Origin of the sequence: Ruegeria sp. HKCCD6157 (assembly GCF_013110685.1) — a bacterium.
In the GTDB taxonomy this organism is placed as follows: Bacteria; Pseudomonadota; Alphaproteobacteria; order Rhodobacterales; family Rhodobacteraceae; genus Ruegeria.
Genome location: NZ_WVRB01000001.1, coordinates 1 through 57671, shown reverse-complemented (window position 1 = coordinate 57671; position 57671 = coordinate 1). Strand labels below are relative to the sequence as shown.

General features: G+C 59.4%; 53 protein-coding genes (1 of these 53 running past the window's edge). 42 read left to right on the top strand and 11 right to left on the bottom strand.

Going from position 1 to position 57671, the window contains the following annotated elements; translation table 11 throughout:
* The 4 genes in view from GS612_RS00265 to GS612_RS00250 are tightly spaced (at most 16 nt apart) and all read right to left on the bottom strand, a layout consistent with a single transcriptional unit that may run on beyond the window.
* On the bottom strand, window positions 1-154 hold the start of the coding sequence (locus GS612_RS00265; RefSeq protein ID WP_171638690.1) for a nitric oxide reductase activation protein NorD. Its footprint begins 1769 nt before the window's first position; the window shows 154 of its 1923 coding nt (coding positions 1-154); it begins with the start codon at window positions 152-154; its stop codon lies off the left edge, out of view.
* An 8-nt stretch (window positions 155-162) separates the two neighbouring features.
* Complete coding sequence (locus GS612_RS00260) at window positions 163-972, bottom strand: CbbQ/NirQ/NorQ/GpvN family protein (protein WP_371419757.1); 810 nt, start codon at window positions 970-972, stop codon at window positions 163-165.
* Window positions 973-977: 5 nt separating this feature from the next.
* Window positions 978-2345 (bottom strand): cbb3-type cytochrome c oxidase subunit I, encoded by a 1368-nt coding sequence (locus tag GS612_RS00255; protein ID WP_171638689.1) that lies wholly within the window; start codon window positions 2343-2345, stop codon window positions 978-980.
* A 16-nt stretch (window positions 2346-2361) separates the two neighbouring features.
* Window positions 2362-2811, bottom strand: a complete 450-nt coding sequence (locus GS612_RS00250; RefSeq protein WP_152460362.1) for a cytochrome c — start codon at window positions 2809-2811, stop codon at window positions 2362-2364.
* Window positions 2812-3078: 267 nt separating this feature from the next.
* On the opposite strand from GS612_RS00250, the gene GS612_RS20455 reads away from it, so the two are divergent.
* The gene (locus GS612_RS20455; RefSeq protein ID WP_253286079.1) at window positions 3079-4191 is read left to right on the top strand and encodes a Hint domain-containing protein; all 1113 of its coding nucleotides are present in this window, start codon (window positions 3079-3081) and stop codon (window positions 4189-4191) included.
* Between the two features lie 18 nt (window positions 4192-4209).
* Here the strand turns inward: GS612_RS20455 and GS612_RS00240 are convergent, their stop codons facing one another.
* Complete coding sequence (locus GS612_RS00240) at window positions 4210-5406, bottom strand: NnrS family protein (protein ID WP_171638688.1); 1197 nt, start codon at window positions 5404-5406, stop codon at window positions 4210-4212.
* Between the two features lie 245 nt (window positions 5407-5651).
* On the opposite strand from GS612_RS00240, the gene GS612_RS00235 reads away from it, so the two are divergent.
* The 28 genes from GS612_RS00235 to GS612_RS00100 all read left to right on the top strand — a co-directional run bounded on the left by GS612_RS00235 (window position 5652) and on the right by GS612_RS00100 (window position 32692).
* A complete protein-coding gene (locus GS612_RS00235; RefSeq protein WP_171119354.1) occupies window positions 5652-7328 on the top strand; it encodes a cytochrome D1 domain-containing protein in 1677 nt (558 codons plus the stop codon).
* Between the two features lie 124 nt (window positions 7329-7452).
* Window positions 7453-9237 carry a NapC/NirT family cytochrome c gene (locus GS612_RS00230; RefSeq protein WP_171638687.1) on the top strand — a complete coding sequence of 595 codons (1785 nt, stop codon included), beginning with the start codon at window positions 7453-7455 and terminating at the stop codon, window positions 9235-9237.
* Between the two features lie 55 nt (window positions 9238-9292).
* Window positions 9293-9694 (top strand): plastocyanin/azurin family copper-binding protein, encoded by a 402-nt coding sequence (locus tag GS612_RS00225; protein ID WP_171638686.1) that lies wholly within the window; start codon window positions 9293-9295, stop codon window positions 9692-9694.
* Between the two features lie 198 nt (window positions 9695-9892).
* Window positions 9893-10654: a uroporphyrinogen-III C-methyltransferase gene (gene cobA, locus GS612_RS00220; protein WP_171638685.1), complete on the top strand. Its 762-nt coding sequence runs from the start codon at window positions 9893-9895 to the stop codon at window positions 10652-10654.
* On the top strand, window positions 10647-11030 hold the full coding sequence (locus GS612_RS00215; RefSeq protein ID WP_171119357.1) for a cytochrome c: 384 nt from the start codon (window positions 10647-10649) through the stop codon (window positions 11028-11030). Before cobA ends, GS612_RS00215 begins: the two co-directional genes overlap by 8 nt.
* Complete coding sequence (locus GS612_RS00210; protein ID WP_171638684.1) at window positions 11027-12172, top strand: cytochrome D1 domain-containing protein; 1146 nt, start codon at window positions 11027-11029, stop codon at window positions 12170-12172. Before GS612_RS00215 ends, GS612_RS00210 begins: the two co-directional genes overlap by 4 nt.
* 3 nt (window positions 12173-12175) lie before the next feature.
* Complete coding sequence (locus GS612_RS00205) at window positions 12176-13165, top strand: AsnC family transcriptional regulator (protein ID WP_171638683.1); 990 nt, start codon at window positions 12176-12178, stop codon at window positions 13163-13165.
* Window positions 13162-13611 (top strand): Lrp/AsnC family transcriptional regulator, encoded by a 450-nt coding sequence (locus GS612_RS00200; RefSeq protein ID WP_171638682.1) that lies wholly within the window; start codon window positions 13162-13164, stop codon window positions 13609-13611. The genes GS612_RS00205 and GS612_RS00200 overlap by 4 nt, the downstream gene beginning before the upstream one ends.
* Window positions 13608-14090: an AsnC family transcriptional regulator gene (locus tag GS612_RS00195; protein WP_171638681.1), complete on the top strand. Its 483-nt coding sequence runs from the start codon at window positions 13608-13610 to the stop codon at window positions 14088-14090. Before GS612_RS00200 ends, GS612_RS00195 begins: the two co-directional genes overlap by 4 nt.
* Window positions 14091-14093: 3 nt before the next feature.
* Window positions 14094-15308, top strand: coding sequence for a heme d1 biosynthesis radical SAM protein NirJ (gene nirJ, locus GS612_RS00190; protein WP_171638680.1), 1215 nt, complete (start codon window positions 14094-14096; stop codon window positions 15306-15308).
* Complete coding sequence (locus GS612_RS00185; protein WP_171638679.1) at window positions 15283-16836, top strand: nitrite reductase; 1554 nt, start codon at window positions 15283-15285, stop codon at window positions 16834-16836. Before nirJ ends, GS612_RS00185 begins: the two co-directional genes overlap by 26 nt.
* Complete coding sequence (locus GS612_RS00180; RefSeq protein WP_171169778.1) at window positions 16793-17056, top strand: hypothetical protein; 264 nt, start codon at window positions 16793-16795, stop codon at window positions 17054-17056. Before GS612_RS00185 ends, GS612_RS00180 begins: the two co-directional genes overlap by 44 nt.
* Window positions 17057-17145: 89 nt before the next feature.
* Window positions 17146-17610, top strand: coding sequence for a DUF2946 family protein (locus tag GS612_RS00175; RefSeq protein ID WP_216603481.1), 465 nt, complete (start codon window positions 17146-17148; stop codon window positions 17608-17610).
* Between the two features lie 44 nt (window positions 17611-17654).
* Window positions 17655-19778, top strand: coding sequence for a NosR/NirI family protein (locus tag GS612_RS00170; RefSeq protein WP_216603519.1), 2124 nt, complete (start codon window positions 17655-17657; stop codon window positions 19776-19778).
* 14 nt (window positions 19779-19792) lie between these two features.
* Window positions 19793-21700 (top strand): TAT-dependent nitrous-oxide reductase, encoded by a 1908-nt coding sequence (gene nosZ / locus GS612_RS00165; RefSeq protein ID WP_171638677.1) that lies wholly within the window; start codon window positions 19793-19795, stop codon window positions 21698-21700.
* Between the two features lie 3 nt (window positions 21701-21703).
* Window positions 21704-22960 (top strand): nitrous oxide reductase family maturation protein NosD, encoded by a 1257-nt coding sequence (locus tag GS612_RS00160; protein ID WP_171638676.1) that lies wholly within the window; start codon window positions 21704-21706, stop codon window positions 22958-22960.
* Entirely contained in the window at window positions 22950-23843 is an 894-nt protein-coding gene (locus GS612_RS00155) for an ABC transporter ATP-binding protein (protein WP_171638675.1), read from the top strand. The genes GS612_RS00160 and GS612_RS00155 overlap by 11 nt, the downstream gene beginning before the upstream one ends.
* Complete coding sequence (locus tag GS612_RS00150) at window positions 23840-24661, top strand: ABC transporter permease (RefSeq protein ID WP_171205203.1); 822 nt, start codon at window positions 23840-23842, stop codon at window positions 24659-24661. Before GS612_RS00155 ends, GS612_RS00150 begins: the two co-directional genes overlap by 4 nt.
* Window positions 24658-25173: a nitrous oxide reductase accessory protein NosL gene (locus tag GS612_RS00145; RefSeq protein WP_171638674.1), complete on the top strand. Its 516-nt coding sequence runs from the start codon at window positions 24658-24660 to the stop codon at window positions 25171-25173. The genes GS612_RS00150 and GS612_RS00145 overlap by 4 nt, the downstream gene beginning before the upstream one ends.
* Complete coding sequence (locus GS612_RS00140; RefSeq protein WP_171638673.1) at window positions 25170-26066, top strand: FAD:protein FMN transferase; 897 nt, start codon at window positions 25170-25172, stop codon at window positions 26064-26066. The genes GS612_RS00145 and GS612_RS00140 overlap by 4 nt, the downstream gene beginning before the upstream one ends.
* A gap of 131 nt (window positions 26067-26197) precedes the next feature.
* Window positions 26198-26713: a ferredoxin-type protein NapF gene (gene napF, locus GS612_RS00135; RefSeq protein ID WP_171638672.1), complete on the top strand. Its 516-nt coding sequence runs from the start codon at window positions 26198-26200 to the stop codon at window positions 26711-26713.
* Entirely contained in the window at window positions 26710-27003 is a 294-nt protein-coding gene (locus tag GS612_RS00130; RefSeq protein WP_170345495.1) for a chaperone NapD, read from the top strand. Before napF ends, GS612_RS00130 begins: the two co-directional genes overlap by 4 nt.
* Window positions 27000-29492 (top strand): nitrate reductase catalytic subunit NapA, encoded by a 2493-nt coding sequence (gene napA / locus GS612_RS00125; RefSeq protein ID WP_171638671.1) that lies wholly within the window; start codon window positions 27000-27002, stop codon window positions 29490-29492. Before GS612_RS00130 ends, napA begins: the two co-directional genes overlap by 4 nt.
* Window positions 29493-29519: 27 nt before the next feature.
* Window positions 29520-30338, top strand: coding sequence for a ferredoxin-type protein NapG (napG, locus tag GS612_RS00120; protein ID WP_171638670.1), 819 nt, complete (start codon window positions 29520-29522; stop codon window positions 30336-30338).
* Entirely contained in the window at window positions 30335-31252 is a 918-nt protein-coding gene (napH, locus tag GS612_RS00115; protein WP_171638669.1) for a quinol dehydrogenase ferredoxin subunit NapH, read from the top strand. The genes napG and napH overlap by 4 nt, the downstream gene beginning before the upstream one ends.
* A 12-nt stretch (window positions 31253-31264) precedes the next feature.
* The gene (locus tag GS612_RS00110; RefSeq protein WP_171638668.1) at window positions 31265-31702 is read left to right on the top strand and encodes a nitrate reductase cytochrome c-type subunit; all 438 of its coding nucleotides are present in this window, start codon (window positions 31265-31267) and stop codon (window positions 31700-31702) included.
* Window positions 31703-31731: 29 nt separating this feature from the next.
* Complete coding sequence (locus tag GS612_RS00105) at window positions 31732-32421, top strand: NapC/NirT family cytochrome c (RefSeq protein WP_171638667.1); 690 nt, start codon at window positions 31732-31734, stop codon at window positions 32419-32421.
* Window positions 32422-32434: 13 nt separating this feature from the next.
* Complete coding sequence (locus GS612_RS00100; protein ID WP_152460390.1) at window positions 32435-32692, top strand: hypothetical protein; 258 nt, start codon at window positions 32435-32437, stop codon at window positions 32690-32692.
* Between the two features lie 69 nt (window positions 32693-32761).
* On the opposite strand, the gene GS612_RS00095 is transcribed toward GS612_RS00100, so the two are convergent.
* On the bottom strand, window positions 32762-33544 hold the full coding sequence (locus GS612_RS00095) for a DeoR/GlpR family DNA-binding transcription regulator (protein ID WP_171638666.1): 783 nt from the start codon (window positions 33542-33544) through the stop codon (window positions 32762-32764).
* A gap of 126 nt (window positions 33545-33670) precedes the next feature.
* Here GS612_RS00095 and GS612_RS00090 point away from each other — a divergent pair, with 126 nt between their 5' ends.
* The 7 genes from GS612_RS00090 (at window position 33671) to GS612_RS00060 (ending at window position 45766) form a co-directional block, all read left to right on the top strand.
* Window positions 33671-36118: an FAD-dependent oxidoreductase gene (locus GS612_RS00090; RefSeq protein ID WP_253286078.1), complete on the top strand. Its 2448-nt coding sequence runs from the start codon at window positions 33671-33673 to the stop codon at window positions 36116-36118.
* Window positions 36119-36129: 11 nt separating this feature from the next.
* Window positions 36130-37062, top strand: coding sequence for a choline/ethanolamine kinase family protein (locus GS612_RS00085; protein WP_171638665.1), 933 nt, complete (start codon window positions 36130-36132; stop codon window positions 37060-37062).
* Window positions 37063-37601: 539 nt separating this feature from the next.
* Window positions 37602-40802, top strand: coding sequence for an adenylate/guanylate cyclase domain-containing protein (locus tag GS612_RS00080; RefSeq protein WP_171638664.1), 3201 nt, complete (start codon window positions 37602-37604; stop codon window positions 40800-40802).
* Window positions 40803-40854: 52 nt separating this feature from the next.
* Window positions 40855-41736 carry an encapsulin gene (locus GS612_RS00075; protein ID WP_171638663.1) on the top strand — a complete coding sequence of 294 codons (882 nt, stop codon included), beginning with the start codon at window positions 40855-40857 and terminating at the stop codon, window positions 41734-41736.
* 14 nt (window positions 41737-41750) lie between these two features.
* Window positions 41751-42575 carry a DUF3237 domain-containing protein gene (locus GS612_RS00070; protein ID WP_171638662.1) on the top strand — a complete coding sequence of 275 codons (825 nt, stop codon included), beginning with the start codon at window positions 41751-41753 and terminating at the stop codon, window positions 42573-42575.
* Entirely contained in the window at window positions 42568-44691 is a 2124-nt protein-coding gene (locus tag GS612_RS00065) for an FAD-dependent oxidoreductase (RefSeq protein WP_171638661.1), read from the top strand. The genes GS612_RS00070 and GS612_RS00065 overlap by 8 nt, the downstream gene beginning before the upstream one ends.
* Window positions 44692-44695: 4 nt before the next feature.
* Window positions 44696-45766 carry a polyprenyl synthetase family protein gene (locus tag GS612_RS00060; RefSeq protein ID WP_216603480.1) on the top strand — a complete coding sequence of 357 codons (1071 nt, stop codon included), beginning with the start codon at window positions 44696-44698 and terminating at the stop codon, window positions 45764-45766.
* On the opposite strand, the gene GS612_RS00055 is transcribed toward GS612_RS00060, so the two are convergent.
* The 4 genes from GS612_RS00055 to GS612_RS00040 all read right to left on the bottom strand — a co-directional run bounded on the left by GS612_RS00055 (window position 45757) and on the right by GS612_RS00040 (window position 50261).
* Complete coding sequence (locus GS612_RS00055) at window positions 45757-46227, bottom strand: hypothetical protein (protein ID WP_171638660.1); 471 nt, start codon at window positions 46225-46227, stop codon at window positions 45757-45759. The genes GS612_RS00060 and GS612_RS00055 overlap by 10 nt on opposite strands.
* Before the next feature lie 72 nt (window positions 46228-46299).
* On the bottom strand, window positions 46300-47079 hold the full coding sequence (locus GS612_RS00050; protein ID WP_171169801.1) for a carnitinyl-CoA dehydratase: 780 nt from the start codon (window positions 47077-47079) through the stop codon (window positions 46300-46302).
* A gap of 3 nt (window positions 47080-47082) precedes the next feature.
* The gene (locus GS612_RS00045) at window positions 47083-49098 is read right to left on the bottom strand and encodes an acetate--CoA ligase family protein (protein ID WP_171638659.1); all 2016 of its coding nucleotides are present in this window, start codon (window positions 49096-49098) and stop codon (window positions 47083-47085) included.
* A 2-nt stretch (window positions 49099-49100) separates the two neighbouring features.
* Entirely contained in the window at window positions 49101-50261 is a 1161-nt protein-coding gene (locus GS612_RS00040) for an acyl-CoA dehydrogenase family protein (RefSeq protein ID WP_171638658.1), read from the bottom strand.
* A gap of 80 nt (window positions 50262-50341) precedes the next feature.
* Here GS612_RS00040 and GS612_RS00035 point away from each other — a divergent pair, with 80 nt between their 5' ends.
* A complete protein-coding gene (locus GS612_RS00035; protein WP_171638657.1) occupies window positions 50342-51289 on the top strand; it encodes a GlxA family transcriptional regulator in 948 nt (315 codons plus the stop codon).
* 54 nt (window positions 51290-51343) lie between these two features.
* Here the strand turns inward: GS612_RS00035 and GS612_RS00030 are convergent, their stop codons facing one another.
* Window positions 51344-51946, bottom strand: a complete 603-nt coding sequence (locus tag GS612_RS00030; protein ID WP_171638656.1) for a helix-turn-helix domain-containing protein — start codon at window positions 51944-51946, stop codon at window positions 51344-51346.
* Between the two features lie 147 nt (window positions 51947-52093).
* Between GS612_RS00030 and glyA the strand changes: the two genes are divergently transcribed.
* The 5 genes from glyA (at window position 52094) to GS612_RS00005 (ending at window position 57600) form a co-directional block, all read left to right on the top strand.
* The gene (gene glyA, locus GS612_RS00025; protein ID WP_171638655.1) at window positions 52094-53347 is read left to right on the top strand and encodes a serine hydroxymethyltransferase; all 1254 of its coding nucleotides are present in this window, start codon (window positions 52094-52096) and stop codon (window positions 53345-53347) included.
* A gap of 11 nt (window positions 53348-53358) precedes the next feature.
* Complete coding sequence (gene lpdA / locus GS612_RS00020; RefSeq protein ID WP_171638654.1) at window positions 53359-54741, top strand: dihydrolipoyl dehydrogenase; 1383 nt, start codon at window positions 53359-53361, stop codon at window positions 54739-54741.
* A 14-nt stretch (window positions 54742-54755) separates the two neighbouring features.
* Complete coding sequence (lipA, locus tag GS612_RS00015; protein ID WP_171638653.1) at window positions 54756-55700, top strand: lipoyl synthase; 945 nt, start codon at window positions 54756-54758, stop codon at window positions 55698-55700.
* 25 nt (window positions 55701-55725) lie between these two features.
* Complete coding sequence (locus tag GS612_RS00010) at window positions 55726-57099, top strand: sodium:alanine symporter family protein (RefSeq protein ID WP_171205224.1); 1374 nt, start codon at window positions 55726-55728, stop codon at window positions 57097-57099.
* Between the two features lie 78 nt (window positions 57100-57177).
* On the top strand, window positions 57178-57600 hold the full coding sequence (locus tag GS612_RS00005) for a universal stress protein (RefSeq protein ID WP_171638652.1): 423 nt from the start codon (window positions 57178-57180) through the stop codon (window positions 57598-57600).
* Window positions 57601-57671: the final 71 nt, after the last annotated feature.

Sequence of the window (57671 nt, the reverse complement as noted above, 5' to 3'; positions counted from 1 at the left end):
CCCGAAAGAGGACTGCCAGCCGCCCCGCGACCTCGGAAAGGTCGACCGCGGCTCCAACATGCACCTGGGGTGCATCGAGGCGGCTGGCAAGGGTGTGCCACAGTTTCCCGATCGTTTCTTCGGGTTCCCATGGCTCAAAGTCGATCCTGACCATCGCCGGCCTCACCCAAAGACGGCGGTGACAAGATCGAGGAGCCCGCGTTTGATATCCTCGTCATCGGTCAGAGGTTCGATCATGGCGGCAAGGATGGCGCGGTCGGTGGACATGCCCTGCGCGATCAGAGTCGCGGCATAGACGACCAGCCGGGTGGACACGCCTTCCTCAAGGTCCTGACCCTTGAGCCCGCGCAGCTTGCCCGCCAGCCGCACCAGCGGCTTGCAGCGTTCCAGCGGCAGGCCGCTTTCCTGCGCGACCACTTCGGCTTCCATCTGAGGTGAGGGAAAGTCGAATTCCAGCGAGATGAACCGCTGCCGGGTCGAGGGTTTGAGGGTTTTCAGGATATTCTGATAGCCGGGGTTGTAGGACGCCACCAGCATGAAACCGGGCGCGGCCTCAAGCTCTTCGCCGGTGCGGTCGATCGGCAGGATGCGCCGGTCGTCGGTCAGTGGGTGCAGCACCACGGTCACGTCCTTGCGCGCCTCGACCACCTCATCCAGATAGCAGATCGCGCCTTCGCGCACCGCGCGGGTAAGGGGGCCATCGACCCAGACGGTTTCTCCGCCTTTCAGCAGATAGCGCCCGATCAGGTCGGCGGCGGCCAGATCGTCGTGGCAGGCCACTGTATAAAGCGGGCGGCCAAGTTTCGCGGCCATATGGGCCACAAACCGAGTCTTGCCGCAGCCCGTCGGTCCTTTCAGCAGAACCGGCAGGTCGTTTTTGTAAGCGGCGGTGAAGACATCGCATTCATCGCCCTGGGGCAGGTAGAAGGGGGCGTTTGCCGCCCCCTCTTTCAGGTTCATGGAGCCATCCATATCCATCACTCCGCGGGGGTTTCAGCTGCGCCGGGTTCGATGAACTCTTTGCGGGGAACCCAGATCGAATAGATGAACAGCAGCGCCCCAAGGACAACGACCAGACCAGAGCCAAGACGCATCCAGTAGAAGATCGCGATCTGGTCCTGTACGTCCATGAAGTAGTCTCCGACCACGCGCTGCATATGTGTCTGCACGGTGCCGCCGAAGGTCAACACGAAGGTCATGAAGACCATGCCGCTGGTCATCAGCCAGAACGAGCCCATGTTCAGAACCTGATTGTAGGGATCACGGTTCTTCAGGATCGGCATCGCATAGCTGAAGATCGCAAGGTTGAGGCAGACATAGGCGCCGTAGAAGGCCAGGTGGCCGTGGGCTGCGGTGATCTGCGTGCCGTGGGTGTAATAGTTCACCCCGTGCAGCGTGTGCAGGAAGCCCCAGACACCGGCACCGAAGAAAGCCAGCGTGGCACAGCCCAGCGACCACAGCAGCGCGGCCTTGTTGGGGTGGTCACGACGGCCCTTCCAGACCATGACGAAGGCAAAGGCCATCATCGCAAAGAACGGGATCACCTCGAGGCTCGAGAAGATCGAACCGATCCACTGCCAGTATGCAGGCGTACCGATCCAGTAATAGTGGTGACCAGTGCCAAGGATGCCCGAGAACAGTGCGGCGGCGACGATGACATAGAGCCATTTTTCGACCACCTCACGGTCCACACCGGTCAGCTTGAGCATCAGATAGGCCAGGATCGAGGCCATGATCAGTTCCCACACACCTTCGACCCACAGGTGGACGACATACCACCAGTATTGCTTGTCCAGCGACAGGTTGCCCGGGTTGTAGAAGGCGAACAGGAACAACAGCGCCAGACCCCAGAGGCCCAGAAGCAGGATATTGGTAATGGCTGTCTTCTTGCCTTTCAGAACGGTCATCGACACGTTGTAAAGGAAGATCAATGCAGCCACGACGATGCCGGCCTTGACCCATTTGGGCTGTTCCAGGAACTCACGCCCCTCTTTGCCCAGCAGCCAGTTGCCTTCGAACAGGTTGAAGACATAGGTGACGACCACGCCCAACGTACCGACAACAAGGATGATCAGTTGCAGATAGGCCAGCTTGGGCGAGTGGATCTCGCGCTCGGCTTCTTCCGGGATCAGGAAGTAGGCCGCACCAAAGAAACCCAGGATCAGCCAGACGATCAGAGAGTTGGTGTGCAGCATCCGCACGATGTTGAACGGCAGAAGCTCACTCAGGAAATTGGGGAATACATAGATGAAACCGGCCAGAAGGCCGCCGATCACCTGTATCGCGAACAACGCCATGGCTACCGCAAAGTAGGCATAGGCGATTTTTTGGGATTCGTATTTCATTGTTTCGTTCCCTTTCTCAGCCTGCCTCGTTGGGCGGCCAGCCCTGCGCGTCGATGTTGTCCGTCCAGATCAGGAAGTTGGTCAGGTCACGGAGTTCTTCGTCGCTGAGGTTGAAATTGGGCATCTGCCGACGACCGGGAATGCCGGTCGGTTGTGCTTCCATCCAGCCCTTGAGGGATTCAAAGGCTGATTCCGGGTCGTCCAGCACGCCCCAGCGGGTCATCACGTTGCCGACTTCCGGAGCAAAGTAGGCCCCTTCACCCAGAATCGAATGACAGTTCACACAGGCGTGTTTTTCCCAGACATGCTTGCCCCGAACCACACTGTCATCCAGCTTTGCGGCATTTTCGGAATTGACGATATACCAGTGGGAATGGGCCGAAAGGGCCAGAAAGATGAGAATGAAGAACAGTGACCCGCCATAAAAAATATTGCGGGCCATGCTCTTTGTCATGACGTCTCGCATTGCGCTCTCCTTTGCGCAGATTAGCTAGTGTCAGCAACATGACGGGCGGGACGCGGGAGTGCCTTAACGAAAGTCAAGACTTCTCAAGTATGCTCTGGAACGAGGTCAGATGCCTGACAAACAGCAAGAACCACGAAAAAGCCTGCGGTTCGCCTTGATATCTGAACCAATTGTGAGGAATGTCGCGTCGACATTTTAGTATGGCGGAGTTATCCAAGCGCTTGAGAGAACAAGTGTAAATTCCGTGTCAAAGAGTGATGGGTTAAAATGGCAAACTATTCCTATATCGGTTATACGCCCGGCGTAATCACGGTGAATACGATTGGGCCGGATACGGTTACATTGGATGTCAATTTTGATCCTGACACGGATCGTCGTTTGTTCAGCGTGACAGACGCAGCCGGTGGATTTATTCAAAACGGCGGCGGACCACCCATTGTCGATACTGGCGATGTTTTCAACGGTGACCGCTTCGACAACGAAGACGGCGATGATCTGACGCAGACCGGCACCATCACCACCCTTGATGGCTCGACCACCTTTCTTAGTGGCCCAATTTACCTGGAAGAATCCTATATTCTGTCCAAACCAGGCGGGGGTACGATTACAGTTTACCGTGTGGAAGTTGACGGAACTTTGGGTGGTTACATAACCTCTGAACCCCTTGTGCCCGGCACGACATACTCGATGAACATCGTGAATGTTACGCCGACCAATGCTCCTGACACAACTGACCCGACCACTATCATTGACGTGCCGTGCTTCGTAGCCGGAACGTTGATAATGACTCCAAAAGGTCCGAGGCCCATCGAGGATTTGAAGGTGGGTGACGTGGTCGTCACCGCCGACAAAGGACCGCAACACATACGCTGGATCGGCACGCGACATCTGGACCAGGCGGCGCTTCGCGCCCGTCCTAGGCTGAAGCCAATCCGGATCGAGGCCGGTTCACTGGGCGATCACTTGCCCCAGCGTGATCTTTTCGTGTCACCGCAACACCGTATGCTGGTCCGGTCGCCGATTGCCGTCAGAATGTTCGACGCCGAAGAGGTTCTTGTTCCTGCTCACATTCTTGTCGGCGTGCCCGGCATTTCAATCGCTGATGACACCCGTGCTGTGACCTATGTCCATCTTTTGTTCGACCGTCACGAGATCATCTATGCGGAAGGCGCACCTTCCGAAAGCCTGCTCACCGGTGCGCAGGCCTTGTCCAGTGTTCACCCGGACGCACGGGCGGAAATTCTTGAACTGTTCCCTGAATTAGATCAGCGCAATTACGTTCCGCTGGCCGCACGACGGATACCGGAAAAAGGGAAACGCGCTCGTGCCTTGGTCCATCGTCATATCAAGAACGCGCGGCCTCTGGTTGATGAACGATAAGCGCCGCCCGAACAGGCGTCAAGTCTGTTGCACGGCGCGGGGGCCGGTCAGGGCAGGCCACATGGCAAACAGATACAGCCCCATTGCCGCGATCCAAAATCCATCCGCTGTCAGCATCGCCGTCATGTACCCTCCTGTCATGTCGGATCCCAGCCAACGCACAAGCGCTGCAACCGCCATCAAGCCATAGGCAATCGCCATGGGCTTTGGCGCGACAAGGGGGCGACCGCTGTGGCCCAAGGCGGCGCGGCTCATTACGGCAAGGGTCATGCCACCAACGCAACCAATGCCCAGAACGTGGAGCGCGCCGATCTCATTTCCCATCCCGATGGCCGCCAACCCCCAGAGAATCAGACCCAGCGCCAGCATCCCGAGACCCAGATGCAGCGCGACCAGGATCGGTTGACGCAAGGCCCAGCCTGTTCTCCAACGCGCCATGCGCATCAGTTGAACACTGCCCATCACCAAGGCAACGGCCCCCGCAAAAGGCCCGACATCAAGTGCAAGCACAAGCAGGGGCAGCAACAGCGCCAGAATCATCGTCGCCCTGTCCAGCCTGGCCACGGATACCGGCCACGATGCTTCGGGTTGACCCGCTCTTTTCATGGCATTGCGTGTAAAAGCCGGCGTAATCCGGCCACCCAGGATCGCGATCATCGAACACAAGGTCAAAAGCCCGGCCCGAATGCCGGTGTTCAGCGTATCCACCGTGACCCTCATCCATTCCAAATGAACCATAACGTTCGAGGCCAACATCAGAACCAGAAGATACAGAAACACCATATTCTGGGGCTTGGGTCGACGAACCAGTTGACTGGCAATCTTCAGCGCCAGAATGGGAACAAAGCTCAGGTCCACGACTGCGACGAACAAGGGTGGCAACACTCCGGAAAACCAGACTGCCAGACGCCCGGCCATCCAGATCAATGCGACAAGCGTGATAAAGCGGGCCCGCGCCTCGGGCGCACCGGTCCAGTTCGGCACGGCGGTTAGAAAAAACCCCCCCAAGGCGGCCGTTGCATACCCAAAAATCATCTCATGCGCGTGCCACATGACCGGGGGCATCGCGTAACTCTGTTCCATGTAGGGCATCAGTCCGTCGAGCGACGCCAACCATACGCCCCACGCGACTCCTGCAAACATACCGTAAAGACCCGCCGAAAGAAAAAAGACCCGGAACCCTTCACTGAAAACACGCGCGATTACAGCTGTCATGCCTGCTCTCCATAGCTTTTCCCGCCGTTGAACAATGTGTAGTGCCCGCATGACCCGGCGCCCTTAACCAAAATCAAGACTGGGCTTAAACATGTGTGAGAAACACAAGATTTATTGGGGGTTTTGATCTGTGTTTTCTTTCCAAAGTGCTTTGTCTGCACCCTTGCCGTTGACTTTGGTCAAGGATGACATCCACGTGATGTTTCACTCTCGACACCGCCTCACCACGCATATGGAGAGTGATCATGTCACTTGGAATCAGCTACAACAAACCCGGCCGCGCCTTCGGGGTCGGATTGGCAATGTTGTTGGGCAGCGTCGCTGCTCCGACCTTCGCCGAAGAGCCAACTTTGAGCGAAGAAGCCTTTGAATCGTCTAAACAGCTCTATTTCGAACAATGCGCAGGCTGCCACGGCGTATTGCGCAAAGGTGCCACGGGTAAAAACCTGGAACCGCATTGGAAGAAGACCGCAGCCGACGGCACTGTAACCGAAGGCGGCACCTTGCAACTGGGGCAGGAACGCCTTGAAAAGATTATCGCCTGGGGTACCGAAGGCGGCATGAACAACTTCTCGGACATCATGACCGAGCAGGAAATCAAGGATATGGCGACCTACATCATGATGGAGCCGCCAAAACCACCTGAAATGTCGCTGGAACAGATGATGGCGACGCGTAAGGTCTATGTCGAAGAAGAGGACTATCCGACCGAGCCGCTGCACGGCCGCAACTGGGAAAACTTCTTTGTCGTCATCGAACGTGACGTAGGCAAGGTGGCCGTGATCGACGGCGACACCAAAGAGGTGCTGACCCACATCCCCACTGGCTACGCCGTGCACGTTCTGAAAGCGTCCGAACACCACAGCCTGACCGAGCCGGAACACCCCGGCCGCTTCTGGTACACAATGGGTCGCGACGGCAAGATGACCAAGATCGACCTTTGGCAGACGCCGGACAAGATGTTGGTATCCGAAGTCAAGATTGCATATGACGCCCGTGACGTCGCCGTTTCCGGCGATGGTAAATACGTCATCGGTGGTGGCTACTGGCCGCCGCACTTTGCTATCGTTGACGCGAAGACCATGGAACCGGTCAAGGTCGTATCGACCCGCGGCGTGAACGTCGACGGTGAGTATGTGGAAGAAGCCCGTGTGGCAGCCATCTACACCACTCCGAATGAACCCACCTGGATCGTTGCCGTGAAAGAACTGGGACAGTTGTGGCAGGTCGATTACACCGATCTGGACAACCTTCGGATCGACAAGATCGACAGCGCCAAGTTCCTGCATGACGGGTTCTTCGATCCGACAGGCCGGTATTTCCAGATCGCCGCAAACGCGTCGAACAAGATGGTGGTTGTCGATACCGAAACCCACAAGCTTGAGGCGATGATCGACACAGCCGCGCTGCCGCACCCTGGTCCGGGCGCCAACTGGGTCGACCCGAACTGTGGCCCTGTGGCAGGCACAACCCACCTTGGTGTCGGTACCGTGACCGTTTGGGGCAACGATCCTGAAAACCGTCCGGATGACGCCTGGAAAGTCTGCTACGAAGTGGAAACCGACGGCCCCGGCCTGTTCGTCCGCACCCACCCGAACTCGGATTACATCTGGGCTGACCAGACCAAGCATCCGGAACCGGAAGTGCAGCAATCCGTGCAGGTCATTTCGAAAGAAACCGGCGAAATCGTGAAGACGATCCAGATCACTGAAGACGAAGGCAGCGCCGCTGTTCACTTCGAATTCAACGCTGACGGTACCGAGGTATGGGTTTCCAAGTGGAACCTGTCGGACTCGAAGGAACCCAATGGTCAGATCGTGATCTTCGACGCGAAGACGCTGGAAGAAATCGGCCGCATCGACGGGCTTTATGCCCCGACCGGCAAGTTCAACGTCTACAACCGGTCGAACCACGTCACCTGACAAGGTCAGGACGACCACAGGAAAGGGCGGGCCCCTCGCCCGCCCTTTCCTTGTTTGAGTCATCAGCCAAACTCACCGGCCTGCCACCAAGGGCCAGACAATACAGCCAAAACGGAGCCCGGATATGACCTCCGAACCGGAAAAGAAAAAACCGATCTGGCGCCGGTATTTCCTATGGGGAATGCCTGTGGCCGGTATCGCCGCGGCCTTTGCCGCCGGCATCATCTTCTGGGGCGGGTTCAACACCGCAATGGAAGCCACGAACACCAAGGAATTCTGCATCTCATGTCACGAGATGCGAGATTTTGTTTACGAAGAATATACCGGCACGATCCATGACGTGAACCGGTCGGGTGTGGGGGCTGTTTGTTCCGACTGCCATGTTCCCAAAGACTGGACACATAAGATGATCCGTAAGATCAAGGCGTCCAAAGAGCTGTATGGCAAGATGGTCGGTACCATCAACACCCGTGAAAAGTTCGAGGCCAAACGTGTACATCTGGCCATGAACGAATGGGAGCGGATGAAGGCCACAGACTCGCGCGAATGCCGCAACTGTCACGATTTCGAATCGATGATGCCCGAATTCCAGAAACCACGCGCCCGTCAGCAGCACCTCAATGCGATGACTGTCGGACAGACCTGTATCGACTGCCACAAGGGGATTGCACACTCGGATGCACGCGACCGGGCGGACGAGGAGTATCTGGAAAAGCTTGAAGCACCGAACCCGGACTTCATCCGGCCCATCCCTCCGGAATATTTGGCCAGTCTCGAAAAGATCGAAGCCAAAGAGGCCGCTGAAGCAGAAGCAGAAAAAGCCGCCAAAAAGGCTCAGCAAGAGGCCGTTCAAGCCCAGATCGCAGCGGCTGTTGACGCTGCTTTGGAAGAAGAACGCGCAAAAACCTCCGGCGAGGACGCCGCAGCGCCCTCTGGCGGAGCAAGCGACGTTGCGCCCAACATCGACTGGAACGCAGTGGCCGCGGCGGATCTGAAACTCTTTTACCCCGGACAGGCCTCGTTTGAATGGGTCCAGAACGGCAAGTTCCATGGTGGCGCGCGCCCCCTGACCAAAGGCGGGGATCAGTGCACCACCTGTCACGCCAAGGAACTGGACACCATCGGCAACAAGATCGTTGCGGGTGGAGATCTGGAACCGACCCCGATTCCGGGCAAACGCGGTGTCATCGACGCAACCGTTCAGGCGGCGCATGACGACGAAAACCTGTACATTCGCCTGCAATGGCCGGACGCGGGTCACAACCCTGTCCCGTTCGTCGATGGCGGCAAGATGGACCCGGACAACCAGATCAAGGTTGCCATGATGATTACCGGCACTGGTATCGAGCTGGGCGATCAGGTGGGATGCTGGGCTTCGTGCCACGCCGACAACACCTATATGCCTTTTGCGCCCGAAGCAGATGCGATCGCCGCCAATGCGGATGTTGCTGGCCGCCTCAATGCCACGGACACCATTACCAAATACATCAGCGAAAGCCGCACGGATGTTGAGGTCAAAGGTCGCCGCGGCAAGGCCCTGGGGGGCTGGGACAAGCTGAAGGCCGAGGAACAGATCGAGCAGTATCTGGCCGACGGCACCTATCTTGACCTGATGCGTGTCTACGCCGACGGAAGCGCCACCAATGGCTATCTGTTGGAGCAGCGCGTGGTCAATGATGGTGAAATCGCCGCATCGGCCGAACTGTCCGGTGGCATGTGGACCGTGGTGTTTACTCGCCCCCTGAATTCGGGCGCGCCCGGTGATGTGCCATTGGAGGCAGGCAAGACCTATACCGTTGGCTTTGCCATCCACGACGATTTTACCGCCGCAAGGTTCCACCACGTGACGCTGAATACCAGCCTGGCGCTGGATGATGACAGCGCGTTCATCAACGTGGTCAAACAATGACGGATCGGGGCCGGGTCAACCGGCCCCGGCCATTTTTGGAAAGGAGACATGGACCATGAAACCCCAACGCCTTCTTCCTGCGCTGCTGCTTCTGGCCGCGCCCGCCTGGGCGGACGAGACCGCCGAAATCTGTGCCGAGGCCGAAGAGCGCTATGTCGAGTTGTTCGATCAGCCTTCGTCGGCCGTCGAAGACGCCGAAGTGGTGCTGATGTACAAATACAATTTTTGCCCATCCGAATTGACCGTGAAGGCAGGCACAACTGTCCGATGGGTGAATGTCGACAAACGCACCAGCCATTCCGTTCTGTTGAAGGATGGCAGCCAACCTGAAAGTGATCGCCTGTTCCCCGAGGAATCTGTTGAACTGACCTTTCTCACGCCCGGCCCACAGGACTATCTGTGCGGCCCGCATTGGGAGACACAGAACATGATCGGAATGATCACCGTCGAACCCTGAAACAGGGCACAATACAGGCAAGATGAAGGAGCGCGGGCGCAAATCCCGCGCTCCTTAACTTATGTCAAGGAGGTTGGTTTTCGATTGGGCCAATCTTCCCCCATGACACGCCCGGCTCACCCAGCAACGTCTTGCAAACGCAACGGATCTGCATGGGATACCGGGTCTCGAAGACTTTCAGACCAAGCGAGTTTGCACATGAGCGGTAAGGTTTTTCTGATTGGCGCAGGCCCCGGCGATCCCGAGCTGATGACCCTGCGCGCACTGCGGTTGCTGCAAGAAGCGGATGTCGTGGTTTATGACCGGCTGGTGTCCGCCGACATTCTGAACTTGCACGCGGAAGGCGCCAGGCTGATCCCTGTCGGCAAGGCCCCCAAATGCCACACCGTTCCGCAGGACCGCATCAACGAAATACTGCTTGAAGAAGCCAGCGCAGGTCACACGGTCGCCCGGCTGAAAGGCGGCGACCCCATGATCTTTGGTCGCGGCTCGGAAGAGGCCGCCTATCTGATGGCCCGCGGTGTCGCTGTCGAATACGCACCGGGCATCACGGCGGCCCAGGGGGCGTCTTGTTCGACGGGTGTGCCGCTGACCCATCGCGGGCTGGCGACCTCGGTTCAATGTGTCACCGGACATCGGCAGGCCGACAAAGTGCTGGATCTGGACTGGAAACGTCTTGCCGATCCGGACTCGACACTGGTGGTCTATATGGGCGTCGCCAATATCGGTCAGATCGCCATGGGGTTGATGACCGAGAACCTGCCAGGCTCGACACCGGTTCTGGCGGTGGGCAAGGCCACGACACCTGATGAGCGTCGTCTAGTGTCACGACTTGACCAGTTGGCCACGGATGTGCGTGCAGCCGACCTGAAGGCGCCGACGCTGTTTATCATTGGCAAGGTGGTTTCGCTTTATGCCGAACGGCCTGTAGCCGAGCTTCTGGAGCAGGCCCATGGCTAAGCTGGGAAGACGAGATCAGGGGATTGTCCCAACATGCACCGACAGATCGCCGGGTCGCTCGGGGTGGGCGGCGCGAACCTGTCTGACCATTGCGGTTCTGGCCGCGACCTCTGCTTTCGCGGCGGATGTCATCGATCCCGATACCCTGAAAAGACTTGTGCATCAGGATTGCGGTTCCTGTCACGGCCTGTCCCTGAAGGGCGGTCTTGGACCCGATCTGCGCAGTGAGACACTTGAACACTACGACGCGGATGTTTTGACCAGCGTCATCCTTGACGGCATCCCCGACACCGCGATGCCCCCGTGGCGGCCCCTGATCAGTGAAGAAGAGGCCGAATGGATCGCCCGTTACCTGTTGGAACAGGAGGCACAATGAAACACTTCATTCTTGGCCTTGCAGCCACATTGATGATGACCACAGCGCAGGCTGAACCGACCGCGACAGGCGACCTTGGCCTGGTCATCGAACGCGCCAATGGCTCGGTGCTTCTTGTGGATCAATCCGACCGTGCAGCTCTGGCCCGGATCGAGGGATTGGGTGATCTGTCGCATGCGTCTTTGGTCTATTCGCCTGATGAACGGTTTGCCTATGTGTTTGGCCGCGACGGCGGGCTGACCAAGATCGACATCGTGACCCGCCAGATCGTGAACCGCGTCGTACAGGCCGGCAACGCCATCGGCGGGGCGATTTCGGACGATGGCAAGCTTGTGGCGGTGTCAAATTATGAACCCGGTGGCGTGCGCGTATTCGATGCGGACACGCTTGAGATGGTTGCTGACATCCCGACCGACAGCAAAACCATCGGCCTGGTCGATGCGCCGGGTCGGCGGTTCGTTTTCACGATGTGGGACACTGGGGAAACCTGGATTGCCGATTTCGCAAAAGGCGCACCAGAGATCACCAAGATCCCGGACATGGGCAAGAACCCCTATGACGCGCTGATCACTGCAAATGGCCGCACCTATATCACCGGTCTGTTCGGCGAGGACGGCCTGACCGCGCTGGATCTGTGGGCCGAAACCCCCGAACCGATCCGCGTTCTGCCCGATTACGGGCGTGGTCAGGAAGAAATGCCGGTCTACAAGATGCCTCATCTGGAAGGCTGGGCGCTGACGGGCCGCGAGTTCGTTTTGCCCGCTGTCGGCCATCACGAGGTTCTGTGGATCGACGCCGACACTCTGATCGAAACGGGGAGGACCAAAACCCACGGGCAACCGGTCTTTGCCATGGCCCGTCCCGATGGGCGGCAGGTCTGGGTGAATTTCGCCCACCCGCTGAATGACACCATTCAGGTGATCGACAGTGTCAGCAAACAGATCATCCACGAATTCAAACCCGGCCCGGCGGTATTGCACATGGAGTTCACGCCACGCGGGCATGAAGTCTGGATCAGCGTGCGCGATGCCAACAAGGTCATTGTCTACGACACGCACAGTTTTGAAAAACTGCGCGAGATCGACGCGGACAGCCCGTCCGGCATCTTCTTCACGGCCCGTGCGCACAGAACGGGGCTGTAACCGATGCGACATATCACGGACCCGATCGACCGCCGCCTGCTGGACGAATTTCAGCGCGACTTCCCGATCACCGAGAGACCGTTCCAGATGCTGGGTAACGCACTCGGGCTGGACGAAGCCGAAGTCATTCATCGCTTGTCCCGGATGCGCGCCACAGGCCGCATTACACGGGTTGGCGCCACCATCACGCCCGGCGCGGTGACGGCCAGCACCCTGGCTGCCGTGGCGGCTCCGGAAGATCGGTTGGAGGAGGTCGCCGCCCTGATCGATGCCGAACCCGGGGTGAACCACAATTATCAACGCGAAGACGCTTGGAACCTGTGGTTTGTCGCGACCGGGCCGGACCGCGCGCATGTCAACGATACCCTGGCGCGGATCAGTCGATCCACCGGATTGCAGGTGCTGGACCTGCGGCTGGTACGCCCTTTCAACGTGGATCTTGGTTTTCGCATGACTAGCGGAGCCAAAAACGTACCCAAGGCACGAAAGGTCGATGCATCCGTCATGCGCGAGGGCGATCGTTGCCTGCTACAGTCTCTGAGTTCCGGGCTGTCTTTGGTCTCAGAACCCTATGCCGCTCTGGCTCGTTCGCTGAAACGGGATGTCACCGACGTGATGGAGCGGGTCGAAGCTTTGCATGCCGCTGGAATAATCTCGCGGCTGGGCGTCATTGTGCGTCACCGGGCGCTTGGCTGGTCGGCCAATGCGATGGTGGTCTGGGACCTGCCGGCAGAACAGATTGAAACCGCGGGTCCGGCTTTGGCCGCCTTCCCGGGGGTGACCCTGTGCTATGAGCGTAATCCGGTTCCCGATGTCTGGCCATATCGCCTGTATTCCATGATCCACGCCCGCACACGCAAAGAAGCTTTGGATGTTCTGGCCGGTGCGATTGCATTGCCCGAATTGGCCGGAGCACGGAACAAGGTCCTGTTCTCAACCCGCTGTTTCAAACAGACCGGCGCGCTGATTCAAGCAAAGGAGGTCGCCGCATGACGCTGGACCAAACGGATCGGACGATCCTGAATCGTATGCAAGAGGATCTGCCGCTTACTTCGCACCCTTACGCAACCGTCGCCGCAGAGCTTGGCCTGTCCGAGGCGGAATTGCTGTCGCGTCTGAGACGTATGAAAGATGACCGCGTCATTACGCGCTTCGGTCCATTTTTCGACGCCGCGGCCATGGGTGGGGCTTTCTGCCTTTGCGCAATGGCCGTTCCAGACGAAGAATTCGAAACCGTCCTGACCAAAGTCAATGCACATCCCGAAGTGGCACATAACTATGAACGCACGCATCGGCTGAACATGTGGTTCGTGCTGGCCACCGAAACACCCGAGGGGATCGAGGCCACCGCCGATGCCATCGAACGGGAAACGGGAGTCAGTGTTCTCCGTTTCCCCAAACTTCAGGAATTTTTCATCGGCTTCCGGGTGGCGGCATGATCGACGCAACAGACAGACAGATTATCGAGTCGCTCCAAGGGGGACTGCCGCTGGTGGCCGCGCCCTATGCGCGGGTCGCTGCCGATCTGGGTCTGACCGAGGCCACCCTGCTGGACCGGCTGGCCGCGCTGAAGGCGCGCGGGGTGATCCGACGGATCGCGGCAGCCCCCAACCATTACAAGCTGGGCATGACGTCGAACGGCATGACCGTCTGGGACGTGCAGGATGACCTGATCACCGAACTGGGTGCTCATATCGGGGCATTGCCTTTCGTCACCCATTGCTATGAACGGCCCCGCGCCCTGCCCGACTGGCCCTACAACCTGTTCGCCATGGTTCATGGCAGCACGCCCGACGAGGTCGAAGACAAACGCGGCCAGATTGCCGCGATTCTGGGATCGGCCTGCCGCGGCAGCGACATCCTCTATTCCACGCGCATCCTGAAAAAGACCGGGCTGCGCCTGAAACAGAAAGGCTGAAACATGTTCCGCCTGACCGAATACATGCATCAGCTGGTCAAGCCGACTCCGGTGCGCAAACGGCGCCCCGGCCCGGTAAAGCCGGTTGTGATCTGGAATCTGACGCGGCGCTGCAACCTGAAGTGCCGCCATTGCTACACCGTCTCGGCGGATGTCGCGTTCCCGGGTGAGCTCAGCCATGAGCAAGCCATGGTAACCCTTGAGGATCTGGGCCAGTTTCGCGTCCCGGCCCTGATCCTCTCGGGTGGGGAACCGCTGGACCGGTTCGATTTCTTCGACATTGCAAAACGCGCCCGTGATCTGGTGCCAATGCTGGCCTTGTCGACCAACGGGACCCGAATCTATGACGAAACCGCCGATATGATAGCGGATGTGGGCTTCAACTATGTCGGCATCTCGCTGGACGGGATCGGAGCGACGAATGACTGGTTTCGTGGCGTCGAGGGCGCTTTTGCGGACGCCCTGCGCGGCGTGCGAGAGTGCAAAAAACGCGGCATCAAGGTTGGCCTGCGGTTCTGCCTGACCGAAGGCACGCAACATCACTTGCCTGACTTGCTGAGCCTTTGTGATGATGAAGGTGTCGACAAGTTCTACCTGTCGCATCTTGTCTATGCGGGGCGCGGCGACAAGAACCGGGGCGAAGATGCCGCGCATCAGCGCACGCGCAAAGGCCTGGATCTGTTGCTGGAACGCGCCTGGGAAGCCGCATCGGGCGGTCGTCCGCTGGATATCGTGACCGGGAACAATGACGCTGATGCCGGATATTTCCTGAACTGGATTCGCACGCATTTCGACGCCGACAAGGCTGCACATGTGCGTGCGCACCTGGCCGCGTGGGGTGGAAACTCAAGTGGTTTGGGTGTTGCCAATATCGACAATCTCGGCCGGGTCCATCCGGACACTTACTGGTCCGACTACACGGTGGGCAACGTAAAGACCAAATCGTTTTCCGAACTCTGGACCAGCGATGATCCGATGCTTGCGATGCTCCGCACCCGCCCACGCCCGCTGAAGGGGCGCTGCGGAGCCTGCGAACTCAAAGACGTGTGCGGCGGCAATACCCGCATCCGCGCCCTGCAATTGACCGGTGATCCCTGGGCCGAGGATCCGGCCTGTTACCTGTCCAACCAGGAAATCGGTGTGGATGATGCAGGGAAACGCCTTCAGGTCACACCGTTTCGGGGGAAAAGCCATGATCCGGCGCATCAGTTCTTTTAAGACACTCACATTCGGTACGTTGTGCTCGGTGTTGCTGGCGGGCACCGCCTGGGCAGATGCCCATTCGGATTACGCCGAACATTGCGCCTCATGCCACGGCGAGAACCGTCTGGGCGGGGTTGGCCCCGCGCTGATCCCTGAAACGCTCAAACGCATGCGGGGTCCCCGGGTTGCTGCGGTAATCGCGGAAGGGCGCGCGGCGACACAAATGCCGGCCTTCTCGCACGAGCTGGATGCTCTGCAAATCGAAGAGCTGGCCGGTTGGTTGAAATCGCCGTTGGAATCCGACCCCGAATGGGGCGAGGCCCAGATATTGGCCAGCCGGACGCTGGACGAGGAATATGTACCGGTGGATGCGCCTGTCTGGGACAGCGACCCGATGAACATTACGCTGGTGGTGGAAACCGGAGATCACCATGTCAGCGTTCTGGACGGTGACACGTTCGAGGTTCTGGACCGGTTCGAAACCCCCTTCGCCGTGCATGGCGGCCCCAAGTTCAGCCCGGATGGGCGGTATGTCTTCATCATGTCGCGCGATGGCTGGGTCCAGAAGTACGACATCTGGGCGCTGAAACAGGTGGGCCGTGTGCGTGCCGGCCTGAACAGCCGCAACATCGCCATGTCGGGCGATGGCAAATGGGTGGCCGTGGCGAATTACCTGCCCAACAGCCTGACGGTGTTGTCCACCGAAGACCTTTCCGTCGCAAAGGTCATCGAGGTCAAAAGCAAGAAGGGCCTGCCCAGCCGCGTCTCTGCGGTCTACCAGGCCCCTCCGCGGGAAAGCTTTGTTTTGGCACTGAAGGATGTGCCCGAGATTTGGGAAGTGTTTTACGGCGCCAATCCCCCGCAATCCGGGCTTGGTCATGATTTCCGCATCGAAGGCCAGTTCAAGAACCCTGATCCTTTCCCTGTGCGCAAGATCACAACGGCTGACTATCTGGACGATTTCTTTTTCGACCAGAGTTATGAATTTGTCATGGGGGCGTCCCGCGATGGCAAGGGCGGGCAAGTGATTGATCTGGTGATCGGGCACAAGGTGGCCGATCTGGATTTGCCTGGAATGCCGCATCTGGGCTCGGGGATCACATGGAAACACGGCGATACGACCGTAATGGCCACGCCGCACCTGACAGACGGCGCCGTGTCGGTGATCGACATGGAAAGCTGGGAAACCATCAAACGGATCAAGACCGAAGGCCCTGGGTTTTTCATGCGCAGCCATGAGAATTCGCCTTATGTCTGGGCAGACGTTTTCTTTGGCCCCAACAAGGACGCGATGCACGTCATCGACAAGCAAAGCCTTGAAATCGTGAAAACACTGCGCCCTGCGCCGGGCAAGACCGTGGCCCATGTCGAGTTCACCAGAGATGGCAGCCACGCACTGGTTTCGATCTGGGAAGATGACGGCGCGGTGATCGTCTATGACGCGCAGACACTGGAAGAAATCCGCCGCCTGCCGATGCGCAAACCTTCGGGGAAATACAATGTCTGGAACAAGATCACCTTCTCGGAAGGAACCAGCCACTGAGGGGAAATGGCCGGTTTGGAAACTGGCCATTCTGCTGTATCCGGCCACGGCGTTGACCGTTGCCATCAACCTGTTTTTGCTCGGGCTTATCCTGCACAGCGTCGGGTTCGGCGCAATTGAACCGGTGCCGGCGATCCTCTGGTCGATTCCGCTGGGCATTCCTGCGGCATGGCTGGCCGGTCGGTGGCTGCGCGGATTGATGGACGAGGCCGACGGGTAGGTGCAAATTTTCAGACACCTGACCTAAGTCAAGTCTTCGCCTGGAAGAATCCCCTAAGTTTTTGAAAAGAACGCCGAGCTGGATTCTCAATGCCTACCGTCCGCCCCCCGCATAGCCTGTTTGATCGCGTGCCCCGCGCGGTGTGCGGTTTGGTGGGTATTTTCCTGTTGCTTTTGCAGATGCTTGGCCCGGTGCTGGCGAGTCCCGGGGACAGCATGTGGATCGAGATCTGCTCGGAGGCAGGGGCGGTCTGGGTTGAAGTGGACCTTGAGGAAGGTACTGATGACCCGACCGCGCCTTGCCCGAAATGCGCCGATTGCGCGCTGTGCGCGGTGACAACGGCAGCCCCGCTGCCGGATCTGCCGCTGCTGATGCAATCCGAAAATGTACGGATAGTACCCGCTGCAATCGGGGATCTGTGCATTTTGTACAACTCAAGGCGACTGTGGCCCGAAACCCGAGGGCCCCCGTTCGCGACCCAAGAAGAATTTGAACGCGCCCTGCGCGCGTCCGTGGCGTCCACCCTAGCAATCGGAGGTGCGCCGTGGTCGTAAGTCGCGCAATCCATTTCCTGCTGGCTTTCACTCTGTCCTGCCTGATGGCGATCAGCGCCCATGCCGACAGCCTGGCCAGTTTCCTGCCCGACATCGAACCTGCCGATCTGGCCCCCGGCGCCGATGCCTTTGGCCCGGTGCGCGATGACGTCAAGGTCGCCCCCGTCCTGAAAGGCGGCGAGACCATTGCCTGGGCATTCCTGACCTCGGACTTTGTTGGCACGACGGGTTATTCCGGCAAACCGATCCACGTCGTTGCAGCCATCGACAACGACGCTGTGTTGACCGGAGTGCAACTGGTCAAGCACTCGGAACCCATCGTGCTGATCGGCATCCCCAATTCCCGCATGGTTGAATTGACCGAAGGCTATGCGGGCCTGGACCTGAAGGTTGAAGCCGAAACCGGGGGTGAGGGGCACGACCTCGACATCATCTCGGGCGCGACGGTCACGATCATGGTGATCGACGACAGCCTTGTGCGTGGCGGTATCAAGGTGGCGCGTGCATTGGGTCTGGGCGGCCTGTCGCCGTTGCAGGCCGACGGGCCAAAGCGCGAAGTCGATATGGCGCAGAATGCGGTCTATGACTGGTCGACCCTTTCGGGTGACGGCTCGATCCGGCGGCTGACGCTGGATGTCGGGCAGGTCAATGCCGCCTTCGAGGCCACCGGAGACCAGCGCGCGATCAAGCGCCCGGAACCGGGCGAACCGGATCACACTTTCATCGACATGCATATGGCGCTTGTCTCGGTTCCGTCGATCGGCAAGTCACTGCTGGGCGACGCCGAGTACCAGAACCTCGTGAACTGGTTGGACGAGGGCGAACAGGCCATTCTGGTGCTGGGGCGCGGTGCCTACAGCTTCAAGGGGTCAGGCTATGTGCGCGGCGGGATTTTCGATCGGATCCAGTTGATCCAGGGCGACAACTCGGTCCGTTTTTTCGACAAACAGCAAGTACGCCTTGGCAAGGTTGCAGCCCCGGATGCACCCAGTTTCACGGAGCTGGACATCTTCAAGATCCCCGCCGATGCCGAGTTCGAACCGACCGAGCCGTTCCGCCTGCAACTGCTGGTACAGCGTGCCGTGGGTGCTGTTGAGAAAACCTTTCTGACATTCGATCTGGGCTACAAACTGCCCGACCGTTACCTGCTGCCCGTCGCAGCCCCAAAGATTGTCGACGATGCGACCGGCGAAGCCGCCGCCAAGGCTGCCCTGTGGCAGCGCATCTGGAAGGATCGCACCGTCGAAATCGCCGTTCTTGGCGTCATGCTGCTGGTCCTGACCGCGACGTTCTTCTTCCAGTTCCACGCGACGATGAATGCGCGGGTCTTCTACTGGTTCCGCATCGGCTACCTGACAATGACCCTGTTTTTCATCGGCTGGTACGCCAACGCGCAGCTGAGCGTGGTGAACCTGATGGCACTGGCGGGCAGCCTGCGCACAGGATTCTCGTGGGATGCGTTCCTGCTGGACCCGCTGGTGTTCATCCAATGGTTCGCCGTTGCCGCCGCACTGTTGTTCTGGGGTCGCGGGGCCTATTGCGGATGGCTGTGCCCCTTCGGCGCGTTGCAGGAATTGACCAACAAGATCGCGCGCGCGCTGAAAGTGCCGCAATGGACGCTGCCCTGGGGTCTGAACGAACGCCTGTGGCCCGCGAAATACATGATCTTTCTGGGTCTTTTCGGGCTCAGCTTCATCTCGATCCCGTTGGCCGAGAAATATGCCGAGGTCGAGCCGTTCAAAACGGCGATCATTCTGAAATTCATGCGCGACTGGCCTTTTGTGGTCTTTGCGCTGGCCCTGCTGGGGATCGGGCTGTTCATCGAACGGTTCTATTGCCGCTATCTCTGCCCGCTGGGCGGAGCACTGGCGATCCCTGCCCGTATTCGCATGTTCGACTGGCTGCGCCGCTACAAGGATTGCGGCACACCCTGTCAGACCTGCGCCAATGAATGCCCCGTTCAGGCGATCCACCCCACCGGTGAGATCAATCCGAACGAGTGCGTCACCTGCCTGCATTGTCAGGTGCTCTACCAGTCCGAGGACAAATGTCCCGTCGTTATCCGCCAGCTGAAACGGCGGGCCAAGACAGGATCGGTCCAGATGAAGACCCCGCTCGGACAACCACCGGCGAACCATCCGAACGCCAAACCGCAATCCGTTTCCTAAAAGGAGGAACGAACATGTCGGAACATGACAACAAACTAACCGTCACACGCCGTGGGATGCTGGGTGCAACAGCAACCGGTGCCGTGCTGGCCGGGACCGGTCTGGGCTCGACCCTGATGACCGCGAAACAGGCGAGCGCTGCGGCCAATGCCAATCTCGAACCGGGCGAACTGGACGAGTATTACGGTTTCTGGTCCTCGGGTCAAACCGGCGAGCTGCGCATTCTGGGCTTTCCGTCCATGCGCGAGCTGATGCGGGTGCCGGTGTTCAACCGCTGCTCGGCCACGGGCTGGGGTCAGACCAACGAGTCACTGAAGATCATGACCGAAGGGTTGCTGCCTGAAACCAAGGAGTTTCTCGCCAAGCGTGGCATGAAGACCTATGACAACGGCGACCTTCACCACCCGCACATGTCGTTCACCGACGGCACCTATGACGGCCGCTATCTGTTCATGAACGACAAGGCCAACACCCGCGTCGCGCGTGTCCGCTGTGACGTGATGAAATGCGACAAGATCACCGAGATCCCGAACGCCAAGGCGATCCACGGTCTGCGTCCGCAGAAATTCCCGCGCACCGGCTATGTCTTTGCCAATGGTGAAGATGAAACACCGCTGGTCAACGATGGCAGCGTGCTGGACGATCCGTCGCAATACGTGAACATCTTCACCGCGCTGGACGGCGACACCATGGAAGTGGCGTGGCAGGTGATCGTGTCGGGCAACCTCGACAACACCGATTGCGACTATCAGGGCAAATACGCCTTCTCGACCTCGTACAACTCGGAAATGGGCATGAACCTGGCCGAGATGACCGAGAACGAGCTGGACCACGTCGTCGTCTTCAACATCGCCGAGATCGAAAAAGGCATCGAAGCCGGCGATTATCAGGAGCTGAAAGGCGTAAAGGTTCTGGACGGGCGCAAGGGTCAGAACAAGAAATACACCCGTTACATTCCGATCCCGAACTCTCCGCACGGCATCAACACCGCGCCAGACGGCAAGCACGTCTGCATCAACGGCAAGCTGTCGCCGACCGTCTCGATCATGGACGTCACCAAGCTGGACGCCCTGTTCGAAAGCGATGCCGATCCGCGGTCGTGCATTGTGGGTGAGCCTCAGCTGGGTCTTGGCCCGCTTCACACCGCCTACGACGGTCAAGGCAACGCGTTCACCACGCTGTTCCTGGACAGCCAAATCGTGAAGTGGAACATCGAAAAGGCAATCGGAGCCTACGGTGGTGCCGATGTGGACCCGATCATCTCGAAGGTCGACGTGCACTATCAGCCGGGCCACAACTCGACCTCCATGGGTGAAACCAAGGATGCCGACGGTAAGTGGCTGATTTCGATGAACAAGTTCTCGAAAGACCGGTTCCTGAACGTTGGTCCGCTGAAGCCCGAGAACGAGCAGCTGATCGACATCTCGTCCGACGAGATGAAGGTGGTCCACGATGGCCCGACCTTTGCCGAGCCGCATGACTCGATCATCGTTCGCAGCGACATCGTCAACCCGGTCAACGTCTGGGATCGCAACGACGTCACTTGGGAAGACGCCCGCAAACAGGCCGAAGCCGATGGCATCGATCTGGAAGAAGGTGCCGAAGAACCGATCCGGGACGGCAACAAGGTACGCGTCTACATGACCTCGCAGGCGCCGACCTTCAGCCTTGAGAAGTTCACCGTCAAACAGGGCGACGAGGTGACGGTCTACATCACCAACCTGGATGACGTGGACGACGTGACCCACGGCTTCTGCCTGGGCAACTACGGCATCGCGATGGAAGTCGCACCGCTGGCAACCGCCTCGGTCACCTTCACCGCTGACCGTCCGGGCGTGCACTGGTTCTATTGCCAGTGGTTCTGCCACGCGCTGCACATGGAAATGCGCGGCCGGATGCTGGTCGAACCGCAAGGAGCATAACCCATGCGTTGGCCCCTGCTCATACCGCTCCTGCTCGGCTCGCCCCTTTGGGCGGCGGACTGGGATGTGCCCAACCGGGCGGGGGCCATCAATGAAATACTGGCGCAGGCGGCGGATGGAGACACCCTCCGCCTGAGCCCCGGTGTTTATGCCGAACATCTGGTTCTGGACCGGCCCGTCACCATCGACGGGCTGGGACAGGCCACCATTGACGGGCAAGGCACCGGCAGCGTCATCACCGTAACCGGCCCGGGCGTGACCGTGCGCGGCCTGACAGTGATCGGCTCGGGTTCAAGCCATGACGGGATCGACAGTGGCATCCAGCTGACCAAGACGGCCCGCGCGCCGGTGGTCGAAGACAATGTGCTGCTGGGCAATCTTTACGGCATCGACATTCATGGTGCCAAGGACAGCATCGTGCGTGGCAACCGGATCGAAGGACGTCAGGACCAGCGGATGAATGACCGTGGCAATGGCGTTTATGTCTGGAATGCACCCGGTGCGCGGGTTGAGGATAATGATATCCGCTATGGGCGCGACGGGATCTTCGTGAACTCGTCCAAGAAGAACACCTTTACCGGCAACCTGTTCCGCGATCTGCGCTTTGCCGTGCATTACATGTATGCCGATAATTCGGTGGTCAGCAACAATGTCTCGATCGGCAACGATCTGGGCTATGCGGTGATGTTCACGACCAATGTGAAGGTCGCAGACAACGTTTCGATCGGTGACCGTGAACATGGCGTGATGCTGAACTATGCCAACAAGAGTCAGATCACCGGTAACGTGGTGATCGGTGCCAAGGAAAAGTGCACCTTCCTTTATAACTCCAACAAGAACGAATTCACCGACAACTGGTTCCAGGGATGCGGCATCGGCATCCACTTCACCGCCGGCAGCGAACGCAACCGCATCGTTGGCAATTCCTTCATCGGGAACCGGACACAGGTGAAATACGTCTCGACCAAATGGGTCGAGTGGTCCGAAGACGGGCGCGGCAACTACTGGTCCGATTTTGCCGCCTATGATGTGGATGGCAACGGTATCGCCGATGCCCCTTATCGCCCGAATGACTCGATGGACCATGTGCTGTGGACCCAACCCGCAGCCAAACTGCTGCTCGGCTCTCCTGCCGTGCAGCTGGTGCGCTGGTCACAATCCGCCTTTCCGGCACTGTTGCCCGGTGGCGTGATGGACAGCAATCCATTGATGCAACCCCTTGAACCCCCAGCTATGGAAAAGGTGCCTCATGACGGATAAGGCCCTGATTATTGACCATGTCAGCAAGGACCGGGGCAAAACCCGCGTTCTTGACGATATCACCCTGTCACTTGCCCCCGGTCAGCGCGTTGCGCTGCTGGGCCATAACGGCGCTGGCAAGTCGACCCTGATCAAATCCATCCTTGGCCTGACGCCGATCCAAGGCGGAGCCATCAGGATCGGAGACGCCACCCCAGGCAGTGCCCAGGCGCGGCGGGAAACGGCCTATCTGCCCGAGGCGGTATCCTTCCACCCGGCCCTGACCGGGCGCGAGCAACTGACCCTGTTTGCGAAATTGTCCGGCACCAGGGCGGATGTGGCCGGTCTGCTGGAGCGCGTAGGTCTGAGCGATGCCCTGGACCGCCGGATCGGCACCTATTCCAAAGGCATGCGGCAACGTCTGGGCCTGGCACAGGTTCTGCTGGGTCAGCCGAAAGTGGCTTTGCTGGATGAACCCACCAGTGGGTTGGACCCGATCTCGCGTCAGGATCTCTATGCCATCATCGACGAGCTTGCCGCGCAGGGCACCGCCGTGCTGATCGCCAGCCACGCGCTGACCGAGGTCGAGGCCCGCACCGACCGCATCGCAATCTTGCGCAAAGGCCGGATGGTCGCCGATGACACGCTCAACAACCTGTCGGCCCTTGCAGGCCTGCCGATCCGTCTGAAAGTACGTGCAAGCGCCAACGCCGACGTGCTGGCCGCCGAACTGGGCGGCAACCGGATCAACGGCGCTTCGGTCGAGCTGCTGTGTTCCCCCGCCGACAAGATGGAGGCCCTGCGCCGGATCGCCGGATTGGGCGATGCCGTGGCGGATGTGGAAATGACCCCGCCCAAGCTGGAAGACCTCTATCGCCATTATGCACAGGAGGAGAGGCCATGACCCGCTTCCTCGCCATTACCCGTACCGAAATGCTGATCCTTCGCCGCAATCGCTGGCTGCTGGTGGCGACGCTGATCATGGTGCTGTTCGCGCTGGCCCTGACCTTTGCAGGCAGCGCACCAACCGGCACACTGGGTGTCGATATGCTGACCGTTTCAGTTGCCTCGATGACCACCCTGTCGGTCTATCTCGCACCGCTATTGGCGCTGATGATCTCGTTCGACGCCATCGCCGGAGACGTGGACCGGGGCAGCCTGTCGCTGCTGTTGTCCTACCCTGCGGGGCGCGGAGAAATCCTGTTGGGCAAGTTCACCGCCCACCTGGCGGCACTGGCCTTTGCCATGACGGTCGGTTTCGGTACCGCCGGCGCGGTGGCGGCCTTCTTTGGCGGTGCCGGGCCGGAAAGCCTGATGGCGTTGGTCCGTCTCATCCTCACATCCATCCTTCTGGGCGCCGTGTTTCTGGCGCTGGGATACCTGCTGTCTGCCCTGGCTAAGGGGGCTACGGCGGCGGCAGGTCTGTCGGCCGGGCTCTGGCTGGTTTTTGTCGTCCTCTATGATCTGGGCCTGTTGGGGGCTGTCGTCATGGACAAGGGCGGCACCTTTACCCAATCCGTCTTTCCATGGGTGATGGTGGCCAACCCGGCCGACGCATTCCGTCTGTGGAACATCGCCGCAACGGAAGGCGTGGCCATGGCATCCGGCATGACCGGGGCGGCACAGGCCTTGCCCGTCTGGGCCGCGCCTGCATCGCTGCTGATCTGGCCAGTGATCGGCTTCGCCCTGGCGCGGCTGGCATTCCGGAGGGTCGAGCCATGAAACCCCTCGTCGTGATTGCCTTGATCGCGTTGGCGGCCTGCAAGGAAGACCTGGCCGAGGCCCCCGATCCGGTGGATCTGACCCCGGACGCGCTGAGCTATTTCTGCCAGATGAACATCGCCGAACATGGCGGCCCCAAGGGGCAGATCCATCTGGAAGGATATCCCGCACCGCTGTTCTTTGCGCAGGTGCGCGACATGGTGGCATACCTCAAAAGCCCTGAACGTGATGCCGACATCACAGCCGTCTATGTCAGCGACATGGGTATTGCGCCAAGTTGGCGGCAGCCGGGTATCTCGAACTGGATCGCCGCGGATGGCGCGACCTTTGTTGTCGGCGCCAATGTGGCAGGTGGCATGGGCGCCCGCGAAGTGGTGCCTTTTGCCGATCCTGCCGATGCTCAGGCATTCATTGAGATCTACGGCGGAACGGCACTGGGCCTGCCGGACATTCCGGACACCGAAGTGCTTGGCCCTGTCGATCTTGAACTGTCGTTGGAGACCCCCGTATGACCGCCTTGTCGCGCCGCCGATTTCTGATCATCTCAGCCGCTTGTGCTGCGGCCACACCACTTGCGGCCTCGGACGCGCGCTGGCACGGGACCGCGTTGGGTGCTACCGCCAGCCTGCGCCTTGTGGGCCTGACGGACGCCGAAGCTGCACCCATCATGGCCGCCATGGAGACCGAGATTGCCCGGCTGGAAGACATCTTCAGCCTGTATCGTCCGCAATCGCAGCTCAGCCGGTTGAATCGCGATGGTGTGCTGACGGCGCCCGCTCCTGAATTGTTGAAGGTGCTAAGCCTCAGCTCAGCGCTGCATCAGGCATCGGGTGGCGCATTTGATCCGAGCATTCAACCCGTGTGGACGGCATTGGCTGCGGGCACGCGCCCGGATGATCTGGTTGAAATTCAGCAGGCGATAGGCTGGGAAAAGGTAATTTATGACGCCTCGGCCATTCGCCTTCCGGTGCCCGGAAAATCGGCGCTGACGTTGAACGGTATAGCGCAGGGCGCGATCACCGACCGGATCGCCGACCTGCTGCGTGCTCATGGTCTGCGTGATGTTCTGGTCAATATGGGAGAGGTTGCCGCCCTGGGTGCGCGTGGTGACGGTGCGCCTTGGAATGTTGGATTGGCGGCGCCGGACCAAACGGTTCTGAAGCGGATTGAATTGAACGATCGGGCAGTGGCGACATCTTCAACGCTGGCGACTCAGATCAGCCAGGGAGTCGGACACATCATTACCTTGGATGGGCCTTCAAGCCGCGACAGGACCGTTTCGGTTTCTGCCCCGAAAGCGGCCATTGCGGATGGGTTGTCCACTGCACTTTGCGCGGCATCCGCCGGCAGAGCCAAAGAGATCCTGGAGTTCTTCCCCGACGCCCGTATCGAATTGAACGTTTGATGAAGAATTACAAATCTCAGACCGAACAAAAAAAACCCAAAAAAGTATGATATAGGTCAAATCGTGCGCTGCTTAAGGCAGCTAGGAAGTAAGGACGCGAACCTAATCAATCCAATTTCGAGTCGCCAGCTATGAGCCAGATGACCAGCAGACGCGCTTTTCTAAGCGCGCGTGTCCTGCGGGAGGACCCAGATGCGATCCGTCCGCCGGGTGCAGTTGCAACTGGCTTCAGCGATCTATGCACGCGTTGCGAAGACTGCGCCGCGGCGTGTCCTGAAGACATCATCACATTCGACGATGCCGGTTTCCCCGTTCTGGACCTGTCCGCAGGCGGTTGCACCTTGTGTGGTGACTGCGCTGACATTTGTCCGACCCCGGCGTTGCTGTCGGAACGTGTTGCCGAATGGCCATGGCGCGCACGAATCGATGACACAAGCTGCCTGTCGACGAACGGCGTAAGCTGCCGCCTGTGTCAGGACAATTGCGAACAGGATGCCATCCGCTTTCGCCTGCAACTGGGCGGACGTGCGGAACCGGCGCTTGAAACAGAAACCTGCATCGGCTGCGGTAGTTGTTCCGCCGCCTGCCCCGCCGGGGCGATCGTGATGCACCGCCCCACCCTACAACACCCGGAGGTGAACCAATGAACATCTGTGGCTGCCTGGTCCACATCGCCCCCGATTACACCGATGCCGCACGCGCGGCGATGGCCGGAACCCAGGGCGTCGAACTTCATGCCGAAGCCGAGGACGGCCGTTTTGTAGTTGTTGTCGAGGATACGGCCGACCGGCTGGCCTCGGACACCATCATGGATCTGCACCAGATCCCCGGAGTGATCTCACTGTCACTGACTTATCACCATTTCGAAGATCTCGCGGAGACGGCTCCGCGTCCTGATGCTCCAAGCCAACCGTCCAGCAGGAGGCCCATGCAATGACCATCTCTGAATCCCGTCGTACATTCCTGAAAGCGTCCGCAGCGGCAGCCACTGCCTCGGCTGCGGGCATTCCCATGGCCGCAGGTCAGGCCAGCGCTCAGGTCGGCGCACCCGATATTCGCTGGGACAAGGCTGCCTGCCGGTTCTGTGGCACAGGCTGTTCGGTTCTGGTGGGCACCAAGGACGGCCGCGTGGTCGCCACGCAAGGTGACCCGGACGCACCGGTGAACCGGGGCCTGAACTGTATCAAGGGCTATTTCCTGTCCAAGATCATGTACGGCAAAGACCGCCTGACCACTCCGCTTCTGCGCAAGACCAACGGCCAGTATGACAAGAATGGCGAGTTCGAGCCGGTCAGCTGGGATGAAGCCTTCGACGTGATGGCCGCCAAATGGAAAGAGGCCCTTGCCAAGAAAGGCCCGACCAGCGTGGGCATGTTCGGCTCGGGGCAGTGGACGGTCTGGGAAGGCTATGCCGCCGCCAAGATGATGAAGGCCGGGTTCCGGTCGAACAACATTGATCCCAATGCGCGTCACTGCATGGCCTCGGCCGTGGTTGGTTTCATGCGCACTTTCGGCATTGATGAGCCGATGGGGTGCTATGACGACCTTGAGCACGCCGATACTTTCGTGCTGTGGGGATCGAACATGGCCGAGATGCACCCGATCCTGTGGTCGCGCCTGACCGACACCCGCCTGACGAAGCCGGGTTGCGAAGTGCATGTGCTGTCGACTTTCGAGCACCGCTCGTTCGAGCTGGCCGATAATGGCATGGTCTTTGCACCGCAAACCGATCTGGCGATCCTGAACTATATCGCGAACTACATCATCCAGAATGGCGCGGTGAACGAAGAGTTCGTCAAGAACCACGTCAACATCACCAAAACCGCCACCGATATCGGTTACGGCCTGCGGGACAACAACCCCCTGCAACAAGAGGCTGAAAACCCGAACTCGGGCAAGTTGGAGCCGATCAGCTTCGAGGAATATGCCGAAGCCGTTTCGAAATACACGCTGGAATACACCTCGGAACTATCCGGTGTTCCGGCTGACAAGCTGGAGCGTCTGGCCAAGCAATATGCCGACCCCAACCGCAAGGTGATGAGCCTGTGGACCATGGGCTTCAACCAACATACCCGCGGGTCCTGGGTGAACTCGCTGATGTACAACGTGCACCTGCTGGTGGGCAAGATTTCGGAACCCGGCAACTCGCCCTTCTCGCTGACCGGTCAGCCGTCGGCCTGCGGTACCGCGCGCGAGGTAGGCACCTTTGCGCACCGCCTGCCCGCCGACATGGTGGTGATGAACGAAAAGCACCGCGAGATCTGCGAATCCGCCTGGAACGTGCCCGCCGGCACCATTCCTGACAAGCCCGGTTTCCACGCCGTGCTGCAACACCGCAAGCTGAAGGATGGCGATCTGAACGCTTATTGGGTTCAGTGCACCAACAACATGCAGGCTGCGCCGAACATCAACGAGGAAGGCTATCCCGGCTACCGCAACCCGGAAAACTTCATCACTGTTTCAGACCCCTACCCGACGGTCACTGCGGTTTCCGCTGACCTGATCCTGCCCACCGCCATGTGGGTCGAGAAGGAAGGCGCCTATGGCAACGCCGAGCGCCGCACCCAGTTCTGGCGGCAGCAGGTCAAGGCCCCGGGCGAGGCCAAATCGGACCTGTGGCAGGTGATGGAGTTCTCGAAACGCTTCACCGTCGAAGAGGTCTGGGGCGAAGAATTGCTGGCCACCATGCCCGAGCATCGCGGCAAGACCATGTATGACGTTCTTTTTGCCAATGGCAGCGTCGACAAGTTCCCGCTGTCGGAAACCGCCAAAGGCTTTGACAACGACGAATCCGAGCATTTCGGCTTTTACGTGCAGAAAGGTCTGTTCGAAGAGTACGCCAACTTCGGGCGCGGCCATGCGCATGATCTGGCACCATTCGAAACCTACCACCAGGCCCGCGGTCTGCGCTGGCCGGTCGTGGATGGCAAGGAAACGCTCTATCGTTTCCGCGAAGGCTATGACCCCTACGTGTCCGAGGGTGCCGGCGTGGAGTTCTATGGCCACAAGGATGGCAAGGCCAAAATCATCTTTGCGCCATACGAGCCCGCAGCAGAGGAGCCGGATGCGGAATTCGATCTGTGGCTGTGCACCGGTCGCGTGCTGGAACACTGGCATTCAGGGTCGATGACACGCCGGGTGCCGGAACTGCACCGCGCCTATCCCGCTGCCGTGGTCTACATGCATCCGCAGGACGCAAAGGATCGGGGATTGCGCCGGGGTCAAGAGATTGTTCTGTCGACCCGCCGCGGCGAGGTTACCAGCCGTGTTGAAACCCGGGGTCGGAACAAGGTGCCACGCGGTTTGGTCTTTATGCCGTGGTTCGATGAGCACCAGCTGACCAACAAGCTGACGCTGGACGCAACCTGCCCGCTGTCGAAAGAGACCGACTTCAAGAAATGCGCCTGCAAGGTTGAGCGCGCGTAACCAGCAAGGATCATACGGGGCGTTCCCATGTCTCTTGTCGATAAACCCCTTTCGCCGCAGCGGCGCCGGTTCCTGCAGGACTCGGCGCGGGCGGCGGGCGGCTGCGTGGTCGCCGGATCGTTGCTGGCCTATCTGGCCCGCGACGCCCGCGCCCTGCCCGCCGATGCCTTGCGCCCGCCCGGCGCATTGCCCGAGAAGGAGTTCCTGTCGGCCTGCATCCGTTGCGGTTTATGCGTGCGGGACTGCCCGTACGATACCCTGAAACTGGCCGAGCTCGGCTCTGATGCGGTGGCGACGGGAACACCGTTCTTCACCGCCCGGGATGTTCCCTGCGAAATGTGCGACGACATTCCGTGTGTCGCCGCGTGTCCAACAGGGGCGCTGGACCCTGGGCTGGAGAATATCGACGATGCCGAGATGGGTGTTGCCGTTCTGGTCGATCAGGAAAACTGCCTGAATTTCCTCGGTCTGCGCTGCGACGTCTGCTATCGCGTCTGCCCCGTCATTGACGAGGCGATCACTTTGGAGACGGCGCACAATACCCGATCGGGTCATCATGCCTTGTTCATTCCAACCGTTCATGCCGAACGCTGTACCGGTTGTGGCATGTGCGAGAAAAGCTGTGTTCTGCCCGAGGCCGCGATCAAGGTTCTGCCGGCACGGCTGGCGCGCGGCAGTTCGGCAGAACATTACCGCAAGGGTTGGGAGGAAAAGGCCGCCAAAGGCGCGCCGGTGGTCGAGGGGATCATCGATCTGCCGGATCGTTTGCCCGGACCGGGAACCGACAATCTTGTCGCGCCCGGCGGCTTTGCCCCTGAATATGATCTGCCGGGGGTGGGACAATGAATACGCGCACGCACATGCCCGTCGGTCAGGAGGCCGTTGAAGGCAAAGGGTGGATCGGGGCGCATCGCTTTTTGCTGATGCGCCGCGCTAGCCAGCTGTTCTTTCTGGTTCTGTTTCTGCTGGGCCCATGGTTCGGCATCTGGATTGTCGAGGGCACCTTGGCAGGGTCACTGACGCTGGGCGTGCTGCCTTTGACCGATCCGTTCATCCTGTTGCAAAGCTTCGTTGCAGGTCATTGGCCCGAAATGACCGCGCTGATCGGTGGGCTGATCGTTCTGGTGGTCTATGCCCTGATTGGTGGCCGTGTCTATTGTTCCTGGGTTTGCCCCATTAACCCGGTGACGGACGCGGCCAACTGGGTGCACCGTAAACTGGACCTGCCGAAGGGCTGGCAACCCAAGCGCGGCACCCGGCTGTGGATTCTGGCGACCGTGCTGCTGGTCTCGGGCCTGAGCGGCGTGATCGCGTGGGAGCTGGTCAACCCGATCACCATGCTGCATCGCGGGCTGGTATTCGGCATGGGCTTTGTCTGGGCCATGATCGCGGCCATCTTCGTGTTTGACGTCTTCGTCTCACGCCACGGCTGGTGCGGCCATTTGTGCCCGGTGGGCGCGTTCTACGGGCTGATCGGGTCGAAAAGCCTGCTGCGGGTCAGTGCCGCCAATCGCACGGCCTGTGATGACTGTATGGATTGTTATGCGGTCTGTCCTGAAAATCAGGTGATCTCACCCGCGCTGAAAGGCAAGCCGGGAAGCTCGCCCCTGATCCTGTCACCCGACTGCACAAACTGCGGACGCTGCATCGATGTCTGCGCAGTCGATGTCTTCAACTTTACTCACCGGTTCGACGACCATGTCGTTCAACCTTCCGATCCAGTTGCCGCGCCTGAGCCGCGCGCTGCCAGACCTATCTAGGGGAGTGCCAAGATGAAAAGATCAATCGTTACAGGCGGAATTGCCCTTCTACCCGTAGTATTACTGAGCGGATGGGCCCTTGCGCAATCCGCACAGGTCGAATCCCTGCGCGGGGCCGGCGTTGACGAGCCGGTGCCACTGGATCAGATCCACAAGAATGTCGAAGGACGGATGCAACGTAATTATCGCCAGCAACCACCGCTGATTCCGCATTCGATCGAACAATATCAGATTGATGTGCGCACCAATCAGTGCCTGTCCTGCCATGACTGGTCCAAGGCAGGCGAGCGCAACGCGCCGACCCTGTCGATGACCCACTATCTGGATCGCGATGGCAACGAGCTGGATCAGATTGCCGGAACCCGGTACTTCTGCAACCAATGCCACGTTCCGCAGGCGGACGCACCGCCGCTGGTCGACAACGTGTTCCAGCCCTCCGCCGGCAACTGATCCAACGCAAGACTGAAAGGAGCACCGACATGGCAGACTCCCCTGAAAAACGCGGCTTGCTTGGTCGCCTCTGGAACGCGATCTGGACACCGGCAGTGATGTTCAGCTCGGGCTTTCTGATCCTCGCCGGTTTTCTGGCCGGTATCCTGTTCTGGGGTGGGTTTCACTGGACGCTGGAACTGACCAACACCGAAGAGTTCTGTGTTTCCTGCCACACGATGGAAACGAACCTGGGTGAGTATCGCGAGACGATCCACTACAACAACCACTCCGGCGTTCGTGCGATCTGCTCAGACTGCCACGTTCCGGATGAGTGGAACCACAAGATCAAAGCCAAGATCATGGCCGTGAAGGACGTCTATCATGAACTGGCGGGCACCATCAGCACACCCGAGAAATACGAGGATCACCGCCTGGCGATGGCCTCGGCCGTCTGGAAGAAAATGAAAGCGTCCGACAGCCGCGAGTGCCGCAACTGCCACAACTTTGACTACATGGACTTCACCATTCAGGAAACCCGCGCCGCGTCTGAACACCAACGCGCCATCGACAATGGTATGACCTGTATCGATTGCCACCAGGGCATCGCCCACAGCCTTCCACCCAACTATTTGGAAACATACGAAAAGGTGACTGCTGCATTGGAAGATGAAGTTGTGCAGGAGCACGCTGCCGCGGGTGACGACATCCGCGATTTCCTGAACAACAGTTCGAATTGATGTGGGGGCAGAGATGTTAGAGTTACTTGGAACCATCGGTGGCAACGTCCTGAGCTTGCCGGGCATACTCGGTCTGGCGTTGGGCATGATGACCCGCAAGCTGTGGCTGGGCGCGGCGTTGGGCGGCGCAGTCGGTGTATTCGAGACGCTGGTTTTCGCAGGCTTCCGGTTTGCGCATGTAGAGCCACTGGAACTGATCATCGCTATTGTGGTCGGCGTCTGTGCAGGAAGCCTCGGCACTGCCATTCGCATCAAGGGCGCAACAGCCTGAAACACAGCCGGTTTCACCGTTTCGGTGGAACCGGCTAATTACGTCGGGCCGGGCAGTGTCATCACAAAGTCAATGACTGTCTTCTTGTGATCCCACGCCCGCGATCACCAATTCCGCATCTCCGGGCAAGGACCTGTAGGCTGCGGGCAATGTGCGATCGGTGATGAGCACGTCTTTTTCTGTCAACCCGGGCAGGCGCAAAGCCGGGCTGGTCTGGGCCTCGTTGAATTTTGTTGAATCAACCGCCATGAAGGTCTGGTCAGCAATATCAGACATCGCGCGGGCCATATCAGCCTCGCATTGATCATAGACCATGAAGCCCTTGCTGGGATGCACCAGTGATGCCGACAATATGGCCGTCCGGGCCGAGAAGCCTGCAATGACGTCATAGGCGGCCCGGTCGAAAGCGGCGCCGTCGTGGTTGCGCAACTGCGTCCCCGCCATGAAGACCCTGTTGCCCTCTTCCATCGACAACGTGGCGGCGATGAAGGCCGAGTTTGTCACCACCGTGAGGTTTTTGCGCGTGCGAAGTGCCTGAGCAATGAAGCCCGAGGTCGAACCCGTGTCGATAGCAATGGCCGAACCGTCCGGTATCCGCCCCGCAACGGCGTCGGCAATCGCGACTTTGGCGGCACGGTTCTGCGCCATGCGGGCCAGAAACGGAGGATCCAGCACATTTTGAGTGCTGACCAATGCACCATGCACCTTGGACAGGCTGCCCTTGGCGACCATCGGCTTCACGATTCGCCTTATGGTCTGGTCCGACACTTTGAGAATGCGCGCCAGCTCAATGACCGAAATTCGCCCATGCAGGTTTACCGTGCTGAGAATGTCTTGCTCGTATTTCGACATGAAGCGCCGTGATATTTGTTGATTTCATCAGGTTACTTGCAAGGTTGACGCTGTTCAAGCGACTTACTTCAACACATTTCAAACATTTTTGTTGCTTTTTGTTGTTTTGCGACTTTTGATGACGACATGTCATTTGAAATGGGTGGACGCATGACAACGCATTCGGTCAGACATCTCGTCATCGGCGGGGGCATCATCGGATGCTCCATCGCGTATCACCTCGCACGGTCCGGTGAGACGGATGTTGTTCTTCTGGAAAGGGCGTCCCTGACCGAGGGGGCCACCTGGCATGCAGCGGGGCTTGTCGGGCAATTGCGGTCATCGCGCAACACGACGCGGATGCTGAAACGGTCCGTGGTGCTGTATGATCGTCTGGCCGAAGAAACCGGGATGGAATTCGACTGGAAGAAAGTCGGAAGCCTGCGCCTGGCGGCAAGCAAAGAGCGGCTTCTGGAAGCAAAACGCCTGGCGACAATGGCCCGCAGCTTTGATCTGGAGATGGAAATAATCTCGGCCGCCGAAGCCAAGGCGCTTTTCCCCTATGTCGATGCGAATGGTCTGGAAGGCGCGGCCTTTATCCCCTCGGACGGTCATGTCGATCCCGCAGGCCTGTGTCAGGCAATTGCATCCGGCGCCCGGATGCACGGTGCCCGGATCCGCCAATCCGTAGAGGTCACCGATTTTGAGATCCATAACGATCGCATCACCAAAGTGATGACATCTGAAGGGGATTATGAAGCGGACACCGTCGTTCTGGCCGCCGGAATGTGGAGCCGCGAACTGGCCGCGAAACTCGGGGTCGTTGTCCCGGCCTGCGCTGTCGAGCATCAATACATCGTAACAGAACCCCTGCCCGACCCCGATCTTGTAAAACGCCTGCCAACCCTGCGGGATCCCGAGCGGCTGGTGTATTACAAACCGGATGCAGGCGGGAGGCTTGTGATCGGCGGGTATGAGGACAACACGCTGCCATTCGGCGACAGGGGTATTCCGGGCGCGTTTGTCCGGCAGCTTTTGCCCGACAACCTAGAGCGGTTTGCCCCCCTTGCCGAACTGGCAGGTCAGGTTACGCCGGTCGTCAACACGGTTGGAATCCGGCAGGTGATCAACGGCCCCATCCCTTATTCCGCGGATGGCGATTTTGTCATGGGATGGGCGCCCGAGCTGCGAAACCTGATGCTGGCGACCGGATTTCTGTACGGCATCGCGGCAGGTGGTGGCGCAGGAGAGATGATCGCCGAGTGGATTGTCGAAGGCCGCCCGAGCCTTGATCTGTGGCCTCTGGACGTGCGCCGGTTCAGTCCGCATCACGCCTCGCGCGCCTTCATGTATCCCCGCGCGGTCGAGCATTACGCGCATCACTACAAGATGCGATATCCGGGGCAGGAGGCGGAAACGGCCAGAAACCTGCGCCTGTCGCCCCTGCATGAGCGGTTGAAACAACATGGTGCGGTGTTCGGATCCAAGAATGGCTGGGAGCGACCGCTCTGGTTCGCTCCGGCCGGTGTCGAGCCGGTGGATCAGTTGGATTTCCTGTCGCCGGGTTGGAAAACCTATGCCGAACAGGAACACAAGGCCGCGCGCGACGGGGTCGTTCTGATCGATCAAACCAGTTTCTCAAAGTTCGAACTGATCGGCCCCGGCGCACTGGAAGCCCTTCAAAACCTTGCCGTTTCAAATATGGACAAGCCGGATGGCACGGTGATCTACACCCAATTGTGCAATGATCGCGGCGGGGTTGAAGCCGATATCACCGTCACCCGATTGGGGCGGGACCATTTTTACATCGTCACCGGGTCCGGATTCGGCGTGCATGACGCGGATTGGATCCGACGTCACCTGCCCCGCGATGGGCGCGCGCAGCTGGTCGAAATGACGTCGGCACGCGCCGTCATCAACATTTGCGGCCCCAAGGCACGGGATGTGATGCAGGCCATCGCGGAAGAAGACGTCTCGAACCATGCGTTTCCCTTTGCAACGGCCCGAGAGATCACCTTGGGAACGGCAAAGGTTCGCGCGATCCGCATAGGTTACATCGGAGAGCTGGGATGGGAGTTACATATCCCGACCGAGTTCGCCCTGCATGTCTATGACTTGCTTTGGCAGGCCGGTCAGAGCCATGGCATCCGCGACATCGGCTACCGCACCATCGAGTCCTTGCGGCTGGAAAAAGGCTATCTTTACTGGAGCGCCGACATCACCCCCGACTATTCGCCAATCGAAGCGGGCCTTGGTGCGCGGGTCCATCTGAAATCCAAACAGGGCTTCATCGGGCGACCGGTGCTGGAGGCGCAGAAAGCGACCGGCCCCAAGCGGCAGCTCTGCACGTTCATCACCGATGAGCGGCTGCCGATCACCGGAGGAGAGACCATACTGCATGCCGGCAAAACAGTCTCGCTGGCGTGCAGTGGTGGCTATGGGTTTACCGTCGGCAAGACGATCCTCTACGGTTATCTACCTGCGGGATTGGCTGGTGGGTCAGAATTCGAAGTGGAGGTGTTCGGAGAGCGTCACCCCATCCAGCGTGTGGACGGGCCGCTTTACGACCCGGCAAACAGCCGGTTGAAAGCCTGAGGGAGAGAGCGATGCAGAATGAACCAACAAATGAGATTATTCAGGCCCTTCGCAACGTGGCGGGGTTCGAAACCCTTGCCGAGGCGGACATTCACACCCAGCGGCTGGGCGGGTTGACCAATCTGGTCTATCGCGTCGAAGGCGGGCCAAGGACGGTGATCGTGCGCATCCCCGGCGAAGGCACCGAAGCCTATATCGACCGCGCGGTTGAAATCCACAACGCGCAGGTGGCGGCAAAAGCCGGGGTCGGCCCCGAAGTTCTGTGGGCAGACGCGTCATCCGGCGTGATGATCAGTGATTGCGTGCCCGACATCGTCACGATGACACCCGAGATGTTTGCGACGCGCCCCGGGTCTGCCGCCCGCGCGGGAAAGGCGCTGAGGCAGCTGCACGATGCCCCCGAGCCGTTCAAGTTTCGGTTCGAGCTGTTTTCGATGATCAACGACTACATGAAGGTGCTTGCGGACAAAAACGCTACCCTGCCAGAGGGTTACGCGGACGTCGTGGCCGAGGCGGCCCCGATCCGCGAGGTGCTGCGGGACAAACCCGGGACATTGGTCCCGAGCCACTGCGACCCTCTGTGCGAGAATTTTCTGGATGACGGCCAGCGCATGTGGATCGTGGATTACGAGTATTCAGGCATGAACGATGCCCTTTGGGATCTGGGTGATCTGTCGGTCGAAGCCGGGCTGACCGACGAACAGGAGCTGGAAATGTTGACCGCCTATTTCGACGGCCCGCCGAGCGAGGCTCAGATCGGGCGCATGGTGATCTACAAAGCCATGTGCGACCTGCTGTGGACGCTGTGGGGATTGATCCAGCATGCGGATGAAAACCCCGCCGAAGATTTCTGGGCCTATGCCACGAACCGGTTCGAGCGGTGCAAGTCCCTGATGCTGGCCCCGTCCTTTGCGGCCCATGTAAAAGCCGTGGCCGAGGAATAGGGTTTCATCCACAGCCAGATCCACCCTGGATACCGGATGATTCCTGACTTATCTCAGATCTTTGAGCCGCTTTCCCTGATACCTGTATCCCAATGATGAACGGGCGGACAAAAATCGGTATGCGCCTGGAGCGTAAGTGTATCTGTTCGAAGCACATTTGCGCGCTTCGGCTCTTTGCTGGCGCCGGGGTTGAGTCTGCTTTTCTGCCCGGTATCTCACGTCGGCCACGGCACTTTAGCACCTCTGTCAGCCTTGACGTGACGTCAGCGGCAGACCGGCATATTCGGTCGTTCTGTCGCCCTAAAGCCTTGCCAATTAAGTCAACTTGAGACTTGAACCTTATGATTTTTCGGGAAAAGCGCGTGACGTCGTGGTAATTTAGACGTATATCGACCAATCAATGTAACAAGTTAACAGTGCTGCCAGTTCCTGCTATGGATTCAGTATGAATTCCTCTCTAATTTTGGATTATACATATTCATTATGTATATGTATTAAGGGGAAAACAGGGGGACAGTTATGGAAGGAGTCGCAAGACAATGACGCGAGTCCTTGAGGCATCACCGCGCATTTCAAAAGTCCTTCATCTGGCAGATCTGAATGACTATGCCACTCTGTTTCAGAGAGAGGGCGTTGACGATGACATTCTGGACGAATTGACTGATCCGGAACTGCGTGATCTCGGGTTGACGGTTGGTGAAAGGAAGCGCTTTCGAAAGGCGCAGGCCAGGCTGAAATCGCAGGAAGCGTCGAAGCGGCCCGAAGTCCAGTCCAAGGCCGAGCGTCGGCAACTGACTTTGGTTTTCTGCGATCTTGTGGGGTCGACACGGCTGGCTCAGCGATATGATCCGGAAGACCTGATGCAGATCATGAACCTGTATCTGGATACGGCGATCGGCACCCTGAAACAGCACGGCTGCCATCTGGCCTATCGGCAGGGCGATGGCATCATGGTGTATTTCGGATACCCGAAGGCCATGGAAGATGATGCCGAACGGGCCGTACGAGCCGTATTGGAGACCATCGAGGCCGTTCAGAACCTTGAAAACGAATTTGGAGAAAAGCTCGACCTGCGGGCAGGCATTGCGACCGGAATGGTTGTCGTGGGCGTTGTTTCTTCGAAAAGCCTGGGGTCCCAAGACTTTCTGGTGGGTGAAACGGCGAATCTTGCATCCCGCCTGCAGGGGCTGGCCGAACCGGGTGAAGTGATCATTTCTTCAGAGACCTGGAGGCTGACCCAGGGTGCCTTTGAATTCGAGCCACGCGGCAGCCACGAGCTGAAAGGCTTTGACAATCAGCACAAAGTGTATCGCGTGGTGTCGGAAATCATGTCCACCAGCCGGTTCGACGCGCGGGTGGGTCAATCTGCGGTCGATCTTGTCGCCCGGCATGATGATCTTTCAACCCTGACCCGGCTTTGGAGCGAAGCGCAGGAAGGCTCGGGCCGGCTGGCGCTTGTCGGGGGGGCTGCGGGAATCGGCAAGTCGAGGCTGATCAAGTCACTGTCGGAAACAATCGGGGTCAAACCCTTTACATTGCAGTGCATCCCGCACCTGACCAGTCTTCCGCTGCACCCGATTGTCGGAGAATTGAGGCGCGTTTCGGGCGACAAATCAAATGACAGTATCCGGGCGGCGATTTCGGACTTCGTGCAATCGGCCTCTCGGCTGAGTGACGCGGACTTGCCCGTTCTTCTGGATCTGGCAGGTATCGAGACCGGCGCCCCGTCAGAATCCGACCCGTTGAAGAAGGCGCGCAAATCCCTTGACGTGATGCTGCGCAGTCTGGGCAGCCTGTGTGACAGGCGCGGCACGTTGTTGTTGGTGGTCGAAGACGTTCATTGGGCCGATGCGACCACGTTGGATGTACTGGATGCTCTTGCATACGCCTTGAGCAACTTTCCGGTACTGGTGGTTCTGTCGCACCGACCTGAATACGAACCTCCGGAACATTTCGAAAGCCGAGCCGCGCGCATTGATCTGTCTCCGCTTGGCAATACCGAGGCATCCGAACTGGTCCGGCGCGTGGCCGAGCCGTACAGCCTGCCTGTTATCCTGATCAAGCAGATCATCGAGAAGGCGGATGGCGTGCCGCTGTATATCGAAGAAATGACAAAGGCGGTACTGGACCAGCTGCCCCAGGATGCCCCGATCAACGCCGAGGTTCTGGATGCGCTGAGCGTCCCGGCCACCCTTCAGGACTCGCTGATGTCGCGTCTTGACCGGATGGAACATGCCAAACCAGTCGCCCAGCTCGGATCGGTCATTGGGCGCAGTTTCACGGCTCAGATGATCCATGCGGTGGCGCATGAAGACATGGATGTGGAAAGCGCCCTCATGCAGCTTATGGCGGCTGGCGTCGTGCTGATCACCAGCGATTCAGGGTCGGCCACATACACGTTCAACCACGCGCTGGTTCAGGATACGGCCTATAATTCCTTGCTGCGGGAAGACCGGCAGAAGGTACATCTGAAAATCGCCCAAGCATTGCTGGACGGTCACAGAGCATTCGGCAGCCCGGCCCCCGATACCGTCGCGCATCACTGCGATCTTGGCGGATTGAAGGATGAGGCTGTCACGAATTGGGTCACGGCAGGTGAACTGGCGTTATCCCGACTGGCGAACCTGCCCGCGATTTCCGCTTTCCGGGCCGCCCTGCGCAACATCGGAACCATGAAGGACAACGCGGATCGCGACGGTTTCGAGCTTCGGGTTCAGATGAACATTCTGCCCGCCTATATGGCGATTTACGGATGGTCGTCCGATCAGGTCGGCGAAACTGCCGCCCGGGCGATGGAACTGGCCCAGTCTTTGGGCGACGGCGAGACGCTTTTTGCCGCAACCTTCTGCCGTTGGACCCATTTCTTTGTTGCCGGTCAGATGAACCGAGCGATGGAAATGGGGCAGGCGCTGGACATGATGGCCAGCATGTCCGAAGACCCCGCCGCCAATGTGCTGGCGGCGCGGGCGCTGAGCTTTACGCATTACTTCCGCGGGGAATTTGCGGAATGCGAACAACAGCTGGAGCGCGCATTCGCCCTGATCACACCCGAGTTGGATATGGCCATGATGCCCATGACCCAGTCTTCCACGGCCGCGTCATTGCTGGCCATTCAGGGATGCCTGCTGTGGCAGCAAGGAAAGTTCGAAAAAGCCGAGGCCGCGCGTCTGGAATCCATCGAGGTCAGCAGGGCGCTGAACCACGCACCCAACCTTGTCTACGTGATGGGCGCTTGCAGCATGTTCCTGCCCTATGCGGGGGAATGGGACCGGCTTGATTTAACGATGAAAGAAGCCAGAAAAGTCGCGGATGAGGAAGGGTTTCTTTACCTTCACGCGATGCAGGACATCTATATGGGCCTCGCGCAGGCCGGTAAGGGCGACATCGCAGGTGTTCCGGAACGCATCGAGACATGCATGAACCTGATTTCCAAATCTGGTGGAAACTTTACTTTTCCTCAGAATCAGATTGTTCTGTCTGAGTTGATGATTGATCACGGAGATGTTGACCAGGCTTTGGACCGGCTCGAAACCGTTTGCATTCCCGGCTGGGAGCGCGGCGAGACGTTGAACAAACCTGAATATCACCGTGTGCGAGCAAAGGCTTATGCCGCAAAGGGGGACTTGGACGCTGCAATCAGCGAGGCGGAGCAAGCGCTTTCGCTTGCCCGGGATTGCCGTGGAGTTGTTCAGGAGCAGCGGGCCCGCGATCTGCTGGACAGATTGAAAGAAGAAAAATGAACAAGATTGACTGCCCCGCCGAATTGGGCAGCAGCACCGAGAGGGATTTGCAATGACCGATGCATTGGATTGGAATGAAGATCAGTGGAGCGCCGTGAAAAAGGCCGTCCATGATGAGGCGCTTCGCGCTCGGGTGGCCGCCAGTTTCCTGCCCCTGTACGGACCGCTGCCCGCTGACACGCAATCCGTCCCGCTGAACAAGCTGGATCTGGTGGACAATTCATCTGGTGCATCCAAAGAACGTCTTGACGTGAACGATTATGATACGCTGCGCCTTACCACCGTATCGGTGAACGTGTACCTGAAAGGCGCACAGGTGGCTGATCCGGAACTGACGGCGGCTCAGATCATGTTCCGCCGAGCGGCCGCCGTTGTGGCACGGGTAGAGGATGACATCGTTTTCAACGGTCAACCCGGCACCGGACAGGCCCCCAAACACGCAGGCGGCGCGCCCGACTCATTGCCGCAGATCTATACGATCAGCGGTGGTGGCAAATATCCGGGATTGCTTGAAGCGGGCGAAGGCAAAACCAAATCCACGTCCAAAAAGAACTATAGCGGAACCGATGTTTTCGAGGCCGTCGTCGAGGGCATCAGCACGCTGGAAACGTATGGCTATCTGGGCCCCTATGCCTGTGTGATGGGCAACGGTCTGTTCCGTGCGGTCACGACCCCGCTGCCGAATTCGATGGTGCTGCCACGTGACAGCATTCTCCCGTTCTTGGACGGGCCGTTGCTGCGTTCCAGCACCCTGCCCCCGGACAAGGCAGTGCTTGTGTCCCTGCTGGGTGCACCGGTTGAAATCGTCGTGCCCTCGGATATCGCCGTGAAGTATCTGCAAACCTCTGCCGAGGGCGAGCACGTCTTCCGCGTGCAGCAGAAGTTCCATCTCAGGATCAAGGAAGCTAAGGCCGTCCGCACCATAACCTGTTGACCGGAGATCGGGTCGTGCGCGAGTTTTCAGATCGGGGCGTGACGCTGCGTTGGTCCGAAGCGATCAACGCAGACGGTCTCAGTCGGGTGTTGGTGGAAGCCGGTCCATCCGTGTCGTCGCATGACACGCTACGTCTGATCTGTTCGGAAGATGGCCGCCCCGAGCGTGCCATTCGCGGGTGGCCCTTGTTGCGGGACCCACAAACCGGGTTTCAACAATTCGCAGCCGTTCTGCCGTCAGTCAAACAGGAAAAAACTTTGTCCTGGCGCCCGGTGCTGACGTCGGGAGGGCGCGAGTATGACCCCGGGCCCGAAAAAGCAGTTCAACCTGCCGCGCCGGAACCGACAAAAACCGCAGTGACGTCGCCGGTACTGGAACATGTTGCCAAATTTGTGGTGCCGTTCGATAGCAGCTTTCACCCCTCGGGCGAGACGCCGGACGGGATTTGGCTGCATTTCGCCATCAAAGAAGGGGGCACCGTCGAAGGCCCGCATCTGAAAGGGGTGATCGAACCGATCGGAGGAGACTGGATGCGCGTGCGGCCCGATGGTGTGGGGCTGCTTCATGCAAAGGCACTTATAAGACCGTCCATCGGACAAGCTCCGATCCTGTTCGAAGATACGGGTGTGTGTGACTTCGGCCCGGACGGATATGCGGCATTGTCCAAGGGTAATCTGCCCGCTTCGGCTCCGGTACGGCTTGCACCGCGTTACCTGACCTCGAATCCGCATTTCAGCTGGATGAATCGGGTGCAGGGTTTTGGCATTGGCGAAGCCAGCCTGTCAGACATAACCCTGCGCTTTGACGTCTATTCCGCGAAAGGAATTTCCGATGCCTGACAAGGTTGTCATTCTTGGGGGAGGCGTGGCTGGCATGAGCGCCGCGCACGAACTGATTGAACGCGGGTTCGAGGTAGAAGTCCACGAACGCCAGCTGATCCCCGGCGGCAAGGCCCGCAGCATTCCCGTGATGAAGGGTGAAGGGGATCATGGCTCGAAAGCGAAACACATCAAGGCGCTGGAAAAATGGGCCGAGATGGATGGGGCCAATTATCCGCCCGGCGTGAAACGGCCCTGGCTGCCCGGTGAACATGGGTTCAGGTTCTTTCCGAACTTTTATCGGCATATCACCGACACGATGGCCCGCACGCCGTATTACGACAAGGGCACATGCTTTGACAATCTGGTCCCGACCACGCAAGTTCTGGTCAGCCAGTTCGACAAGCCCGGCATCATTGTCCCGGAACGGTTCCCCCGCACGCTCAAGGATGTTGCGGATGCCTTCAAGACCATTGCCTTCGCGCTTTCGCCGAGGGACCAGATTGCGTATGAGGATGTCGAACATTTTGTCGCCTGCATGTGGCGGATCGCGACGTCCTGCAAGGAACGCCGGTTTGACGAATATGAACGGATCGGTTGGTGGGATTTCATCGGCGCGCAGGACCGTTCGGAAGCCTATCAGAAGTTCCTTGCCATCGGCCTGACCCGTTCGTTGGTGGCCGCCAAGGCCACGACGGCAAGCACGAAGACAGTGGGGGACATTGCTGTTCAGCTTCAGCTGGGTATCGCCACGCCCGAACCCCACTGCAACAGGCTGCTGAACGGGCCCACCAATCTTGTCTGGATTCAACCGTGGCTGGATTACCTGACTAGCAAGGGGGTCGTGTACAATTTTGACTCCAAAGTCACCGGAATCGAGTGCCGGAACGGCAAGATCGTCGGCGCAACGGTCGAACAGGATGGCGAAGAAAAGCAGGTCACGGGGGATTGGTTCATCAGCGCCATGCCGATTGAACGCATGGCACCGCTTGTGACCCCGGGAATGATGGCGGTTGACCCCGCACTTGCCAAATTGCCTTTGCTGGCCGATGACGTGCAATGGATGAACGGCATTCAGTTCTATCTGACCAAGGATGTCGAGCTGACCCACGGCCACGTCATTTTCATCGACAGCCCATGGGCTTTGACGGCTGTGTCGCAAAAACAGTTCTGGCCGGGGATCAACTTCGATAACTGGGCCGAAGGAAAGACCAAAGGCCTGCTGTCAATCGATATCTCCGAATGGGACAAGCCGGGGTTGAACGGAAAAACCGCGCGCGATTGCAGCCGGGAAGAGATCGCAAAAGAGGTTTGGGAACAGCTCAAGCGCAGCATCAACGTGGATGGCCAAACCATTCTGCGGGACGAGGATATGCACTACTGGTTCCTCGATCCTGATATCGTTCAAGACCCGAACGACCCCAAGCGTCAAAGCAATGTCGAACCCTTGTTGGTCAACCGTATCAACAGCTGGCGCTTGCGCCCGGATGCGGCCACATTGATCCCGAATTTCTTCCTGGCATCGGATTACGTCCGCACTTTTACCGACCTTGCCACGATGGAAGGGGCGAACGAGGCCGCGCGTCGGGCCGTCAACGCCATTCTTCAACGCAGTGGATCGGATGCCGAGCCCTGCCAGATCTGGGACCTGCATGAACCCGACATCCTGAAACCGCTGCGCGCCTATGATTACGCTCGCTATCAGGCTGGCCTTCCGTGGGACAATCGGTTCGCGGTTGCGGTCGAAGCCGCGCTGAAAATGGGTCAGGACACGGCAGGAGTTGATCGTGGCGGTGATGGTCCCCTTGCCGCCATAGGGGAGCCGGCGGCGGAATATTCAAAACCCGGCGGCATCACCGAAGATCCAGCCATTGCCGAAGCGCTTCGAATGATCTGCCCCCCGAAAGAGCTGTTCGACCTCATCGCGAATTACGAGCCCACCGCGGATCTGCCGATCCCGGGGGATGAGCTGGCGGAAGATGTCGCGTATGATCTGGGTCGGGACAGTGGTCAATCAGGTGCTTTGTCCAGGGCATTGCCGATTTCGGATGCACCGCTTTCTGCGTTTGGCGGCGGTCCGGAACGATCCGGCGCGCGGGAAGACAAAAGTCGCGTGATCATCACCCAGAAGGGCTGAGCCTGTGAAATCCGGAACCGCGCATTTGGATCCTGCGGCGAAACAGGATTTTCTGAAAACCCTGACCTTTTACGGGGATCAGGCGCGCGAAACGCTTTTGGGCCTGTTGCCGACGGGTGAGCCTCAGGCCTATCTGTATGGCCCGATGCGCGATTACATCGAAACCTCGGGCAAAGGCCTGAGGCCCGCCCTGCTGTTGGCGACATGCGAAGCCTTCGGCGGAAACAGCGAGAATGCAAGGGTCTCGGCCGCGGTTCTAGAGCTGCTGCACAACGCTTTTCTGATCCACGATGACATCGAAGATCAAAGCGATTTCCGGCGCGGGCGCGAATGTATGCACAAGCGGCTTGGGGTACCCCTGGCGATCAATACCGGCGACGGGATGCAATCGCTTGCCCTGCGTCTGCTGCGTCAGAACCTGGGGCCGTTGGGCCCGGAAACCGGTATGCGCGTGGTGGATGAGTTCGACCATCTGTTGCAGCAATCCATCGAAGGTCAGGCGCTGGAGCTTGGCTGGATCCGCGACAATCGTTTGAACGTCGATGCATCAGATTATCTGAGGATGTGTCTGAAAAAGACCTGCTGGTACAGTTTCATTCACCCGATGCGCATCGGGGCCCTGATTGCGCGGCCACATGATGTCGCGTCCGGCGCACTGAATCTGGATGATTTCAACGCCTTCGGCTTTTTCCTGGGTGCGGCGTTTCAGATTCAGGACGACGTCTTGAATCTCGTCGGCTCACAGGACAGTTACGGCAAGGAAATCGGCGGCGACATCTATGAAGGCAAACGCACGCTGATGCTGGGCCAGCTTGGCCTGAAAGCGGAAGAGCCTGAACAGGCACGGTTGGCCGAGATGCTGTCAAACCCGCGCGATGCCCGGTCGACGCAAGATGTCGCTTGGGTGCTGGAGCGCATGAACCATTACGGCAGCATCCGCTATGCGCAGGACGCGGCAAATGATCTGCTGGCCGCGGCCCGGAATGAGTTCGCGCGGGTATTCGCGGGCACAGAAGACGGGCCGCGCGCGTTTCTGGGACAGTTCATGGACTATCTGGTGACCCGTCAGGTCTGAGCGCCCGCCACTTCGAAAATCACCACAACCGAGGTCTGGTCGGTTCCGGTACAGGCGATCCGACCGTGATATTCACCGGGTTTGGAGAGGTCGGGTATAGTCACCGCAACAGCCACATCCGTTGCTTCCCCCGGTTCAAGCTGGATTTGTGGCGGGATCACACTGATGCGGTTGGCCGGCAGAATGTCGCCGTTCGGATTGGTCAGATCGCCCGGTTCGAACTGCATCTGAACAGGGGCCGCGCCTTCGGGTGCCTCAAAGGACAGCAAAATGGTGGCGGTGCTGCCGGGATGGCAGGATTTGCGACACCTGAACGGACCGTCCAGATGTCGCCGCGGGCCCCGCTCTGTTTCGAGCACGCGGCGCGCAATATCGGAAATCGGTTGATCGTCGGGCTGCGGCGCAATCGGGCTGACCGCCCGAGATGCACTAACATATGGTTTTCGTTCGAAATACGGCATGCCTAACTGTGCACGTGCCGTGCGGATCAGTAAATGGTAAATTCACTTTCCGCGATCACGGGAAACGTCTGCCTATTTCCCTTTCCAGACCGGGTCTCTTTTCTCGGCAAAGGCGCGCGCGCCTTCCAGCTGATCTTCGCTGGCATAGAGAACGTCCACGGTTCTGAGCTGACGCTTGGTGATGCGGTTCATGGCATCCTGAAACTTGGCATCTTCGGCATCGCGTACGATTTCCTTGATCGCGGCATAAACCAGGGGCGGTCCCGAGGCCAACAACCGGGCCAGTTCCCAGGCGCGGTCCATCAGTTGATCCGAGGTGACGATCTCGTTCACCAACCCCCAGCGATTGGCTTCCTCGGCGTCGAACCAACGGCCCGTAAGCAGCAACTCCATCGCGATGTGGTAAGGGATGCGCTTGGGCAGTTTGACGCTGGCCGCATCCGCGACAGTCCCCGAGCGGATTTCCGGCAGGGCGAACGTGGCGTGATCGGCGGCAAGGATCATGTCGGCTGACAGGGCCAACTCCAGCCCGCCGCCACAGGCGATGCCGTTGATGGCCGCGATCACGGGCTTGTTCAGGTCGCGCAGCTCTTGCAAGCCGCCGAACCCTCCGACGCCATAGTCCCCGTCTACGGCATCCCCGTCGGCGGCTGCTTTCAGGTCCCAGCCGGGGCAAAAGAACTTCTCTCCGCCGCCCGTCAGAATGGCCACGCGCAGCCCTGGATCGTCGCGAAACGCGGCGAACACCTCACCCATCCGGCGGCTGGTGACAAGATCGATGGCGTTGGCCTTGGGCCGGTCCAGCGTCACCTCAAGGATCGCTCCGTCGCGGCGGGTTTTGATCGGGTCCATATCTCAGGCCTTTCTTATCAGAGAATCCACGGCAACGGCCTTGTCCGGCGTGCACAGGAGCGGGTTAATCTCGACCTCGCCCAGCGTGTCGGCATTTTGCATGACATAGGCCTGAACGGCCTCGACTGCGGCGATGATTGCATCCATATCAGCCGCCCGTTGGCCGCGATAGCCTGCCAAAAGCGGGGCGATTTTCAATTTGCCAAGCGCGGCACGGATGCCCTCGGGCGTGCTTGGCACCAGCACCGACGCCGTATCGCGCAGGATTTCGGTCAGCACGCCGCCCGCCCCCAATGTCAGGACAAACCCATGCGCCGGGTCACGGACGACACCGACCAGCAATTCGGCAACGGTTCCGGTGATCATCTCTTCGATCAGGATGCTATCTGTGCCGATGTCAGCAGCCACACTGGCCACGTCTTTGGTTTGAATGCCCAGCCGAACTGCGCCGTGTTCGGATTTATGCGCAAGCCCAACACCTTTCACGGCAAAGGGGGCTTCCATGTCCTGCACGGCCGAATGGGCCTCTGCCGGGCCGCAAACCGTGCGGCATTGCGGAACTTGCAGGCCGCATTGGGCCAGCGCCCGTTTTGATTCGCCTTCGGTCAGGGTTTGGGTCGCCTCAGCCGTTCCAGGCAACCAGACAGGATGCGCGGACGGGGGCGAAATCTGACCCGCAGCGCGCGTGGCCGCCAGTGCTTCGCGCAATCCCATGAATGGAACGACACCACCGGCCATCAGGTCTTGCGCGACGTCTTCAGGCAGAAGTTCCGGCAGCGTCGCAACAATCGCAAACCGGGCGCCGGTTTCGGCACGCACTCTCAATGCAGCTCGAGTTGCGCAACTCCAGTCCGTCGGATCCGTCGTCGGATAGTCGACGATCGAGAACGTCAGGTCGATGTCGTCACCCGTCATGCCCGACCAGGCCTGTGCCATCGCCTCTTCGTCGCGCCAGATATACGTGTGATAATCCAGCGGGTTGTTCAACGCGACCATAGGGCCAAGCGCATCACGCAAGCGCGCCCTTTTGTCATCGCTCAACTGCGGGAAACTCAGGCCCGTACCAACCGCCATATCCGCGATCAGGCTCGCCTCACCCCCGGAACAACTGATCGAAGCGATGCGGCCACCCGGCAGCGGCCCATAGCAATGCAACAGTTTCAGCGTCTCAAGAAAATCGGGCAACGCGGCCAGACGCGGAGTGCCCAGCCGGTCCAGAAGGGCCTGCGCGCCCGTATCGCTGCCCGCAAGCGACGCAGTGTGCGAGACCGTCGCGGCCTGTGCCTGCTCCGACGCACCCACTTTCAGGGCGACCAGTGGGGTGCCCTTTGAATAGGCCTTGGCGGCCAGCGCCTCCCATTCCCGGATGTCCTTGAACCCCTCGATATGCAGACCCACGGCGGTTACGCGCGGATCATCGATCAAGGCCGAGGCGATTTCGGCCTGGCTGGTCTGGGCCATGTTTCCGCATGCCATCATGTAGGCAATCGGCAACCCACGTTTCTGCATGGTCAGGTTGATCGAGATGTTCGAGCTTTGTGTCAGGATCGCCACGCCCTTGTCCACAGGGGTGGCCCCGTGCTGGTCCGGCCACAACAGCGCCCCATCCAGCGCGTTGATGAAGCCATAGCAGTTCGGACCAAGAATGGGCATGTCACCGGCTGCGGCAATCAGTTGATCCTGCAAGTCCCCGCCGGTGTCATCTTCGGCAACGGCCTCGGAAAAGCCCGAGGCAAAGCACACCGCCCCACCTGCGCCCATACTGGACAGGACACGAACGGCCTCGATGGTGGCGTGGCGGTTGATACCGATGAAAACCGCATCCGGGGCTTCGGGCAGGTCCTCGATGTGGTCGAAAACCTTGTGGCCCTCAATTTCCGACGCTTTGGGATGCACCGGCCAGATTTGACCTGCATAGCCCATGCGTTCGGATTGCAGAACAACCTGCTGACACCACGCGCCGCCACCGATGACAGCGATGGTTTTCGGGCGCAGCAGCCGGGTCAGGTCTTTGTTCATGGTCAGGCGCCCAAGGGACGTAGAAGATCGCGGCTGATGATGTGGCGCTGAATTTCGCTGGTGCCGTCCCAGATGCGCTCGACCCGGGCATCGCGCCAGAACCGTTCGATCGGGAAATCGTCCATCAAACCCATCCCCCCGAAGATTTGCAGTGTGGTATCCGTCACCCGCGCCAGCGTTTCCGAGGCATAGAGCTTGGCCGAGGCAATCTCGCGGTTCGATGGCAGGTTTTGATCCAGACGCCACGCGGCCGCGAGTGTCAGCCAATCGGCGGCGTCGATCTCGGTGATCATGTCGGCGATCTGGAAGCCGACGCCCTGAAACTTGCCGATGGGCTGGCCGAACTGCTTGCGCTCGGCCGCATAGTTCAGCGCATAGTCAAAGCAGCGCCGCGCGCGACCGACCGAGAACGCCGCGACCGTCAGGCGGGTTGCGTAAAGCCATTCGTTCATCACGGCAAAGCCGCCATCAACCTCGCCCAGGACCTGTGCGTCGGGTAGACTGCAGTTGTCGAAATACAGGATATAGTTCTTGTAGCCCTTGTGGCTGACCGAGTTGTAGCCCTCGCGCACTTCAAACCCCGGAGTACCGCGATCCACCAGGAAAGTGGTGATGCGTTTCTTGGGGCCCTTGGGGGTTTCGTCCACGCCGGTCGCGATGAAGACGATGAAGAAATCCGCATGTTCCGCGCCCGAGATGAAATGTTTCGATCCGTTGACAACCCAGTCGCCGCCATCGCGCACCGCCTGGCATTTCATACCACGCACATCCGAACCCGCATCCGGTTCGGTCATCGCCAGGGCGTCCATCTTGTCGCCACGTACGGCAGGCAGAAGATACCGTTCGCGCTGCTCGTCGTTGCAGGCCATCAGGATGTTCTGCGGGCGCCCAAAGAAATGGGTCAGCGCCATTGACCCGCGGCCAAGCTCGCGCTCGACCAAGGTGAAATCCAGATGAGACAGACCTGCACCGCCGACTTCCTCGGGGAAGTTGCATGCATAAAAGCCCAGATCGATACATTTCTGCTTGATCTGCTCACCCAGCTCAGGAGGCACGGTTCCCGAGCGCTCGACCGCGTCTTCATGCGGGTAGATTTCGTTTTCAACAAAGCTGCGGACCGTCGAGACGATCATGTCCTGTTCTTCTGTCAGACCAAACTGCATGGCGCGTGTTCCCTGGATCGGTGGTTGACCAACCAAACGCCATCGCCCATGGTCGCGACATGCAGAGTTGATATCAAATCATGCCAAATCCGAAAATCTTGACGCGACAATACAACATCCTGCTCTTCAACGGGTTTTCGAACCATTGCCTTGCAAACATGGTCGAACCGTTCAGGGCTGCAAACAACCTGTCGAGGCAGGTTTTGTATTCATGGCGTTTCTGTTCCATTGACGGAGACCCCGTGCAAAGTTCCAGCGGCCTTGTCGTTACACCGAATGGCTCAATCTCTGACCAGCAAGGCGACGTTCTGGTGGTCATGCCGTCCTATGGGTATCGCAAGCTGGACACGCGATCGACCACGCGCATCGTGCTGGCTGCGGCCCGGAAACACCGGCAAGTGGCCGGATTGGATACCGGCAGCTGGCTGCTGGCCCGCGCCGGTTTGCTGGATGAGCACCGGGCGACCATTCACTGGGACGAACTTTCCCGGTTCGAAGAAAGCTTTCCGGCCGTGGATGCGGTGCAGGAACGTTTTGTCATCGATGGCAACAGGCTGACCTGTTCCGGGGCGATGGCCGCGTTCGATCTGGCCTCGGCCCTGATCCGCAGGGATCACGGCCCCCTTTTGTCCATGGAAGTCGGGCATCTTCTGATGAGCCGAAATGGGCAGGATCATTACCCTTTGCCTCTGAAGTCCGAAGACACTTTGGTCAATCGCGCACTGGCTGTCATGCAGGCGAACCTTGAAACACCTCTCTCGATCAGGGAACTGGCCCGCAAGATCGGGTGTTCGCAAAAGCGGATCGAAATGCGCGTTCAGGCGGAGCTCAAAACCACGCCGCAGGCGCTGTACCGCCGGCTGAGGCTGAACCTTGCACGCAATCTGGCAGAAGATACGGAGCAATCCATCGCCGAAATCGCCGGCCGTTGCGGATATGAAAACGCCAGCGCCATGACCCGGGCATTCAAGGCAGAATTCGGCCAGACACCGACGGCGTTTCGCCACCGAAACCTGTCTGACGGCTGAATGGGGTGCGCATGGCGATGCCCGCTTTTCTGGACAACCAAAGAACCCTGGGGGCTATTCCAGCGAAACCCACAGCACCTTGGCGTCTTCTTCGCTGGTCGAAATACACCCATGCCCCATTCCGCTGTCATAATAAAGCGAGTCACCGGCCTTCATTGGCAAAGGGCGGTAATGTTCAGACACGAAGATAAGTTCACCGCTGAGCACATACATGAATTCTTCTCCGGAATGTCGGATCCACGTCTCGAACTCTGACAGGTCGCGCGCCTTGATCGTCGCGATATAGGGCAGCATCCGCTTGCTGGTCAGTTCAGGGCAAAGCAGTTCATGCAGGTAAGTGGGCGTATCCTTGATTTCCCCCTGGCCTTTCGGAGTGAAATCACGGCGGCCTGAAATGCCGGATTGACCCGACTGAAGAAATAACTGCGGCGTGCTCATATCCAGGGCCTGTGTCAGACGCCGTACAATGTCAAAGCTTGGCTTTGTCTGGTTGTTTTCGATCTTGGACAGCGTCGACCGCCCGATACCCGCAGCGCGGCCGGCTTCTTCCAGAGTCCACCCTTTCGCGCGCCGCGCATCGCGGATGGAGCGGCCCAGAGCCTCTCCTTCATCCTGAAATTCCTGTCCGGAAACATCATTTCGGCTTTCGTCGCCCATTGAATTCCCCCTGTTTTATCAAAGGTTACATGCCTCCCAATATATACGCAACTTCTTGAATAAGAGATTTATGTTGCCTAAAGCGCATTTATTCCCCTATAGGAAACAAAGTTTCGCACTGAGGATTCGGGGTAAAAGGAGGAGACTATGTTCAAAACGTCGCTGATTGAGGCAGATCCCGTCATTGCTGCGTCCATCTCACGCGAGGGTGAACGCCAGGCGGAACAGATCGAGTTGATCGCCTCGGAGAACATTGTCTCGAAGGCCGTGATCGAAGCGCAGGGTTCGGTCTTGACCAACAAATATGCCGAAGGCTATCCGGGCCGCCGCTATTATGGCGGCTGCGAATATGTCGATGAGGTCGAAGTCGAGGCGATCGAACGCCTCAAGAAGCTGTTTGGCTGTGAATATGCCAACGTTCAGCCCCATTCCGGCGCACAGGCCAACGGGGCCGTCAAGCTGGCGCTGCTGAACCCGGGCGATACCATTCTTGGCATGTCGCTGGACGCAGGTGGCCATCTGACCCACGGTGCGAAACCGGCGCAGTCCGGCAAATGGTTCCGGCCCGTGCAGTACGGCCTGACCGATGCAGGGCTGATCGATTATGATCAGGTCGCCGAATTGGCGCGGGCGGAGAAGCCCAGGCTGATCATCGCAGGTGCGTCCGCCTACTCGCAAAAGATCGACTTTGCCAGGTTCCGCGAAATCGCGGACGAGGTTGGCGCATGGCTGCTGGCCGATATGGCTCATATTGCCGGATTGGTGGCGACTGGCCTGCACCCCTCGCCCGTAGGACACGCACATGTCGTGACCTCGACCACGCACAAAACACTGCGCGGGCCTCGTGGCGGCATCATCCTGACCAATGACGAGGCGCTGGCGAAAAAGATCAACTCGGCCGTATTCCCAGGCTTGCAGGGTGGCCCTCTGATGCATGTCATCGCAGGCAAGGCGGTGGCCTTTGGCGAGGCACTGAAACCCGAATTCAAGGAATACATGCAGCGCGTCGTTGACAGCGCATCGGCCTTGGCCAGCGTCATGATGGCGCGCGGATGTGACATCGTTTCCGGCGGCACCCAGAACCACCTGATGCTGGTCGACCTGCGCCCGATCGGCGTAACCGGCAAGGACGCCGAGGCGGCGCTCGAGCGGGCCGGCTTTACCTGCAACAAGAACAGCGTTCCCGGAGATCCGGAAAAACCCACCATCACCAGCGGCATCCGTCTGGGCACCGCCGCCGGGTGCAGCCGTGGCTTTGGCCCGGAAGAGTTCAGGCAGATCGGCCATCTGATCGGTGATGTTCTGGAGGCGTTGGCGAAGTCTCCTGACGGTGACGAAACCGTCGAAAAGGAAACCCGCAAACAGGTTCGCGCACTTTGCGCAAACTACCCGATCTACTGAAAGTACGCGAAATGAATTCCTATGACCTCATCGTTATCGGGGGCGGACCGGGCGGCTATGTCGCCGCGATCCGCGCGGCTCAGCTGGGGCTGAAAGTGGCCTGTGTCGAAGGGCGCGGCGCACTGGGCGGTACCTGTCTGAACGTGGGGTGCATCCCCTCCAAAGCGTTGCTGACCTCCTCGGCCAAATATGCCGAGCTTGCACATCTCTCCTCCCATGGCATTGCGGTCGAGGGGGCCAGCATCGACGTCAGTGCGATGATGGGGCGCAAGGACAAGATCGTCGGTGATCTGACCAAGGGCATCGCGTTCCTGTTCAAGAAAAACGGCGTCGATCTGATCGAAGGCTGGGCCAGCATCCCGGCCACTGGTCAGGTCAAGGTCGGCGACAGCGTATACAAAGCAAAGAACATCCTGATCGCGACAGGATCCGAGCCGACCTCGCTGCCGGGGATCGAGATTGATGAGCAGGATGTGCTCAGTTCCACCGGCGCAATCGCGTTGCAGAGCGTGCCGGACCATCTGGTGGTGATCGGTGCAGGTGTCATCGGTCTGGAACTTGGGCAGGTCTGGGCGCGGCTGGGCGCCAAGGTCACCGTGGTCGAATATCTGGATCGCGTATTGCCCGGCATCGATGGCGAGATCGCCAAGCTGGCGCAGCGGGCGCTGTCCAAACGCGGCTTGAAGTTCCAACTGGGTCGAGCCCTAAAATCGGTTGAGAAAACCGCGGCTGGCCTGACCCTGACCGTAGACCGCGTCGGCAAGGACAAGGAAGAAGTGATCGAAGCCGACAAGGTTCTGATCGCTGTGGGCCGTCGCCCGGTGACGCGCGGGCTTGGGCTGGAAGAGCTGGGCGTGGCCGTGAACCCGCGCGGCTTCATCGAAGTCGACAGCACATTCCAGACGTCGGTGCCCGGTATCTATGCCATTGGTGACTGTGTTCCTGGCCCGATGCTGGCCCACAAGGCCGAAGAGGACGGCGTTGCCTGTGTCGAGATGCTGGCCGGCGAAGCCGGTCATGTCGATTACAACACCGTGCCGGGTGTGGTCTACACCGATCCCGAAGTGGCCTCGGTTGGTCAGACCGAAGAGGCCCTGAAAGACGCGGGCGTCGAATATGCTGTCGGCAAGTTTGCCTTCATGGCCAATTCGCGGGCGCGCTCGACGGGTGAAACAGATGGCGCGGTCAAGGTTCTGGCCGGTTCCGACGGCAAGATCCTCGGAGCCCATATCTGCGGTGCCCATGGCGGCGATCTGATCGCCGAGTTGGTACTGGCCATGACTAAAGGCGCGACCGTCGCCGAGGTTGCAGCAACCTGTCATGCGCACCCGGCGATGGGCGAGGCGGTCAAGGAAGCCTGCCTCGATGCCATGGGCCGCGCAATCCACGCGTAAGTGAGGACAGCCAGATGACCATCCAGCTTCGACCACGTCACCCGGAAAAGGCCAAGAAGGCCGACAGTGTCATCCCGCGCAAACCGAAATGGATTCGCAAGAAGAAGATCGAAAGCGCCGCGTATTACGAAACCCGGCTTCTGATGCGGGATCACGATCTGGCAACGGTCTGCGAAGAAGCGGCCTGCCCCAATATCGGAGAGTGCTGGTCCAAACGGCACGCCACCATGATGATCATGGGCGAGATCTGCACGCGGGGCTGTTCGTTCTGCAATGTGGCCACCGGCCGCCCCGATGCGCTGGACGCGTTCGAACCCGGCCGGGTTGCGGCAGCGGTCAAGAAACTGGGCCTGCGCCACGTGGTGATCACGTCGGTTGATCGCGATGATCTGGCCGACGGCGGGGCCGAGCATATCGCCCAGACAATCCGCGCCGTACGCCATCAGAACCCCGGCACCACTGTCGAGGTTCTGACCCCCGACTTCCTGGGCAAGGGCGACGCCGCAAAAATCGTCTTTGACGCAGCACCGGACGTGTTCAACCACAACCTGGAAACCGTCCCGCACCTGTATCCGACGGTTCGCCCCGGCGCGCGCTATTATGCCTCGCTGCGGCTGCTGGACGATGCCAAACGAGCAAACCCCGAGATTTTCACCAAGTCGGGTCTGATGGTCGGGCTGGGTGAAACTCTGAACGACGTGCGTCAGGTGATGGATGATCTGCGCGCAGCCAATGTCGATTTTCTGACGGTCGGGCAGTATCTGCAACCGACACCGAAACATCATCCGATTGACCGGTTCTGGTCACCCGAGGAGTTCGCCCAACTGGAGCAGATCGCACGTTCCAAGGGCTTTTTACACGTGTCAGCCACGCCGCTGACCCGTTCGTCGTTCCATGCCGACGAAGATTTCACTGCCCTCAAGCAGGCCCGCCAGCGGGCCATCGCGACCGGGGCATAAACCAAACGCAAATGGGAGGGAAACCATGGAAGCGTTAAATTCAATCGTAGGGGCCATCAATGGCGTCGTGTGGGGGCCGCTGATGCTGGTTCTCATCCTCGGCGTTGGCTTCTTCCTGCAGGTCGGGCTGAAATTCATGCCGATCCTGCGCATTGGCACAGGCTTCAGCCTGTTGTTTAAAGGCCGTGAAGGTCAGGGCGAAGGGCAGATCAGCCCGTTCAACGCACTGATGACTTCGCTGTCGGCGACCATCGGTACAGGTAACATCGCCGGTGTGGCCACTGCTGTCTTCCTGGGCGGTCCAGGCGCCTTGTTCTGGATGTGGATGACCGCCCTGGTGGGCATGGCAACCAAATATGCCGAAGCCGTCTGCGCCGTGAAATATCGCGAAAAAGACGAGCTGGGTAACTATGTCGGCGGCCCGATGTACTACATCAAGAACGGTCTTGGTGCGAAATGGGCCTGGCTGGGCGTGGCATTTGCCCTGTTCGGCGCGGTTGCTGCCTTCGGCATCGGCAACGGTGTGCAGGCCAACGGTGTTGCTCAGGTGCTGGAAGCCAATTTTGGCCTGAACACCTCGGTTACTGGCGTTGTTCTGATGGTTCTGACCGCAGCCGTTATCCTGGGTGGTATCACCCGCATCGGTGCGGTCGCCGGTAAGCTGGTCCCCTTCATGGCCGTTGCCTATATTATCGCGGGCCTGCTGGTTCTTCTCATCAACATCGGCAACATCGGTCATGCGCTGTCGCTGGTCTTTACCTATGCGTTCACCCCGTCCGCCGCAGAAGGTGGTTTCGCGGGTGCAGCCGTCTGGGCCGCCATCCGCTTTGGCGTGGCACGTGGTGTGTTTTCGAACGAGGCCGGTCTGGGTTCGGCCCCGATCGCGCACGCCGCTGCCGAAACCAAGGGTCCGGTCAACCAGGGCCTGATCGCGATGCTGGGAACGTTCATCGATACCATCATCGTCTGCTCGATCACCGGTCTGGCCATCATCGCGTCGGGGGCATGGACATCGGGTGAATCCGGTGCGGCGTTGACCAGCCACGCGTTCGAACTGTCACTGCCGGGTATCGGCGGGTATCTGATCGCCATCGCTCTGTCGATCTTTGCCTTCACCACCATCCTCGGCTGGTCGTTCTACGGCGAGAAATGTGTCGAGTTCCTGCTGGGCGTGAAATCCCTGATGCCCTACCGCGTTCTGTGGATCGTGATGATCTACTTCGGCGCAACTGCGGATCTGGGCTTCATCTGGCTGCTGGCCGATACGCTGAACGCCATGATGGCCATCCCGAACCTGATCGCCCTGGCGCTGCTGAGCCCGATCGTCTTCAAACTGACGAAAGAGTTCTTCGCCTCGGGCGGCAAGTCCGAAGAGCCGGGCGGCACACCTGCCGAATAAGCTCGGCCCCGCCAAAACGGGGGGCCATCCCGGCCCCCCGCCTTTGAAACCGAATTCCATATCTCGAGGAGAGACGTGATGGCCACGAAAATCCTGCTGCCCATTGATCACACCGACGACCGCTCGTGGAAACTGGCCCTGCCGGTCGCTTTGGAACAGGCAAAATTCTACGGTGCCGAACTGCATGCGGTTGCCGTCATCCCCGAGATCATCCAGCTGCCAAACCTGCCCGCCAACTATGGTGCCGGCGCAAAGGACCACGTGCGGGGTGCGGTTCAGGCGATTCTGGATCATGCCAAGGCTTCCGACGTGCCAGTCCATGTCGAAGAAGGCAGCATTTACCGCGAAATCCTGAAGCTTGCCTACAAGGAAGGCTTTGATCTGATCGTCATGGCATCGACCAAGGGCGATTTCCCGAACTACGAGATTGGCCCGAACCTGGCCCGTGTCGTGCGCAATGCGCATTGCACCGTCATGGTCGTTCGCGACCAGTCCCGCTGATTGAAAGGTTGAAGAAATGACCACACCGAAGCGCACGCCTCTCCACTCTTTGCACGTCGAGCTTGGCGGGA

Excerpts from the sequence above, each read along its gene's own strand:
- GS612_RS00085 (WP_171638665.1), top strand. The coding sequence starts at position 36,130 with ATGCAGAATGAACCAACAAATGAGATTATTCAGGCCCTTCGCAACGTG.
- GS612_RS00095 (WP_171638666.1), bottom strand. The coding sequence starts at position 33,544 with ATGTCGAAATACGAGCAAGACATTCTCAGCACGGTAAACCTGCATGGG.
- GS612_RS00045 (WP_171638659.1), bottom strand. The coding sequence starts at position 49,098 with ATGAACAAAGACCTGACCCGGCTGCTGCGCCCGAAAACCATCGCTGTC.
- GS612_RS00030 (WP_171638656.1), bottom strand. The coding sequence starts at position 51,946 with ATGGGCGACGAAAGCCGAAATGATGTTTCCGGACAGGAATTTCAGGAT.
- GS612_RS00255 (WP_171638689.1), bottom strand. The coding sequence starts at position 2,345 with ATGAAATACGAATCCCAAAAAATCGCCTATGCCTACTTTGCGGTAGCC.
- GS612_RS00230 (WP_171638687.1), top strand. The coding sequence starts at position 7,453 with ATGACCTCCGAACCGGAAAAGAAAAAACCGATCTGGCGCCGGTATTTC.
- GS612_RS00235 (WP_171119354.1), top strand. The coding sequence starts at position 5,652 with ATGTCACTTGGAATCAGCTACAACAAACCCGGCCGCGCCTTCGGGGTC.
- GS612_RS00150 (WP_171205203.1), top strand. The coding sequence starts at position 23,840 with ATGACCCGCTTCCTCGCCATTACCCGTACCGAAATGCTGATCCTTCGC.
- GS612_RS00040 (WP_171638658.1), bottom strand. The coding sequence starts at position 50,261 with ATGCAGTTTGGTCTGACAGAAGAACAGGACATGATCGTCTCGACGGTC.
- cobA (WP_171638685.1), top strand. The coding sequence starts at position 9,893 with ATGAGCGGTAAGGTTTTTCTGATTGGCGCAGGCCCCGGCGATCCCGAG.
- GS612_RS00075 (WP_171638663.1), top strand. The coding sequence starts at position 40,855 with ATGACCGATGCATTGGATTGGAATGAAGATCAGTGGAGCGCCGTGAAA.
- GS612_RS00175 (WP_216603481.1), top strand. The coding sequence starts at position 17,146 with ATGCCTACCGTCCGCCCCCCGCATAGCCTGTTTGATCGCGTGCCCCGC.
- GS612_RS00225 (WP_171638686.1), top strand. The coding sequence starts at position 9,293 with ATGAAACCCCAACGCCTTCTTCCTGCGCTGCTGCTTCTGGCCGCGCCC.
- GS612_RS00110 (WP_171638668.1), top strand. The coding sequence starts at position 31,265 with ATGAAAAGATCAATCGTTACAGGCGGAATTGCCCTTCTACCCGTAGTA.
- GS612_RS00100 (WP_152460390.1), top strand. The coding sequence starts at position 32,435 with ATGTTAGAGTTACTTGGAACCATCGGTGGCAACGTCCTGAGCTTGCCG.
- GS612_RS00145 (WP_171638674.1), top strand. The coding sequence starts at position 24,658 with ATGAAACCCCTCGTCGTGATTGCCTTGATCGCGTTGGCGGCCTGCAAG.
- lpdA (WP_171638654.1), top strand. The coding sequence starts at position 53,359 with ATGAATTCCTATGACCTCATCGTTATCGGGGGCGGACCGGGCGGCTAT.
- napH (WP_171638669.1), top strand. The coding sequence starts at position 30,335 with ATGAATACGCGCACGCACATGCCCGTCGGTCAGGAGGCCGTTGAAGGC.
- GS612_RS00215 (WP_171119357.1), top strand. The coding sequence starts at position 10,647 with ATGGCTAAGCTGGGAAGACGAGATCAGGGGATTGTCCCAACATGCACC.
- GS612_RS00155 (WP_171638675.1), top strand. The coding sequence starts at position 22,950 with ATGACGGATAAGGCCCTGATTATTGACCATGTCAGCAAGGACCGGGGC.
- GS612_RS00170 (WP_216603519.1), top strand. The coding sequence starts at position 17,655 with ATGGCGATCAGCGCCCATGCCGACAGCCTGGCCAGTTTCCTGCCCGAC.
- GS612_RS20455 (WP_253286079.1), top strand. The coding sequence starts at position 3,079 with ATGGCAAACTATTCCTATATCGGTTATACGCCCGGCGTAATCACGGTG.
- napG (WP_171638670.1), top strand. The coding sequence starts at position 29,520 with ATGTCTCTTGTCGATAAACCCCTTTCGCCGCAGCGGCGCCGGTTCCTG.
- nirJ (WP_171638680.1), top strand. The coding sequence starts at position 14,094 with ATGTTCCGCCTGACCGAATACATGCATCAGCTGGTCAAGCCGACTCCG.
- GS612_RS00055 (WP_171638660.1), bottom strand. The coding sequence starts at position 46,227 with ATGCCGTATTTCGAACGAAAACCATATGTTAGTGCATCTCGGGCGGTC.
- GS612_RS00010 (WP_171205224.1), top strand. The coding sequence starts at position 55,726 with ATGGAAGCGTTAAATTCAATCGTAGGGGCCATCAATGGCGTCGTGTGG.
- napF (WP_171638672.1), top strand. The coding sequence starts at position 26,198 with ATGAGCCAGATGACCAGCAGACGCGCTTTTCTAAGCGCGCGTGTCCTG.
- GS612_RS00260 (WP_371419757.1), bottom strand. The coding sequence starts at position 972 with ATGGATGGCTCCATGAACCTGAAAGAGGGGGCGGCAAACGCCCCCTTC.
- GS612_RS00065 (WP_171638661.1), top strand. The coding sequence starts at position 42,568 with ATGCCTGACAAGGTTGTCATTCTTGGGGGAGGCGTGGCTGGCATGAGC.
- GS612_RS00090 (WP_253286078.1), top strand. The coding sequence starts at position 33,671 with ATGTCATTTGAAATGGGTGGACGCATGACAACGCATTCGGTCAGACAT.
- glyA (WP_171638655.1), top strand. The coding sequence starts at position 52,094 with ATGTTCAAAACGTCGCTGATTGAGGCAGATCCCGTCATTGCTGCGTCC.
- nosZ (WP_171638677.1), top strand. The coding sequence starts at position 19,793 with ATGTCGGAACATGACAACAAACTAACCGTCACACGCCGTGGGATGCTG.
- GS612_RS00200 (WP_171638682.1), top strand. The coding sequence starts at position 13,162 with ATGACGCTGGACCAAACGGATCGGACGATCCTGAATCGTATGCAAGAG.
- GS612_RS00160 (WP_171638676.1), top strand. The coding sequence starts at position 21,704 with ATGCGTTGGCCCCTGCTCATACCGCTCCTGCTCGGCTCGCCCCTTTGG.
- GS612_RS00210 (WP_171638684.1), top strand. The coding sequence starts at position 11,027 with ATGAAACACTTCATTCTTGGCCTTGCAGCCACATTGATGATGACCACA.
- napA (WP_171638671.1), top strand. The coding sequence starts at position 27,000 with ATGACCATCTCTGAATCCCGTCGTACATTCCTGAAAGCGTCCGCAGCG.
- GS612_RS00080 (WP_171638664.1), top strand. The coding sequence starts at position 37,602 with ATGACGCGAGTCCTTGAGGCATCACCGCGCATTTCAAAAGTCCTTCAT.
- GS612_RS00105 (WP_171638667.1), top strand. The coding sequence starts at position 31,732 with ATGGCAGACTCCCCTGAAAAACGCGGCTTGCTTGGTCGCCTCTGGAAC.
- GS612_RS00240 (WP_171638688.1), bottom strand. The coding sequence starts at position 5,406 with ATGACAGCTGTAATCGCGCGTGTTTTCAGTGAAGGGTTCCGGGTCTTT.
- GS612_RS00185 (WP_171638679.1), top strand. The coding sequence starts at position 15,283 with ATGATCCGGCGCATCAGTTCTTTTAAGACACTCACATTCGGTACGTTG.
- GS612_RS00130 (WP_170345495.1), top strand. The coding sequence starts at position 26,710 with ATGAACATCTGTGGCTGCCTGGTCCACATCGCCCCCGATTACACCGAT.
- GS612_RS00180 (WP_171169778.1), top strand. The coding sequence starts at position 16,793 with ATGTCTGGAACAAGATCACCTTCTCGGAAGGAACCAGCCACTGAGGGG.
- GS612_RS00050 (WP_171169801.1), bottom strand. The coding sequence starts at position 47,079 with ATGGACCCGATCAAAACCCGCCGCGACGGAGCGATCCTTGAGGTGACG.
- GS612_RS00005 (WP_171638652.1), top strand. The coding sequence starts at position 57,178 with ATGGCCACGAAAATCCTGCTGCCCATTGATCACACCGACGACCGCTCG.
- GS612_RS00035 (WP_171638657.1), top strand. The coding sequence starts at position 50,342 with ATGCCAAATCCGAAAATCTTGACGCGACAATACAACATCCTGCTCTTC.
- GS612_RS00250 (WP_152460362.1), bottom strand. The coding sequence starts at position 2,811 with ATGCGAGACGTCATGACAAAGAGCATGGCCCGCAATATTTTTTATGGC.
- GS612_RS00195 (WP_171638681.1), top strand. The coding sequence starts at position 13,608 with ATGATCGACGCAACAGACAGACAGATTATCGAGTCGCTCCAAGGGGGA.
- GS612_RS00205 (WP_171638683.1), top strand. The coding sequence starts at position 12,176 with ATGCGACATATCACGGACCCGATCGACCGCCGCCTGCTGGACGAATTT.
- lipA (WP_171638653.1), top strand. The coding sequence starts at position 54,756 with ATGACCATCCAGCTTCGACCACGTCACCCGGAAAAGGCCAAGAAGGCC.
- GS612_RS00140 (WP_171638673.1), top strand. The coding sequence starts at position 25,170 with ATGACCGCCTTGTCGCGCCGCCGATTTCTGATCATCTCAGCCGCTTGT.